Below are 57671 nucleotides of genomic sequence, written 5' to 3'. Positions count from 1 at the left end.
GGCCCCTGCGCCCAGCAGGATGTCGCGTCGTGTGATCTTCATGGGGTGCCTCCGTGGGCGCTGTGGTCGGGCGGGGTGCGGGTGTCGTCCTCGGTTTCTTTCTCGTCCTCGGTCGGCGGTGCGGGGGACGCGGGCGGCGTGCCGTGCTTGGAGTGATCCACCGGTGCCGGCGTAGACGCCGGCGGTGTCGGTGGCATGTCCATGCCGCTGTGGTCCATCCCCTCCATCGCGTCGACGGGCGCAGCCGTGGGGGGCGCCGGCGCATCCGGCTTCGCCGGCATGTCCATGCCGCTATGGTCCATACCCTCCATCGCGCTGGCCGGCGCCGCCGCGGGGGCCGCCGACGCATCCGGTTTCGCTGGCATGTCCATACCGCTGTGGTCCATGTCCTCCATCGCACCGGCAGGCGTGGCGGGCATCGACGACATGTCGTGGCCGCTGTGGTCCATGCCCGGCATCGCCTCCTCGGCGGACGGCGTCAGGATGTCCTGAACGCTGGGGGTGCGGTCACCGATGGCGGCGTCGCTGGGCAAGCGCTGGCCAACGGCCCGCATCAGCTCCACGCGGGCCAGCCAGTAGTCGCGCACTGCCTCGAGGTAGCTCTCATACGCGTTGTATTCCTGCACCTTGGCCTGGATCAGCTCGAACACTCCGATGAGCATGAAGTTCTGCTCTTGCTGGCTGCGCTCGACCACCTTTTCGCGTTGCGGGATCAGGGCCTCGCGGTGGATTGCCACGACCTGGCTCAGTTCGCGGACTTGTTCGGCCCCCAGGCGCACGGCGTTATCGACGCCCAATTCCGCCTGGGCCACACGCGCCCGGGCTTCGGCCAGCAACGCCTCCGCACGCGCCAGTTTGGCTTGGCCCTGGTTGAAGATGGGTAGTTCCAGATCCAGCGTCGGGCCGCGAAGGCGCGTGCCATCGGCGTCACGTTCGCGCTCGTAGCCGATTTCGCTGCCGCCCAGCCAACGCAGCTTGCGCGTGATGCCGAGCGCATCCATCAGGATGTCGGCCTGCTGGCGGGCCGCGAGCAATTCCAGGCTGGACGTGCGCGCCAGCTCCGCCAACTGCTGGGGATCGTCTTCGGCTCCGACCGGCATAGGCAGGCGATCGCTGGTCGCCCAGGCCGCGTCCTCGCCACTGAGGCCCAGCAGGGTGTTGAGGGTCAGGCGGGCGCGGCCGGCGTCCGCGCGGGCCCGGGCGGCGATGATGCGCGCCTCACTGGCGGCCGCCTGCTCCTGCTTGAGCTGCAACTCGCTGATGTTGCCGGCATCAAAGAATCGTTGGGCGAGTTCGGCCGCGGCATCTGCGCCGCCGGCCACCGCCGTGCGCATGTCCGCGACTTGCTGGGCACCCACATAGGTGTACCAGGCGGCTTCCACGTCGGCGGCCACATTGAGCACGGCCCCGGCGATCTCGAGCTTGGCGCGTTCGTACTCGGCATGAGCCAGGCGCGTGCGCACCGGCAACACCAGCAGGTCGGCCAAGGGTAGGGTCAGACCGGCCAGGCGGTTGTAGCCGCTACCCGGGTCCAGATAGGACCGTGAAAGCGACAGGGTGGGGTTGGCCACCTGCACGGCCTCGAGCACGTCGGCCCGGGCCAGGCCCAGCCGGGCATATTCCTGCTGCAGGCGGGGACTACGCAGCATGGCCACGCGCACCGCCGCCTCGGCGGTCATCGGGGCGCCGAGCCACTGGTCGATGGCCTGCCGTTCTGGGGGCGGTTGACCTACGGCGGACCACTTGACCTGCGGGCCGCGTCGCTCGGCCAGCAGGGCATTGATGTCGGTGTCACCGGGGCGCGGGGCCAGGGATGCACAGCCACTCAGGGCCACGCTCAGGGCCACGGCCAGGGCGGCCGGGCGGAAACGTACAGTCATGGGAAACCCTCCAAAGCACCCGCGGCGACAGGCCACGGGCAACACGACCCGGAACGCGGGTCGAGCGAATGGGGCGGATCAAGGTCCGCCGAGAGGGCTTAGGCGATCGGAGGTCGAATGGCCGGCGCCGAGGGCGCGGCCGGGACGGACACCAGGCGGCCGAGTTGGGCCACCCAGCGATAGGGTGAAACTGCCCACGGGGCGGCGCTGATCACGACGACCGGGGCGTGATGCAGGCAGCTGCAGGCGCAGGTGCCGCCGTCACAGCAGTCCAGCGGCACGTCCGGGCTGGGAACGACGGGCGCGGCGGTGGCCCCGTCATGGCACGACGCCATGTCGCCATCCACCATCGCATGCCCCGCCGATGCCATGTCCTGGTCTATACCCGCACTCTGGTGCGCGGCATGATCCGCCGCAGACGCGACCGACGGCAGCCCGGCGTTGGCGATCAACGCCAAGGCGAGCAGCAGGTGGCCGACGGTGCGAAGCAGGGACATGGCCAGAGTCTACACCCAGAAAAAAGTGACGGGATACACCCCGCGGATGGGGGAGGATGCTCCCTAGACTCCCGTCCGAGCCGAAAAGTTCCCCACGCGACGAGGATCGACGGGCCGGAACCCGGATACGACCGGGGCAGCTACCCCCTGATCCCGGAGACGACCGCTCGCCCGGCAGATGGCGACAGGGTCGGTCTACCGGACGCCGCGTCGCACGCCGCCAGGCGCCGCTGCGCAACCCTGACTCCCGCCAGGGCTGGGCAATGCCTGGGCTAGCACCCTAATCGCAGACATCTGGGCCGCCGAAAGGGCGGGGCGATTCAAACACCTTGACGTTAAGTTCGCCAGTCCGGTACCGCGACGGAACCGCGCGGCAGACCCATTACCCCGCTTCACGGTCGCCCCAACGGGCGATCCAGCGCACATAAACCAACTCCGCCAACAGCTCGATCAGCGTCTGCAGAACGATCACGGCGGGCAACATCGGCATGGCGTGCGGGATCGCCAACCCGAGCGGCAAGACGACCAGGGAGTTGCGCGTGCCGGCACTGAATGCCACCGCCCGGCCCGAGGCTGCCTGGAGACGAAACAGCGTGGCAATGGCCCACCCCAGCATGGGCGCCGCCACCGCGAACGCGACGTACAGGGGCGCGATGTGCCAAACGGCCGCGCCCGCCTCCCCCAGTTGAGGAACAACAGCGGCCACCACCACGAACAGAACGATGGCCGTGGCGGGTACCGGCAACACCGCCAACCAGCAAGCGACCCGAGCGATGCTGGGCGTGGACGCGGCCCACCACTGAGTGAGGCTGGCCAACAGCAGCGGCACGGCGATGAGCCACAGGAACGCATGCAGGAATGGCCCGGGCGCCACCAAATTCGCAGCCGCCTCACCCATCAACAAGCGCAGGTAAACGGGCAGCAGCAACATCTGCAGGACCAGCAAGAGCGGCGTCGCGGCCAGCAATCCCTGCGCGTTGGCGCGCCCCATATGCGAGAAGGTGACCACGTAGTCGATACACGGCGTCAACAGCACGAGCAGCAGGCCCAATCGCACCAGCGGGTCGGCCGGAGCCAGGAGCATCAGGCCGGCGACCAGCAGCGGTACGGCCACGAAGTTGGCGGTCAGCAGCGCCCCCAGGAAGCGACCGTCCCTCAAGGGCTGGCCGATCTTCGCAAGCGGCACCTGCAGGAACGTGACGTAGAGCATCAGCGCCAGCGCCGGCGTGATCGCCCCCTGGAACCGTTGCGTTCCGGAAATGCTGACCGCCACTGTCACGGCCAGCAAGACCGCTCCCAGATAGATCGGGACCTGGCGGTGTTCCAGAACGCGACGGACAGGAAAAAGCATCGCGAGAGTATGGCCGTGGGTCCAGGTCGCACCAAGCCCCATGGTCCGACGTCAGGTCCGGTCCCGGTACGCGAGCAGGCGCAAGGCGTTGGCCACCACCAGCAGGGTCGAGCCCTCATGGAACAGTACTGCCACGCCCATGCGCATGCCCAGTATCGTCGCCGGAATCAGGATCGCCACCATGCCGAGGCTTGCCCACAAGTTCTGGCGGATGATGCGCCGGGTCTGCCGGCTCAGCCCCACGACGAACGGCAAGTGCTCGAGCTTGTCGCCCATCAGGGCGACGTCCGCCGTCTCGAGCGCGACGTCCGAGCCCGCGGCCCCCATGGCAATACCGACCGAGGCGCTGGCCAGGGCGGGTGCGTCATTGACGCCATCCCCCACCATGGCGACCTCACCTTCGGCACGCAGCGCCTTGATGGCCTTGACCTTGTCTTCGGGCATCAGGTCGCCATAGGCGCGGTCGATGCCGACGCTGGCAGCCACGGCATCGGCGACGCGTTGATTGTCGCCAGAGAGCATCACCAGCCGGGTCATGCCGAGTTCGCGCAGTCGGCCCATTACCGCCTTGGCGGCTTCCCGCGGCGTGTCCATCAAGCCAACGGCGCCCAGGTAACAGTCTCCTTGGCGTACGACGAACACGGTCCGGCCTTGATGCTCCATGTCCAGCACCCGGGTCTTGAGGGTGGCGGGTACCGCTGCACCGCCGACCTCATCAAACAGGCTCTTCTTGCCCAGGTATACGGTCTCGCCGGCCACGGTCGCCTTCAGGCCGCGACCCGTAAGGCTCTCGAGATCCGTCGCCACCGGGACAGCGTGCGCGCCCAGGCGGACCAGGCCATCGCGCACCACCGCGGCGGCCAAGGGATGGTCACTCAGGCGCTCCACGGCAATGGCGACGCTCAACAGCTCGGGCGTCGTCACACCCTCGGCCGGAACAACGTCCGTAACCTGCGGTCGGCCCTCGGTCAGCGTGCCGGTCTTGTCGAACGCCAGCGCGTGCAGGACCCCCAGCCGCTCCAGCGGGCCGCCGCCCTTGATCAACACGCCGCCCCGCGCCGCACGGGCCACGCCGCTCAGGACCGCGCTGGGTGTGGAAATCGCCAGGGCACAAGGACTGGCCGCCACCAGCACCGCCATGGCGCGGTAGAAGGTGGCGCTGAACGGTTCATCCACTACCAGCCCTGCGAACAGCAGCAGTCCCACCAGCCCCAGTGCCGCCGGAACAAAGATCTTTTGGAACCGATCCGTGAACAGCTGCGTCGGTGATTTCTGGTTCTCCGCCGACCGCACCAGTTCGACGACCCGCGCCAGGGTGCTCTGGCTGGCAAGGCGGGTCACTTCGATCTCGAGGACCTTGCCTTGGTTGATCGTGCCGGCGAAGACGCGATGCTCGGCGCCGACCGCGTCGGGACGTTGCCGTGCCTCGGCCACGTCCACCACCGGCCGCTTGTCCACCGGCACGCTTTCGCCGGTGATGGCGGCCTGGTCGATGCTGCTCTCGCCGAGCACTACGAACCCGTCCGCAGCGACCCGCTCATCGGGTTTGACCACGACGACGTCGCCGATGACCAGGCTGTCTACGGACACCGAGACCAGTTCCTCGCCGCGGCGCACGAGCGCCGTTTCCGGCCGCAGCTCGGCCAAGGCCTCGATGGCGCGCCGGGCCCGGCCCATGGCGTAGTTCTCAAGCGCATGGCCGAGGCTGAAGAGGAACAACAGCAGCGCGCCCTCGGCCCATTGGCCCAAGACCGCCGCGCCGGCGGCCGCCACGATCATCAGGGAATCGATCTTCAGCTCGCGGTGCCGCAGGTTCTCAATCGCTTCGCGCACCGTGAAGAATCCGCCTGCGGCATAGGCCAGCAGGAGCAGTAGCCACGGGCCGGTGGCGCCATCGCCCTGTGTCCGACCCCAAGCCCAGCCGGCCAGCAGGAAGGCGCCGGAGGCCAGAGAGAAAAGGATCTCGGCGCGGCCGGCCCAAAGGCCCCCGCCGCCGTGGTCGTGGCTGTGCCCGGCGCCAGCGGCCGGGGACGACGTCGTGTCACTCATGGGGCATTCCTCAATGGGGAGTCTGCAGGCGCGCTCCGTCGGAGCGCGCCTGCCACGTTGCCTTCAGTGCGCTGTTCTAGCCCGGCACATCCGCCCGGTCGATCAGCAGCACATCCTCGATGGGACTGGTGAAGATCCACCCCGCATTGACCTGTCCGGTCCGGCCGTGTTGCCGAATCAACGCGATGATGGCGTCGACCCGCTCGTCCTCACAAAACACGTCAAGTTGGATCTCCTGGGTGACCCGTTCGCCCAGCTCCACCGAATAGTCCTGCTCGCGGGCGCTCGACGCCCGCAGCAGGCCCCGGGCCTGGACCACGCTCAGCCGCCGCTCACCGGCGGCTTCCAGGGCGTGCACGATGTCGCTCATCCGATGGGCGTGCAGCAGGGCAGTGATGCGCTTCATGGCGTGGCCTCCGGGTTCTTGCGTTCGGCGCGGGTTTCCAGCCACTCGTAGAGCACGGGCAGCAGGAACAGGGTCAGCAGGGTGGCGCTGAGCAGGCCGCCCACCACGACGGTGGCCAACGGGCGCTGCGTCTCGGCGCCGACGCCACTGGAGATCAGCATCGGCACCAGGCCCAGGATCGCTACGCTTGCGGTCATCAGCACCGGGCGCAGCCGCAGGGCCGTGCCTTGCAGCACCGCCTCACGCACCGAGAGCCCACGTTCGCGCTGCTCGTTCAGGAAACTCACGAGCACGATGCCGTTGAGCATGGCTACGCCGAACACCGCGATGAACCCGATGGCCGAGGGCACCGACAGGTACTGGCCGGTCAGGAACAAGGCCAGCAGGCCGCCGATGGTCGCGAAGGGCACGTTGGCCAGGATCAGGGCCGCGAACTTGATCGAGTTGAACGCGGTGTACAGCAGCACGAAGATGAAGAAGATCGTGATCGGCACGATCAGGCTCAGCTTGGCCAAGGCCCGCTGCTGGTTCTCGAACGCACCGCCCCACTCGATCCAGTAGCCGGGCGGCAGGTCCACCTGCGACTTGATCGCGGCCGTCGCATCGGCCACGAAGCCATCGACGTCCCGGCCCCGTACATCCATCTGGATCACGGCATAGCGCTGCAGCTGCTCGCGACGGATGAACGAATAGCCCTCGGCGACGGATACCGTCGCAACCTCGGAAAGCGGCACCAGCGCTCCCGACGCGGCCTTGAGCGGGATCCGTCGCAGCGCTTCGACCGAGCTGCGCGTTCCGTCATCAAGGCGCACGGAGATGTCGAACCGCCGCACCCCGTCCAGCAGGACGCTGACCGGCTCACCGCCCAGGCCATTGCGCACGATGGTCAGGACCTCCTCGGCGTTCATGCCGTGCCGGGCCAGCTCGGCCCGATCCACCTCGATGCGGATCTGCGGTTTGCCGACATTCGCTTCCAGCGACAGGTCCGCCACGCCGTCGATACCGGCAAGAACCGGCTTTAGCTGACTACTGATGCGATCAAGTTCGCCCAGATCCTCGCCGTAGAGCTTGAGCGCGAGGGTCGCGCGCACGCCGGAGATCAGCTCTTCGACGCGCATCTGGATCGGCTGGGTGTAGCCTGGCACCACGTTGGGCACGACCTCCTCCAGCGTCTCCTGCATGGCTTCCTCGAGTTCCTTGATCGAGCGGCCGGTGGTCCAGTCCTCCTCGGGGGTCAGCGCCGTGTAGATCTCCATGTAGTTGACGTCGGCGGTCTCGCCCTTTTCGGCGCGGCCGATCATGGCGAGCGTCGTCTCCACTTCCGGGAACTTCTTGAAGGCCTCGGCAATGACATTGCTGGTGCGGATCGACTCATCCAGGGACGTCGACGGGATGCCCGTCACCCGCCACATGATCGAACCCTCCTGCAACTGGGGCATGAACTCCTTGCCCAGGAACGGGAACAGGCCCAAGGCCAGCACCAGCGCCACGGAAGCCGTGATCACCACGGCGCGTTTGGCGGACAGGGCCCGTTCCAGCAGCGGGCGGTAGCGACGCTTGAGGAAGGCCACCAGGCGGGTGTCCTTCTCTTCCTTGGGCTTGAGGATCATGGCCGCCAGGACCGGGATCAGCGTCAGGCTCAGCAGCATCGAGCCCGCCATCGCGAACGCGATGGTGAAGGCCATGGGCTTGAACAGCTTGCCCTCCAGGCCCTCGAGGCTGAACAGCGGCAGGAACACCACGATGATGATCAGGATCGCAAACGAGATGGGATTGGCCACTTCCTTGGCCGCCGCCAGCACCGCCGAGGTCCGGTCGACCTTTTCGCCGTGGGTATGTCGCTCGGCCATGATGCGGTAGGCGTTCTCCACCATCACCACGGCGCCGTCCACCATCATGCCGATGCCTATGGCCAGGCCGGCCAGGGACATCAGGTTGGCCGACAAGCCGAACTGACCCATGCCAATGAAGGCCATCAGCATCGCCAGCGGCAGGGTCACGATCACCACCAAGGCCGAGCGCAGCTCGCCCAGGAACAGGAACAGCACGATCGCCACCAGGATCGAGCCCTCGATCAGGGCACGGGTCGCGGTCCCCACTGCCTTGTTGACCAGGTCGGTACGCTCGTAGATCGGGCGCACGACCATGCCCTCGGGCAGGGCGTCCTGGACCGTGGCCAGCTTGGCCTTGACCGCCTCCACCACATCCTTGGCGTTCTCGCCGATGCGGGCCAACGCCATGCCGAGCACCACCTCTTCGCCATCGCGGGTCACCGCGCCAAAGCGCGGCGCCGGCGACTCGATGATCCGGGCGACGTCGCGCAGGTAAACCGGCACGCCATCCTCGGCCTTGAGCACGATCGCGCCGATGTCCTCGGTCGAGGACAGCAAGCCCAGGCCGCGCACCAGGTACTGTTCGCGACCCACGTCCATCACGTTGCCGCCGACCTGGCCATTATTGGCCGGCAGGGCCGCAATCACGTCGCCAAAGCCCAGACCCCGGGCATATAGCCGCTGCGGATCAATCCGGACCTGGTATTCGCGCTCGCCGCCGCCCCAGGAGCTGACGTCGTCCACGCCCGGTGCTGTGCGCAGGATCAAGCGCACCGTCCACTCCTGCCAGGTACGCAGGTCCATGTCGGTGACCTGGTCCTTGCTCACGCCCGGAGCGCGCTCGACCGTGTACCAGAACACCTGGCCTAGGCCCGAGCTGTTGGGACCCATGCTGGGCTTGCCGTAACCCTCAGGCAGGCGGTCGCCGATTTCCTGCAGGCGTTCATTGACCAGCTGGCGGGCGAAGTAGATCTCCATGTCGTCCTCGAAATACACGGACACATAGGAAAGACCAAACAGGCTCACCGAGCGGATTTCCTGCACCTTGGGCAAGCCCGCCAGCGCGGACTCGACCGGGGTGGTCAACAGCAGCTCGACGTCTTCGGCCGCCAGGCCCGGGGACTCGGTATAGATGTTCACCTGTGCCGGGGTGACGTCCGGGAAGGCATCGATGGGGACGTCGCGAACCGCTCGCAGGCCCAGGAAGGCCACGACGGCGAAGATGATCAGGACCAGGAACTTGTAGCGCAGCGAAAGTTCGACCAGGCGATTTAGCATGGCGCACCTCCGCGCGCGGCGACGCGGGCGTCAATGACCATGACCTTCTCCCAGTTGCGCCTTGAGCATCTGGGCCTTGAGCACGTAGGCGCCCTCGACGACCACCCGGTCGCCGATGACCAGGCCGTCGGCGATGACGGTGTGGTCGCCGACCACCGGACCGGGGCGAACCGCCACGGGCGCCAGGGCGCCATCGGTCTCCTTGAAGACCACGTTCTCGCCCTCTAACTGCACCAGCGCCGCCGTCGGCACCGCCAGCTGCGGGTCGCTGCCACCGCCGGCATCGAGATAGACCTCGACGTAATCGCCGCCGTGCAGGCGATCGCCCTCGTTGGCTACTTCGATTCGCACCAGCGCCGTCCGGGTGTTCTCGGAAGTGCGGTGCGCGCGCTGCACCACCTTGCCGGGCAGTCGCACCTGGCCCAGCACCACCTGCGCGGTGCTGTCGATGGCGATGCGCCGGGCCTGCTCGGCCGGGAGCGTGGCATCGACCCAGACGACGGCTTCATCCACCAATCGGAACAGGGTCCGGCCGGGCTCGATCCGCTCGCCGACCACAAAGGCGTCCTCGGTCAGGCGGCCGGCGTGTGGCGCGGTCAGCGTGAACTCGCCATTGGACCGGCCCGTGGCCGTGCCCGGCAAGCCGTAGGCCCGCGCCGTCGCCCGTGCCTGCTCGACGGTGACCTGGGCTTCCTGGTAGCGGCGGCCCGACACAGCTTCGCGTCCCAGGGATTGAACGCGCTTCCAATCCTGCTCGGCGATGGCCAGCGCCCCTTGGGCTTGCGCCACCTCCACGGACGACAGCGTCACCAGTGGCGCGCCGGCGGCCACTTCATCTCCCAGCTTGGCATGGCGGCGGACCACCAGGGCCTCGACCCGCGGCGTGATCAGAGTGGTGCCGTAGGCGTTGTCCAGGACTTCACCCGGGGCCTGCAGCGGTTCGCTCAGTGAACGCGCATCCAGGGTCGCCAGCTTGATGCCGGCGGCTTCCAGCGCGGCCGCGTCCATGCGAACCGGTTCCGCGCCTTCTTCCGCCTCATCGTGGCCGGCCTCTTCGTCATGCCCGGCCTCATCGTCGTGGCCCGCCTTTTCCTGGCCTGCCTCGTCGGCATGTTCAGCGTCTTCGCCGCGTGGCGTGCTCGTGTCGGTGGCCACGGCCTGGGGTGAAGGCGTCGCCGCAGGCTCGGCGCCACAGCCTGCCAAAGACAGGACCAGGACCGCACCGGCGGGAATCAACAGGTAGCTTTTCGGGTTCATCGCGAAGTTTCTCCAGTCGCGTCATTCATTCCGAGCCAGGCTTCGAGCTGGCCGGTGGCGGCGAGGTAATCGGTGGCGCGGCGCCAGAGCTGACCTTCCAGCGCGGCGCCGGCAAGGGCGGTATCCAGGGTCTGCTTGAGCTGGAGCAGGTAGTCAGCGGTCGAGAGCTCGCCGGCGCGCCAGAGGCGTTCCAGCAGCTCGGCCCGTTTTTCGACATCGGTACCGGTACTTTGGCTCCAGCGGGCAAAGGCACGACGGACCGCGGCATAACTGGCCGCCGTGCGCTGGGCCCGCGAGGCCAACTGCGCCCCGGTGATGTCGGCCTGGGCTGCTGCGGCATCGGCATCGGCAAGCGCGGCCACGACCTCGGCCCGGTAGGGGTTGCGCACGAACAGCGGCACGCTGAGCGACACGCCCACCACGTTGTCCGAGACGGGACCGTAGTCGATTCGGCCGCCGGTGAGCGCGAGCGTCGGGTCCGGAACTCGGTCGCGTTGTGCGACGGTGACCTGACGGGCCGCCCCTTCGGACTGGGCCTGCGCGATCTGCCATTCCGGCAAGGCCTCCCAGGTCGTGGGAGCGGGCGCCACATCCGGCAGCGCCTGCGACCACGCCGAGTCCGAGGCCACGGCGTCGGGCTGTCCGCCGACGTTGCGGAAGGCTTCCTCGGCCTCGGCGGCTTCGGCCAGCAGCGCCGCCTGTTCCGCTTCGGCTTCATCGCGGGCCAGCCGGGCCAGATCCCGTTCAAGCGACGAGATGTCGCCCACGCCGAACTGCTTGTCGGCCAGATCGGCAAATCGGGAGATCAGCGCCAGGCGTTGCTCGCCTTGCTGCACCCGCCGTGACGCGCTTTGCCAATCCGCCCAACCCACCAGCCAGGCGGCCACGAAATCACGTCGGCTCAGCCGGGCCTGGGCCACGGCGATGTCCAACTGCGACGCGGCCGCGTCGCGCCGGGCGCGACGCTTGCCGCTCAGGTCCAGGGCCAGGCTGACGCCGGCGGTGGTGGTGCGGTCTGCCCCTTCGTCATCGGCCGAGAATTGGAGCTCGGGGTTGTACAGCGGGCGGCCGGCGGCATCGGCACGGGCGCGAGCGGCGGCCAAGGTGGCCTCGGTTGCCCGAGCGCTGGGATGGGCGCGCCAGGCTGCGGTCACGGCATCGCGCAGTGCGATAGGAGACGCAGCGGGAGCGGCGGCATGGGTGGGCGCGGCCAACGCGCCTGCCAAGAGCAGGACAATCGCAGGCAGCAACGCGACGCGAAGGCGTCGCGGGGGGGTAATCAAACGCATGGGAACATCCTCTGAGCACACGTCGACCCCGACGCATGGGCGTCAGGGAGCGAAAACGAGGGGGCTCAGAGAATGGGCGGGCGAAGCTCGTTGCGTGCGGCGCCGATCGGCATGGCGACGGGCGGGGGTAGGACGCGGGGCATGGCCGGCGGTCCGGCCAGGGTGACGGTCATGGGCGGCAAGGCCGCCGCATGGTGACAATGGCAATCCAAGCAGCCGCCCGCCGCATGCGCGAGGAGCGACGATGGTTCATCCGCCTCCGATGCCTCGGCCGGAAGCGCGGCATCCGTCGCCGGCACCTGGGTGCTGGTCACTCCCCAAGTGCTGTCCTGCATCTCATCCACGGTGCAGGCCGCGACCATGCCCACCTTGAGCAGGAACACCAACAGCACCCACGCGGCCACGCGCACGGATGCGCGAAGTCGGGCCATCAGCAGGGGAGGGGAAGTACGCATTGCCGTGGCAGCGTACCTGACGGTCCTGGGGTTACACAATTTCATTCCCCTCTCCTCGCCGCGTCGCGTTCAGGAGGACATGAGAGTCCGGATAGCTTCAAAGACATCGCGGGCGTGAGGGCTCTCAGGGGGCTCCACGGTCGCCCGGAGCCGACAGCGCAGCCGATGCCAGGCCGCCGCCGCATCCGGCGTGCCGAGAAACCCCTCAAAACGACTGTCCTTGCGAGGACTTCGGTCGCATCAGGCCGTTTGCCGCGATCGCCACCGCCCCGATGACGATGGCCATGTCGGCCACATTAAATGTGGGCCAGAAGAAGTCCCTCCAGTACCACTGAATGAAGTCGACGACCTGCCCCCGAATGAGCCGATCGGCCGCATTGCCCAACGCACCTCCAATCACCAATGCGTACGGGACCGCCAGTCGCCATGACCGTCGGGGCAGGCGGCGAAGCGAGTAAACAAGGAAAGCACAAACGCCTAGTGCCAATGCCGTAAGCGCAGGCCGCTGCCAGCCCCCCGCGCCGCCCAGCAAGCCAAACGCCGCACCGGAATTGTAGGAACGACTCCAGTTCCACCACCCCTCAACGACAGCCACGTCCACGTTATGTGGCAGCACCGTCACCGCCCACAGCTTGGTGGCTTGGTCCAACAACAGCACCGCCAGCGAGAGCAGCAGCCATGCGAAGGCGCTCGTGCGGATTCCCTCCACTCCGGGCGCTCCCTGACGCGCACAAACGTCGCCAGCGCGGAGGGCATCACCGTCTCGTCTTGACCGGTCAGGCTGCCTCATGTGCCAGCCCCCTTCCGGGCACGGCGGGCATCGCGCAGAATCTCGAACGATTCCTTGATGACATACAGTCCGATCAACGTGCCAATCATAAAGTCGGGATAGGGCGAGTGGAACCACAGGACCAAACCGCCCGCAAGAATCACCCCCAGATTAGCCACGACATCGGCGCGGGTGAACAGCCACGTGGCGCGCAGGTGCACCCCTCCCGTCTTCAGCGGCGCGAGCAAGCGCAATACAGTGACGTTGACCCCCAAAGACAGCAGTGCCGTCCCAATCATCCAACTGCTGGCCGGTTCGGCGCCGTGAACCACCCGGCGCCCGACCTCGGCCAGCACGCCCAGGCCCAGTGCCAGCAAGACACTGCCGCTTAGCAACGCCGCATTGGCTTTGAAACGCGCAGCGCGTCCAATGGCGACCAACCCGATCGTGTAGGCGAGGGCATCCGACAACATATCGAGTGCATCGGCCAGCAGTCCGGTCGACTGGGCGATCCAACCGGCGATGCCGCCGATCACCGCCATCGCCGCATTGAGAGCCAACGCAATCTTCAGGATGCGGCGCTCTTGTGCGTTCTTTGCTTCGTGGTCACAACCGCAGTCACTCATGAGCTTCTCCGGTGGAGGGCGAGAATGAACCGCAGAGAGCAGCCAACGTGGGCCACCTCGCGGCAAGGTTCCAGCCCGAGGCGAATTCGGCACGCAGTCCATGCGTTGGCCACGGCACGCTGTTCAGGAGGAGTGCGGCGCACGCGGAGGTCGCGGCGCGGCGGCAATGTCTCAAGTCCCTTGGGTAGCTCATGAGCGCGAGGAAGACGCCGCCGACGCTTTCAGCGACCGGGTGTTGGTTAAGAAGCCAATGGTCGCCAGCGTCGCCACGCCCAACTGCGCCAACAAGGACTCCCAGGACGGGTACACGCCCAGCCACTCAATGCGTGGCCCCGGCACTCCTGCTTGGGTGATCCAGCCGGCCTCCTGCAAGGCGGCCACGCCCTTGCCCGCCAGGACGACCGCCAGTACGGCGATCAGGAGCGAACTGATCGAGAAGAACCGACCGACAGGAAGACGTGCGCTGACCCGAAACATCCAATAGGCCACAGCGGCCAGCACCAAACTTCCGGCCGCCAAGCCAGCAAGGATGGCGCCGGAGACTGCCTCGCTCCACATCGCGATGAAGAACAGGATCGTTTCAAACACTTCGCGATATACCACGATGAACGCAAGCACGAACAAGAAGAGAGCCGATCGTCGCGCCAACGCCTTCGACAGCCTGGCCTGAAGGTACTGCTGCCAGCGTCCGGCCAAACTCTTTTGGTGCATCCAGATACCAACGCCCAGCAGCACGGCCGCGGCGAATAGCGCCGATAATCCTTCAGTCAACTCCCGATTGGCACCGCTGATGTCAATCAGATAGGTCGCTGCCGCCCAGGTTGCCACGCCGGCCAGCAAGGCGCTGGTCCATCCCGCGTGGACGTACGGCAAGACGTCGGCTCGTTCGGCCTTGCGCAGGAACACGATCATGCCCATCACGATCAGGAGCGCTTCCAGACCCTCCCGCACCAAGATGGTGAAGCTGCCCAGAAAGGCCGTGGTTGTGTCCATCCGGGTGTCCGCTAGTACCATCTCGGCGCGATCAAACAGTGCGTTGACCTCCGCTGCCTGTGCGCTCACATCCGCCAGGGCGGCGGGGCGGGCGAGTTGGCTGCGGTAGCGGGCCATGGCCGTCTCGATCTCTCGCATCAGTGAGGGATCGCGGGCCCCCAGGGCTGCCTCGAGCGGCTCTACACCGTCCAGGTAAGCCGACAACGCCGATGTGGTGGCCTGCGCCGTGTCGCCAGCGGCATACGCTTGCTCGCTGACGGCCAATCGTTCACGCGCGAGCGCGAACGGATGGGAACCCTCACGCGACAGGTTTACTGCCTTGGGGCGTGATCGAAGGTAGGCGACGACGGCGTGGGCCTCTGCCGGGGAGAACGGGGCCAGCAGGTCCGCTTCGCGAACCCGGGTGAGGGCTTCGAGGGTGGGGATGCGACCGCGCAAGTCGGCCCGCTCCCGCCACAAGGTCTCCCCTTCCGCGCGAGCGCGAGGGGAGTAGGCCAGACCTCCGGTGTAGAACGCCAACGCCCAGCGATCTGCTTCCGACAGCGCTGCAAAGCTGGGCATGCCGGTGCCTGGCACGCCCTGGGAGATGACTTGATAAAGCGCCAGGGGCGTCCGCTGGGCCGCGCGGCCAGCGTCGGTAAAGGCGATCGGCGGTGGATCCAAGGCGATCCCGGCCACACCGTCGCCGCGCCCGGACGGACCGTGGCAGGCCGCACATTGCTGAGCATAGAGCGCCGTGACGCGGGCCGGCTCCGGTGGCGACGCCGGCACCGCCCCGATCGGATAGTCGGCCAACAGATCGTCGGCCATCCCTCGGGCCAGCACGGCCACCTGTGTGGGGTCGGCCCTGAGGTCTACCGCGGCGACCAACTGGTCGGCTCGGGCCAGCAACCGCGGCTGGTTCGGACTCGCCGGCAGGGTCTGGAGTTGGAGGCGGGCGGCCCTGGCAAATTCCTGCATCTCGGCATATTCGCCCAGCGACAGGACGCGGCCACCCTGGACGGCCGCGGCATAATCCACCGCCATGTAGTCGAGCATTTGCCACGTTTGTCGCGGCTCAACCGTGGGGGTTTCGGCGTGTACCGGCAGCAGCCAGGCCAGCCCAATCAGGAACGCTGCAAGCCCGGACCACGTTCGAAAGTGAGACAGAGGGATGGGCTGGGGCACGGCAAGGGCACTTCGTTGGCGGCGGGGACAGAAGTATCGTAAAGTCCGTAGCCACTACAGAGTCAAGCGGGATGCGAATGAAAATCAGTGAGGCCGCGACCGCCAGTGGCTGTCACTTGGAGACCATCCGCTACTACGAGCGCATCGGCCTGCTTCCTGGGCCGGTTCGGACAGGCAATGGCTATAGGGTCTATGGCCAGCACGATGTGGCCCGGCTGCGCTTTATCACCCGCGGCCGGGAACTGGGCTTTAGCCTGAGCGAGATTCGCGACCTGCTGCGATTGGCGGAGGATCCGGACCTGTCCTGCGACGACGTGGACCGGCTCGCGCGCCATCACCTCGCCGAGATCCGGGAGCGACAGGCCGAACTGCAACAAATTGCGCAAGAGTTGGAGCGCACCATTGCTGATTGCTGCGGCGGCCGCCGGGGTACCTGCGCAATCTTGGGCGGATTGCAAATGCCGGCGGAGTCAGTGTGATCCCGTCCCCAAGGCACTTGAATGGTGCCTAGGGCGCTGAAGGTTGCGACCGCGAAGCTTTCCGCTACGACGGCATACTCAAGCCGCTGACCGCCGGCCGGGATGCCGAGGTGCGCGCCAACTTCCGTGGCCAATGATCCAGAATCCGAGGCGCACTGCTAGGCTGGGCGCCAAATCTTTGCCGAACCGCCGCCCCATGCCATCCGCACCGGAAACAACCACGGTCTTCGTGGAGGGTGACACCCTCTACGATGCGATGCGCACGGACATCGCCGGGGCGGCTGCGCAGGTACGCCTGGAGTGTTACATCGTGGCCGATGACGAGGTCGGCGGTCCGATGCTCACCGCACTGGCCGACGCTGCCCTTTCTGGAAAGCGGGTGCAGGTCCGCATCGATGCCGTGGGCTCGTGGCGCCTGATTCCGCCGGGCCGGGTTCGGTCCATGAAGGACGCTGGCGTGGGATGGCACTGGAGTCGTCCGTGGTCCTGGCACAAGCCTTTGCGATTTCACGTCCGCAATCACCGCAAACTCCTGATCATCGACGACGCCGTCGCGTACTTGGGCGGGTTCAACCTCGACCGGCGCAATTCCCAGCGGGCCGTGGGGGCGGCTCGCTGGCGCGACACCCATGTCCGCCTGACCGGCCCGCGGGTGGCCGAGGCGATCACCCTGTTCGATGAGTACCCGCGGGCGCCCCGTGGTCCCGTGCCCACGGCGCGTTCTCCCCTGGCGTTGCTGTCGAACCGTTCGCGTCGTTGCCGGCATCGCCTGCGCTGCGCGTTCACCGACGCCTTCGACCAGGCCCGAGAGCGGCTCTGGCTGACCACGCCGTACTTCGCGCCGGACCGGCGCAGCCAGCGGGCCCTTTGCGGCGCCGCCCGCCGAGGCGTGGATGTCCGCCTGCTGGTACCGGGAAAGAGCGATGTTCCGCTGGCGCAATGGGCCGCGCGGGCGGCGTATGCACACATGCTCGAGGCCGGCGTCCGCATCTGGGAGTACCAGCCCCGGGTGCTGCACGCAAAAACAGCCCTGGTCGATCGGGGTTGGGCGACAGTCGGCACCGCCAACTTCGACTACCGCAGCTTCTTCCTGAACGACGAAATCAACCTGCTCGGGCAGGCGCCCGCTCTCAATGCGACGCTGGCAGATCATTTTGTTCAAGATTTGGCCGAGTCTCGGGAGGTACTAGCCGAGGCCTGGACGCAGCGACCGTGGTACGCGCCGGGACTGGAGCTGATCGGCTGGTGGGCGAGGCGCTGGCTGTAGCGGCCACGCGGTCTGGAGGCAAGCATGGGAAGCCCGCCCGAAGCCTTTTCAGCTGAACGCTTTCGGTTGTAGGTTCCCGGTCTCGTTTGCTTGCCTGCATTTCGCCATCACTGGCGGATTAGTCTGCTGGCGCATGCTGGTGCAAGCAGGCAATCAGGGGGCAAGTCACCTTGCCTCGGCTCGAACTGCACGCCTTCACCAGTTGGGCGAGCGTCGACTCCATGCGCTGGAGGTCCGTCAGCCGCAAGCGCACGTCTGCCAGCCGCGCTGTTGCAAGGTCGGCGGCTTCGTGGCAGTGGGTTCCGTCCTCCAACTGGAGCAGTTGTGCGACCTCGTCCAAATTGAAACCCAGGCGTTGGGCGGACTTCACGAACTTCACCCGGTCCACGTCGGTCGGCCCATAGCGGCGGATGCCGCCGATGGGACGGTCCGGCTCGGGCAGAAGACCCTTGCGTTGATAAAACCGGATGGTCTCCACGTTGACCCCGGCGGCCTTGGCGAAGGCCCCAATGGTCAGGGTTTCCCGCGTGATCGTCATGCCGCTTGACTCCGTACTTGACTACGGAAGTAACGTTAGCGCATCACGCACAATTTCGGAAGAAAATCCCATGGCAGACTTGGGCAATGGCCGCGGCGCCCTGGCCGTTGGCGGATTCGCCGCCATCCTCGCCTCGACCTGCTGCCTCGGTCCGCTAGTGCTGATCACGTTGGGCTTCTCCGGGGCCTGGATTGGCAACCTCAGCGGGCTGGAACCCTACCGTCCGATCTTCATTGGCATGGCACTCGCGGCGCTGCTCTTGGCATGGCGTCGCATCTTCCGTCCGGCCCGTGCCTGCGCGCCCGACGAAGTGTGTGCCGTGCCCCGAGTGCGTATGGCCTACAAGGCGAGCTTCTGGGTGGTCGCCTGCCTGGTGCTGATCGCCCTCGTATTTCCCTACCTCATGCCCCTGTTCTACTGATTAGGAGATCGCAATGAAAAAACTCGTCACGTTGCTCGCCCTGACCGCTGCCCTGAGTGCGCCCGTCGGGGCTGCCACCAAGACCGTTACGCTGTCGGTGCCGAGCATGACGTGCGCAACCTGTCCGATCACGGTCAAGGTGGCGTTAGCAAAGGTCGAAGGTGTCATCGAGGCCAAGGTGACCTGGGAGCCCAAGGAGGCGGTGGTGACGTACGACGACACCAAGACCACGCCGGCCGCCCTGACCCGGGCCACCGAAAACGCTGGCTATCCGTCTATCGTCAAGGAGTGAGTCCACGCTCATGATCGACACCGTCCATCTGCACATCGACGGCATGACCTGCGGGTCGTGCGCTGGGAACGTGAAGCAAACGCTGCAGAACGTGCCCGGCGTGCGTTCGGCCGCCGTGTCTTACTCGCGCCGCCACGCCGAGATCGAGGCCAATGCAGGGACGGTCGTGGACGTGAATCTACTGGTCGCAGCCGTCTCGGCTCTCGGCTATCGGGCGCAGCCCGTGGATGTAACGGGGCAGAACCACAGCACGCTGGACGACGCACCATGGCCAATGGATCGCGAGCGAAATCACGGCACAAATGAGGCTGCGCTGCACGTGGCCGTGATCGGCAGTGGCGGCGCGGCGATGGCCGCGGCATTGAAGGCCGTCGAGCAAGGTGCGCGCGTGACGCTGATCGAGCGCAGTATCGTCGGTGGCACCTGTGTCAATGTGGGCTGCGTGCCGTCCAAGATCATGATCCGCGCTGCCCACATCGCTCACCTGCGGCGCGAGAGCCCGTTCGATGACGGTATCTCCGCCGCGCCTCCGAAGATCCTGCGTGAGCGCCTACTCGCACAGCAGCAGGGACGGGTCGATGAACTGCGCCTTGCCAAATACGAAGGCATCCTGGCGCGCACGCCGGCCATCACCGTGCTTCGCGGTGACGCGTTGTTCAAGGATGCGCACACGCTAATCGTGGCGATCGGTGACAAAGACGCCCGCGAGGTGAGCTTCGACCGCTGCCTTATCGCCACTGGGGCCAGTCCGGCGACTCCGCCGATCCCTGGCTTGAAGGACACGCCATTCTGGACATCGAGCGACGCGCTCGCCAGCGACACAATCCCCGAACGACTGGCCGTGATCGGTTCGTCGGTGGTGGCGGTCGAACTCGCGCAGGCATTTGCCCGGCTGGGCAGCAAGGTGACCATCCTGGCTCGCAGCAAGCTGTTGTTCCGGGAAGACCCCGCCATCGGCGAAGCGGTCTCTGCCGTATTTCTCGACGAAGGCATTGAGGTTCTGGAGCAGACGCAAGCCATCCAGATCGCCTTTACGGATGGGGAATTCATCCTCACCACGGTACGGGGCGAACTGCGTGCTGACCGGCTGCTAGTCGCCACGGGCCGCACCCCCAACACCCGCACGCTCAACCTCGATGCGGCGGATGTGGCAGTGAATGCGCAAGGCGCCATCGCCATCGACAAAGGGATGCGCACCAGCACAAAGCATATCTACGCCGCCGGCGACTGCACCGACCAACCGCAGTTTGTGTATGTCGCGGCGGCGGCCGGCACCCGCGCCGCCATCAACATGACCGGCGGCGATGCGACGCTGGACTTGACGGCTATGCCGGCGGTGGTGTTTACCGATCCGCAGGTCGCCACTGTGGGCTACAGCGAAGCGGAGGCGCACCACGTCGGCATCGAGACCCATAGCCGCACGCTGACGCTCGACAACGTGCCACGGGCGCTGGCCAACTTCGACACGCGCGGATTCATCAAGCTGGTCACCGAAGCTGGCTCCGGCCGACTGATCGGCGTACAGGCCGTAGCCCCGGAGGCGGGCGAGCTGATTCAAACAGCTGCGATCGCCATTCGCGCACGAATGACGGTGCACGAGTTGGCCGACCAGTTGTTCCCTTACCTCACCATGGTCGAGGGGCTGAAGCTCGCGGCACAGACCTTCACTAAGGATGTAGCGCAACTGTCTTGCTGCGCGGGGTAGGGACTTGCTGAGCGTTCAAGGCCAATCCTTCGGCTTGATCGACTGGGGCATACGCCCAAGTAAAATCGACTGATTGATCACGGCTATCGAATGCTTCAGCGTTGTGAAGCCCGGAAACCCGGACCAGATTCCGTCGCCGTTTTCCGAGTTGCCTTCGAGGTAGATGCCCGGCCACTCACGGGGCGTCCGCGCACGGCCTTCAGACCCTTCCCATCCCGTCCTCTGGTGTCTCCGACCAGCAAGCGCAGGGCGGCAACTGCTCAGGCTCGTGAACCTGCAGCAAAAACGCCGGCGGCAACTCGCGGTCCGGAACCAGCGCCGCGCGATACGCCTGAATGAGATAGGGGACCAGGGGGGCTCGGCGCGTCAGCGCCAACCCCACCGTTCCTTCGAAGTACTCCAAGCGAATCATCTGGCTTTGCGCGGCCGTGAGCGCCTGATGCGGCCGCAGGCGCAGCGTCGCCGAGGTGTTCCAATCCCGATCATCAAGGTCGGCCGCAACCCAGTCGCCGTCGATGTAGGCTTCGCCAAATCCAAGCGATCCTTGGGCCAACACGCGCGTGAACATCGCCGGATCGCGCACCTGCAGATCCCAGGGCCGAGGGCCATCGAGCTGCACGTCCGCCAAAGCCAACAATCGGGCGACCGTCGCCTCGCCAGGGCGGGAGCGGGCCATTGTCATCTCGTTGCTCACTCATCCCCCAGGGCCAAGGCGGCCTGCAACAGTTCGTATTCCTCATCGACCTGGATGACCCATGCGCTGATCGTGGCGGCACCGGCATGCACCGCCGGGCCGCCGTGAAGGTTTGCGTCGGAGTCGAGCAGTAGGCCCATCCAGCCCAGTTGCGCGGCGATCCGGGCACGCACGCTTGCCGCGCCCGCCCCAACGCCCCCCGAGAACACGACCCCGTCGAGTCCGCCCAAGCTGGTGGCCATTGCGGCGATCCCCTGGGCGACCCGCATCGCGTAGTGCTCTCGGGCCAGGGCTGCGGGCTCGCCGGTGTCGGCCAACAGCTCACGCATGTCGCCACTGCCGCCAGAGAGGCCGCGCAAGCCGGAGTCACGCCACAGCAAGTGCTCGATCTCGGGCAGCGGCATGGCCAGGGTCTGGGCCAGATACAGCACCACGCCTGGATCGAGCGTGCCCGACCGCGTGGCCATCGGGACGCCATCGAGCGGGGTCAGGCCCATGGTGGTGTCGACGCTGCGACCGTCGGCCACCGCGCACAGGCTCGAGCCGCCGCCCAGGTGCACCAGCACCAGCCGGGCCGTCGCCAGCGCGGGGTCGAAGGCGATGAGTTGACGCATCACCGACGCAAACGCCAGCCCGTGGAAGCCGTAGCGTTGGACGCCGGCGGCATGCAGGGACGCCGGCAGCGGCAGGCGCCGGGCCCACGGGGCCAAGTTCGCATGCCAGCTGGTGTCGAAGGCAGCCACCTGCGGTACCCCTGGCCAGCGATGCCCGGCAGCCTCGATCAAGCGCAGGGCCGGAGCTTGATGCAGGGGCGCCAACGGTGTCAGCGCCGTCAGCTCGGTCATCAGTGCCTCGGTGACGAGGGCTGGACCCGGCCGGGTCGCCCCGTGCACGACCCGGTGCGCCACCCGCGTGGGCTGCCCGGCCCCGGCCGGCAACTGCACCAGCAACTGCGACAACCAGCGGTCTGCGCTGCGGGCAGCGTGGGCATCCTCGGGCAGGACGGCGATCTTGGCGCGGATCACCGGCGCGATCAGGAAGCCCTGCGCGTCTATGGTGTAGTACGCCGCCTTGACGGTCGCGGAACCGACATTAATCGTCAGGACGTCGCGCGGCGCGCTCATAGGTGCCCCGAGCGCGAGATGGCGCGCACCAGCCGCCAGGACAGGACCAGCGCGGCTGCGAACGCCAGCGCCGAGAGCACCGGCAGATGGCCCCACAGGCGCGGCCCGGCGCCGTGCAGCATCATCACTGACCCCGCCAGATACAGTCCCAACGTCACCAAGGCCAGGGCCAGGCGATTGCCGGTGCGCGCCAGCGTCGATTCCAGCGGTTCCAGGCCCCGATGGTGCAGCGACAGCGCAGGCCGTCCCTCGTCCAGTTGCAGCTGTCGCAAGATCTGCATCGCCACGACCGGCAGCTGCTCGGCGCTTTTGAGCAGTTGCTCGTGCATCGGCCGGCCCCCCGCCTGTTGTCGCAGGGTCTGGACCATGTGCTGGGCGCGGGCCCCCAAGGCTTGCATCAGGTCCAGGTCCGGGTCCAGGGCCCGCAGCGTGTTCTCGGCTAGGAACAGGGTGCGCATCAGGACCAACAGGTGGCGCGGCAGGCGAAAGTTTTCGCCCGCGCCGATCCGCGCCACGCGCCAGATCGCGTCCGCCATCGACCACTCGTTCAGCGGCAGCGTGGCCAGGCTGCTGAGGATTTCGCTGATGGCACGCACGTAGGCCCGCCGGTCAATCGGACCGGTGACAAAGCCCATCGCCACCACGGCATCGAGCACGGCCGAGGCGTCATCCACCACCAGCCCTTCGATCAGTTGCGCAAAGGCCGTACGCGATGCCGGGTCCAGGAAACCGATGGAACCAAAGTCGTGGAAGCACAGGCGACCGTCGGGCAGTTCGAACAGGTTGCCCGGATGGGGATCGGCGTGGAAGACCCCGGCGCCCATGAGTTGGTGCACGTAGGCATCGAGCAGCAGGCCGGCCAGCTCGCGCCCACGCGGCGTGCGATTACGGGTCGCGAGCGCCGCGCCGTGGCTGAACTCCTGCACGATCACGGCCGGCGCGACCCAGGGCTCCACCACATGGGGCAGGGTCAGGTAGGGCAGGGGATCGAAGGTGCTGGCCAGACGCCGCATGTTGCGCGCTTCCTGGACCATGTCGACTTCCTGATGCAGGAACTGACCCAGCTCGTCGATCAGATCCAGCGGCTGGTAGCGCCGCAAGCCCGGCACCAGCCACTGGCTGACACGCACACAGCGCCGCAGCAATCGCAGATCGGCATGCACCTGGGCCACGATGCCGGGCCGACGCACCTTGACCGCGACCGTGCGCCCATCGGGCAGTTGCGCCCGGTGCACCTGGGCCACCGATGCGGCCGCGAACGGCACCGGCTCGAACTCCGCGAACAGCGCGTCCACCGGCTGGCCAAACGCGGATTCGATCGCCGCCACCGCCAGCGCCGACTCGAACGGCGGCACATGGGCGTGCAGGGCCTCCAGCTCGACCAGATACGGGGCAGGGAGGAGGTCCCGGCGCAGGCTCAGGCCTTGGCCGAGCTTGACGAAGGTCGTGCCCAGACCTTCCAGGGTCTGGCGCAGACGGGCCGGCAGGGTGTCGGGAGCACGGCGATGCCGCCGCCACCAGACCCAGCCGAAGCCAGCCAGGGCGAAAGCGATCTGCAGACTTCGCGGCAGGCGCGCGGCGGGCAGGGGTCGGGGTGCGCTCATGCGGGGCGGGTGATCAAAGTCGGATCGCCGTGGCCGGCCAGCGCCGCCTGCTCGTCAGCGCGCAAGGCGTCATCGAGCGGCCGATCCAGGACCGCCAGCGCCGCCGCCACCGTGTGTGCCCACGTGCAGCCGTTCGCAAACAGAAGTCCGGGGACATCCAAGGTGCCGCCCTGGTTGACGAAACCCAGCGCCCGCGTCGTGGCCGGGCCGGTGTCGATCCGGCGCAACGCGCCCAGGTAAGGCTCAGGCCGGGTGTGGGTGACGAATACGCGCGGGGTGCCCACCGGAAAGTGACGCAGCACCACGGCATCAGCCAGCACGTAGGCGGCTTCCCGGGCATCGCGTCCCGCCCGCAACCTTCCCGGCTCGCCGATGTAGATGACCGCCGCGGCAATTCCCGAGGCGCGAAGACGCTGATGGGCCCGCAACACCTCCCCCAGCTGGTAGCTGCCGGTGGCAGCCAGCAGCACCGCCGCGGTGTCGGGATCGCCATGCAGCAACAGCAGCCCCTCGTCGGCCAACAGGCGCGCCTGCGCCGGCGTCAGCCGGTTGGGCACCTCGCGCTTGGGCACCACCAGCGCCGTGATGGTGCCCGTGGCCCGAAGGCTGTGCGTCAGGGCCACCATGGCGCTGTTGCCGTCCGGCGGGAAACACACGCGGGCGCCGTCCGCCATTTCGCCGAGCAGGGCTTCAGCCAGGGTCGGGTCTTGGTGGGACTGCTCGTTCTTGGCGTTCTCCCAGGTGTGCGAGGTCAGTACGACCGGCACGCCCAGCCAGCCCGGCGGCCGTCCGGCCTCGCGCAGATGCCTGGTAAAAATCAGCTCCTGGCGCAAGGCGCCGAGCATCTTCGGGGCGAAGGCTTCGTAGGTCACGACCAGATTGAGACCGCCCTTGTTCGCCAAGGCGGCGCAGACCACTGCCTCCTCGTTGAGCGCGGTGATCACGGCGCCGGTGCGGGATTCCGCGACACCGGCCTCCGGCACCTGCACCCTATGCTTGAGCAGGTCCAGGGTCGCGTCGAGCTTGTTGCTTCTCAACTCATCGGGATTGCCCACGCGCGGGCGCAACTGCGGATTGGCCTGCACCAAACGCACGAACTGGGCGTCAAGCGCCGCCATCGGCGAGCCGACGGTGCCGGGCTCCGCCCAGGCCGGCTCAGGCACGTTCGGCAGCCTCACCTGGCGGGTCGCGAGCGCGTGGTCGCGCTCGCGCGGCCGGCTCTGGGCGTCATGCGTATTGAGGGAAACGATCGCCGCCTGCAGGTCGGCGGGCGGCACGTAGAGCGGCGCACAGCCGGCATTGAACTGCTCGCGGGCAGTGGCATCGCGGTGGGGATTGCCGGACAGCGGCAGGTTGTGGGCCGCGTTGGTGCCGGCGCCGGGGAAACCGAAGCCCTTGGGCGCTTCGGCGACGCCATAGCGCAGCGGGATCCGGAAATCTCCCTCGGGATGCAGCGCGGCCGCTTCGGTGCAGGCCTGCAGCCGCGACTCGATGACGTGGATGCCCCAGGCGATGCTGGCGGGATCACGGCCGTCCAGGCCAATGGGCTCGAAGCCATTGAGCCGCAGGTGGCGGTACAGCCAGTCCTCGCCGCCCTGCTGCTCGATCTGGCTGCGCTGTTCGATTCGCCGGCCGTTGAGGATCATAATCGGCGCGACCAGGCCCGAATCGTCCGGGCGCCACCAGCGCGGCGCCCAGTCGCCGCCGCGCTGTTCCTCGAAGGCGCCATCGCTGACGAACGCAACCAGCCGCTCGCCGGGCAGCGGCGCATGCACGTAGTGCAGCTCGGCAAAGCCCAGGTATCCGCCTTCCTGCAGGCCGCCGGCGGTGTGGGCGTTGACGTGCGAGCCCAGCGGCGAGGCCGGCCGCCCTTCGGGCGTCAGCGCATACGAGTAGAAGTCGCCCACGAATCGCGCCAGCCGCGGCTCGTCGAGGCCGTAGCGGGCCGCATGCGCTGGGCTCATGTTGTCCACGATCACGTTGAGCGCATCGATCGCCGCCACGCAGTGGCCCTGGCCCATCATCCAGGCGCGGGTCCGGCCGTCGAGCGCATTCATCGCCAGGTAGCCGGCATAGGCGGGCACCATGTTCAACGCGCCCCCGGTGTGCCCCTCGGGCTGTGGCTTGAAATCCTCGGCGACCAGGGGGCTGCCATCGAGTCGGACACGCCGGGCGTAGGTCATATGCGCCACCAGCCACATGCCCGCGCTGGCAATGCGATCGGCCGCGCTCAGGCGCCGGTAGCCAGTTTCCGCGTCAGGCAGTGCGCCGGTGGCGACCAATTCCTCGAGCATGGCGCGTACTCGCAGTTGCGTGAGCGGCGTGTGCTCGATGACGCCATAGCCGGCGGCCCACGCGGCGAAGGCCGGCTCGGCCTGGGCGTAGCGCCGGGCCAACTGGTCAATCCGGTGCTGGTCAATGGCGCTGATGGCGCTGGCGGGGCAGGTCAGGTCGTTCATCGAAACTCCAGGGCACAGATGGGGCGGTGGACGGCGCGGCTCACGGGGCGGCCAGGGACGGGGTGCGCCCGGCGAGCAGGGCTTCGCAGGCCACCGCCAGCGCCGGCGCCATCGCGATGGCATTGCAGGCCGGGTGGGGAATGGTGTCGGTGCTGACGACGCGCCGGGCGCCGGCGGCGAGCAGGCGCTCGTAGGCGTCTTCGGAAAAGACCGCGTGGGTGACCAGGCAGGTCGCCGGGGGCAATCCCAGCGTGGCCAGATGCTTGAGGGTTTCGATCATCGTATGGCCCGAGGAGACGATGTCATCGACCACCACGGGCGTGCGGCCGCGGGCGGCGACGGGATCGGGCAGGCTCACCCGGACGGAGCGATCGCCCTCCCGGATCTTGGCCAGCACCTGGAACGGCACTTGCGCCCGCGCGGCGATATCGCCAACCCATTGCGCCGATTCGCTGTCGGGACCGATCAGGATCGCGTCGGGGACGTTGGCCTGCACCCAGGCCGCCATCGCCGCCGCCGCGGCGACATGGCGGGTCGGGATCGAGAACAACCCGTCCAGGCGCGGATTGCGGTGCAGGTGCGGATCCACCGTCACCAGCCAGTCGACGCTTTGCTCCAGGAACCGGGCAAAGATCGGCGCGCTGATCGCTTCGCCGGGATGGAAGCGCGTGTCCTGGCGCATGTAGGGCAGGTAAGGCGCGACCAGGCCAACCGAGCGGGCACCCAGATCACGGGCCGTCTCGGCGACAAAGCGCAGCGCCAGCGCAACCGAGTCCACGTTCCTCAGCCCGGCCACCAGCACCACGTCGACTGCGTTGAGTCGGGCGTCGAGTGTCAGCAGCGATTCCCCGTCGGGGAACCGGCGCCAGCCCACGGGGGCCACGCGAGCCTGCAGGCGCGAACCGACCTCCAACGCCAGGGGCTGCAAATCGGGAAAGGGGATCAGGACGCGGCTCATGGGTCCTCCAGGGTCAGGATGTCGGGATGAGCCTGGGCGTAGGTCAAGGCGTAGTCGCGCTCGCCCGGGGACTGGGCGTGCACGGTGTACAGCGGCTGCCCGGCCGCGACGGGATCACCGATGCGCACGGTGCAGACGAGGCCAGCCAAGGCCGCGCCTGGTGCGCCGGCGAGCTTGGCCACTTTGGCCAAACGCCGGTTGTCGATCGCGCTCACGCGCCCGGCGCGGGTGGCCACCACCGGCGCCCGGAAGGGCGCCTCTCCCGGCTCGGTGAAGCCGCCTTGTGCCTCACAGATGGCCAGGAACCTGGCCCAGGCCCGGCCCGAGTCCAGGGTCTGCGTGGCCAGAGCGAGCCCCAGGCCCGGCGGCCTGCCCGGCGCCAGGTCCAGCAGCGCGCCGGCGACGGCCAGGGCGCGCGTGCGCAGGTCGGTCGGTGCGTCGGGTGCGCCCCGCAGCACCGCCAACACATCGCGGGCCTCCAGGGCGGGGCCGATGCCCATGCCCACCGGCTGGCGGCCGTCGGTACGCAGCACGGCGAGCGTCAGCCCCATGGCGGACGCCGTATCGGTCAGCCTGTCGGACAGGGCCTGCGCCGCGGCGTCGGACCGCACCTTGGCGGTGGGCCCGACGGGCATATCGATCAGCACGTGGCTCGCGCCGGCCGCGACCTTCTTGGACAGCACGCTGGCGACCAACTGCCCGTCGCTGTCGAAGTCCAGCGGCCGTTCGACCCGGATCAGGACGTCGTCGGCCGGACTCAGGCGCACGTTGCCGCCCCAGACGATGCAGCCGCCTTCGCGTTCGACCACGCGTCGCATCCCGGCCAGATCCAGCGCCACCGGCGCCATGACTTCCATCGTGTCGGCGGTGCCGGCCGGCGAGGTGATCGCCCGCGAGGAGGTCTTGGGGATGCGATGCCCCAGCGCGGCGATGATCGCGACCACGATCGGCGTGGTGCGATTGCCCGGCAGGCCGCCCACGCAGTGCTTATCCAGCACCGGGCCGCCGCCCCAGTCCAGGGTCTGGCCCACGGCCACCATGGCCCGCGTCAGGGCGATGGTTTCGCCGTGATCCAGGCGCTCGCCCGCGCACGCGGTCACGAAAGCTGCCAGCTCGATGTCCGACAGCCGATTGGCGGCGGTATCGCGCATCAGGGCCAGGCAGTCGGCGTCGTCCAGACGCGCCCCGAACACCTTGGCGCGCAGGGCGCCGGCCGAGGCGGCCGGCTCGGGATGCTGGAACGTGGCGAACGCCCCGGCGTCGGGGCCGACGGCCGACCAAGCCGCGTCCGACAGCGCGACCTCGTCGACCGCCAGGTGATCGCCCGTGACGACATTGAGCGTCGCGATCACCTGCCGCGTGCCGACGTGCATCTGGACCCGGGTCAGCGCCGCGAAGCCCTCCGAGCGACAGACCGGGCAGTCACGGTGCATGTAGACCACCGGCTGCTGGTAGGTATCGATGCCGGCGCGCACGACGCGCAGGCGGGTGTGGGCGTGCTCGCTCACGCCGTGGCCTCGCCGCCGAGCGACACCCTTTCCAGGTGCTCGGGGACCCGGCAGCGCCAGCCGAGCTCACGCTCGATCCGGCCGCGCAAGGCGTCGGCCGCGTCGGGCTCGCCATGCGTGATGTAGGTCATCGTGGGCGTGACCGGGGCCGGGCGCAGCCAGGCGAGCAGTTCCTCGCTGTCGGCGTGGCCGGAGAAACTCTCCATGGCGACGACCTCGGCCTGGATCGGCACCTCCTGCCCGAAGATGCGCAGCGACTTCTCGCCGCGCACCAGCGCGGCGCCGCGGGTGCCGCCAGCCTGGTAGCCGGCCAGCAGGATCGCGTTGCGCGAATCCTGGCCAAAGGCCACGAGGTGGTGCAAGACCCGCCCGCCGGTGAGCATGCCGCTGGCGGAAATGATGATCATCGGCCCGCGCTGCATGTTGAGCGCCTTGGACTCCTCCACGGTACGCACCATGGTCGCGAGCTCATACATGTCCCGACACTCGGCGTCGGTCACGTGGTGTTCGCCGTGGTGACGGTGATACAGGTCAGTAGCGTTGATCGCCATCGGGCTGTTGAGGTAGACCGGCACGCGCGGAATCTCGCCACGCTGGCGCAGGCGCGCGATATGCAGCATCAGGGCCTGGGCACGGCCGACCGCGAACGCCGGGATGACGATCACGCCGCCGCGGGCCGCGACCCGCTTGATCACCGGCGCGAGTTCCGCTTCGGCGTCGGCGCTGGGATGGCGGCGGTTGCCGTAGGTGGACTCGCAGACCAGTACGTCGGCACCCTCGAAGGGCGCGGGGCCCTTCATCAGCGCGTCGCTGGCCCGGCCGAGGTCGCCGGTGAAATGCAGGCGGCGGCCGTCGATGGTGAGCGCGATCTGGGCGGCACCGAGGATATGGCCGGCCGGGATGAAGCGGGCGCTGACGCCCGGGGCCAAGGATTGCGGCTCCAGGAAGGGGCGGCCCTCGAAGCGAGTCAGACACGTCATCGCATCCTGCTGCGTGTACAGGGGCAGGGGATTGGCGTGCTTGGAGTAACCCTTCTTCTTGGCAAACCGCGCCTCCTCTTCCAGCAGGTGGCCGCTGTCGGGCAGCAGGAGCTGACTCAGGTCGCGGGTAGCGTCGGTGCACAGGATCTTGCCGGTGAAGCCCTGCTTGACCAGGGCCGGCAGATACCCGGCGTGGTCGAGGTGGGCGTGGGTCAGCAGCACGGTATCGATGGATGCTGGCGCCACCGGAAACTCCGCCCAGTTGCGCTCGCGCAGCTGCTTGTAGCCCTGGAACAGGCCGCAGTCGACCAGGATGCGCTGACCCGCGGCCTGGACCAGGTAGCGCGAGCCGGTGACGGTGCCGGCGGCGCCGAGGAAGTGCACGGAACGCATTGACGCGGAAGCCATGGGGATGGTCCTTTAAGAGAATCGAGGGGACCGCACTGACAGCGGCCGGGGAAGGGCGCCCGCGGTGGCGAGCCCGATCCTGAGGGTCAGGGCAGGGTGACCGTGCCGCGAGCACCGATCGAACATCAGCGGATCAACTCGACGGTGTCGTTGACCTTGGGCTTGCCGGTGACAACCTCGGCCTGCGCGTAGTGCGTATCGAACAGCTCCGTGATCCGGACCTGCCCAATCGGCTCACGCCGGAAGCGGGAACCGGCCGCCTTGGGACTGCGCGAGACCCGCTTGTGGCGTACGACCTCGAGCACCTGCCCAACCTGGGCGCCATCGGCTTCGCCCACGCAGACGACCAACGCGCCAGCGTCGGCTTCGAGGACCTGGCCGCGCATGACGACTTCATGGCGGTACGTACTCTCCTGGGCGTAGGCGGAGGTAGCCAGGGCCAGCAGCAAGGTCACACCGACAAGGGTGCGGCGAGCACGTTGGCGCAGGGTCGGGTTAGCCGGAGGGGGCGTGTGGATAAGACGATTCATATTCATGAGTGGAGCTCCTGTTAAACAGCGGGGGAATCCTCGGCGGCGCTCGAAACCGTCGCCAAGGGTAGGCGCTTGAGCAACAGCGCATTGACAGCCACGATCACCGAACTGCCGGACATCGACAGCGCGGCGACTTCGGGCGAGAGAACGAACGGGAAGAGGACGCCAGCGGCCAGCGGAAAGGCCAGGACGTTGTAGCCCACGGCCCAGGCCAGGTTCTGGTGCATTTTCCGCAGCGTCCCGCGGGCGATCGTGATCGCCCGCACGACGTCATAGGGGTCGCTGCGCATCAGCACTATGTCGGCGCTGTCGATCGCGACGTCGGTGCCGGCACCGATCGCAAAGCCGACCTCGGCCTGCGTGAGCGCCGGGGCATCGTTGACGCCATCGCCCACCATGCCGACTTTCAGGCCCTGGGCCTGCAGCTTCTTGACCTCGGCGGCCTTTTCGCCGGGCAGTACGTCCGCCAGCACGATGTCGATGCCCAGGTCCGCGGCCACGCGCTCGGCCGTGGGCCGGTTGTCGCCGGTTATCATCGCCACCCTTACCTTGCGCCGGTGAAGCTCCTGGATCGTGGCCCGGGATGTGGGGCGGATGGCATCGGCAATGGCGATCACGCCGGCGAGCTTGCGATCCACGGCGACGTAGATCACGGTGCGCCCGCCGCCCTTGAGCGCCTCGGCCTGTGCGTCCAGGGCGTCCAGCGCCACCCCTTGCGCGGTCATCAGCAGCCGGTTGCCCAAGTGCACCCAGCGACCCGTCACGCGCCCCATGGCGCCCTGGCCGTCGATGTTGGTGTAGTCCGTCGCCCTCTCCTGGACCGGGCCCGCGTGCTTGAGGATCGCCTGGGCCAGCGGGTGTTCGGAGTGGGTTTCCACGGCGGCCGCCACATCGATGAGGGTTACCTCGTCCCACCCCGGGGCCGATACCACCTGCACGACGTCGGGCTGGCCCACCGTCAACGTGCCGGTCTTGTCGAAGATCACCACGTCCAGCCGCGCGCATTGTTCGACGGCCTCGGCGTGCTTGAACAGAATGCCGTGCCGGGCGCCCATGCCGGTGCCGATCATGATCGCCATGGGTGTCGCCAGGCCGAGCGCGTCGGGGCAGGCGATCACGAAGACGGTGATGGTCAGGGTGAGCGCGAAGAGCAGGGGCTGGCCGAGCCACCAGAACCAAACGGCGAAGGTCAGCACGCCGATCACGATCGCCGCCAGCACCAGCCACTGCGAGGCGCGGTCGGCCAGCAACTGGGCCGGGGCCTTGGAGTTCTGCGCCTCCTGGACGAGTTGGATGATCTGGGCCAGCGCGGTGTCGGCGCCGACCTTGGTGGCGCGGTAGGTGAAGGCGCCGCTGCGATTGATCGTGCCGCCGACCACGAGCGAGCCCGGCACCTTCTTCACCGGCATCGATTCGCCGGTGAGCATGGATTCGTCCACCTGGGACTGGCCCTCGAGGACCTCGCCGTCGACCGGCACCTTGGCACCCGGCCGCACGACGACCACGTCACCCACCTGCACGTCGTCGGTGGCGATTTCGACATCGACGTTGTCCCGGCGCACGATCGCCCGCGGCGGCGAGAGCTTTAGCAAGGCCTTCATCGCGTCCGAGGCGCCGGCGCGGGCCCGCATTTCCAGCCAGTGGCCCAGCAGGATGAAGGTCATGAGGACCGAGGAGGCCTCGTAGAAATTGGGCCCGTCGAACAGGAACGTCGCCCCGAGGCTGAAGCCGTAGCCGGTGCCGACGCTGAGCAGCACCAGCACCGCCATGTCCAGCACACCGCGGCGCAGCGAGCGGATCGCCGCCGTGAAGAACGGCCAGCCCGGGTAGATCACCGCGCCGCTGGCCAACAGCCACAACCAGACGTTCTCGGTCAGGCCGAACGGCGTCGGGGGCGCGCTCATCAATCCCATCGGTGACCAGATGAACAGTGGGATCGAGAACACCAGGGCGATCACGAAACGCCGCCGCATGTCCGCCGCTGCTGCGTGCAGATCGCCTCCGTGGTGCATGCCCTCGTGCGGGTCTGAGCCGGTCTTGGCGGAGGCCTCTGGACCATGGCCCGCGTGATCGACCTTGGCCTGGGGCGCGGCGACCGCGGGCTTTGTGTGCCCGTGGCCGCTGCCGTGCCCGGCATGGTCGTCGGGCGCGGGACCGGCAGCGGGGGGAACTGCCGGGGCGCTGGCCTCGGCCGACGGGGCACGACACGCGAAGCCACAGGCGCGTATAGCCGACGCTATGCGGGTGGGCTCGGTCGCGCTGCGCAGGTAGCGCACCTGCAACATGCCCGTCGCGAAGTTGGCATCCGCGGCCTCAACGCCCGGCAGTTCGCGGATCGTGGCGGCCAGGGTCCGGGCGCAGCCTTCGGTCAGCATGTCGCCGATCGGCCAGGTTCTCACTGCCGTCGTGTTCGGATCGGCCTTCATGAGGCCACCGCCTGCGTCCGGCGACGGCGCGGAAGGAACCTCGGCACCGCCGCCATGTAGCGCTCGTAGACGGCACCAAAACGTGCCCGCGTCTCACGCTCCTCATTGATCGCCAATCGCACATAGCTGATGAGCATCACCGGGTACAGCATTAGGGTGATTAGTGTCGGCCACTGTACCAGGAAGCCGGTCATGATTAGCGCAAACCCGGCGTACTGCGGATGCCGAAGGCGGGCGTAGGGACCGGTCTGCGCCAGCTCACCGCGACGCTGCGCGTGATAGAGCACCGGCCAGGCGCGGGCGAGCAACCAGAAGCCGCCGCCGATCAAAGCGAAGCTCAGGATGTGGAAGGGACCGAAGTGCGGATTGCTCCGCCAACCAAACATCATCTCAAACACGTGACCGGCGTCGTGGCTGAGCCAGTTGACCTCCGGGAAGCGCGACGAGAGCCAGCCCGACAGCAGAAACAGGCCCAGCGGGAAGCCGTACATCTCCGCGAACAGCGCGACGACGAACGCGGAATACAAGCCGAAGCTGCGCCAGTCCCGGGTCGTGAGCGGGGTGTAGAAGCTCCAGGCGAAGAAGATGAAAAACGCAGCGTTGAGCACGGCCAGCGCCCACAGCCCGTAGCCGGAATCAATGGGGTTCATGGCAGGTCTCCGCGATGCGTGTGCGGGCGCGGCGTCCGTGGGCTCGCGTCCGGCGGGGTGGACGCATCGGGCGGCGGCGCGCCGTTGGTGGCCGCGCCGTCTGCGTCAGGATCGCCGTGTCCTCCATGACCGCCATGGCTCCCGTGGCCAAAGAAGTGGAGCAACGGGCAGGCCAGCAGGATCAGGATCGGCAGCCACCGCCAGAGTCCGGACAAGTGCAGGCGGTGCTCTGCGAGCAGGTAAATAGCCGCGAATCCCATCAAGATCCAGAAAATCATTCGAGCCCGTCGCGGGGCAGGCGCGTGGGGATGGGTTGTAGGCGTCGTCATGGAAAGGACTCCTGGCGGGTAGGGGGCGGGATCAGGACTTGTCGAGCGTGCGCAGGTAAGTGACCAGCGCCGCCGCGTCCGCGGCCGTCAGGGCGGCATTGCCGCCCTTGGCCGGTATCGCCGTGGGCAATGCCGACGCGGCGAAGTGGAAGACGACGGGCGTGTCATCGGTCGGGCCGTCGGCTTCCGGCAGTGCGGCGACGGCCAGCGGAGCCGCGAACAGGCTGGCGAGCAGCAGGGGTACGTGAGTGCGTTTCATCGGTGACCTCCAATCAAGCGATTGACAGTGGCGAAGAGGGCGCCGGCCACAAAGGCGTGGCCCGCGATCGCGAGCGAACCGATCAGCACCGCGCTCCAGCGCAGTTCGCCGACCGCCGGTGAGAGGCTCGACGGGCTCAGGCCGTGCACGATCAGGCCCAGGCCGGCGGCCAGGGTGCAGGGGGACCACGCCACGACCAGCGCGCATGCCAGGTAAAGCGCGACCGCCGTTACAGCCAGAGACAGGCCGCAAGACAATGGCGATGGACGAGGGCGGCTCATGAGGCCGTCTCCTCTGAAGCGTTGCGACCCCCCAGAAGGCGCCGCGGGGTGGATTTGGGGACGACCGCGGCCTCGCTGGCCGCGACGGCTTCGATCAGTGCGCAGACGTCATTACCCGTCGGCACGGCGTCGGGCAGGCGGGACCACTGGGCCACGGCCTGCGCCATTCGCGTTTGCAGCGCCAGGAGCTGCTCGAGCTGGTCACGGGTTTCCGCCAGCCGACGGCTGATGATGTCGCGCACGAGCGGACACGGACTCCGGCGCTGGCGACTGCGCCGCAGGATTTCCTCGATTTCGGTCAGAGTGAAGCCCAAGCGCTGCGCCGTGCGAATGAAGTGCAGGCGATGCAGCTCCGCCGTCGAGAACAGTTGGTAGCCGGCCTCCGTGTGCCTGGCCGCCCGCAGCAGGCCGCGGCGCAGGTAGTTGCGCACGACGTGCACCGTCACGCCACCCGATTTCGCCAGGCGGCGCACCGTCATCGGCGGCTCGGTCTTGTGCAGATGGGCTGTCATCGCGTGCTCCCGCAGAACTTGCCGGAGACCGTAAACCTGAGTGTCGGACACAGGTCAAGGCGCGCCGGAGCGCTAACGCTGATGGCGACAGCTCTTCGTGGAAGGGGAAATCTCATGGTCTTGGCCTCGCGCGTACCGCCGCCTGACGGCGTTGCGGTAGGAGTCGGCGGGGCAGGCCGCGCACACGGCGGCTGCACCGAGGCGACCGGCGCCCTTACGGGCGCCGGTCGAGCATCGGCGCGGGATCAGATCAGCAGGAGGCTGGCTGGATGGGGGGTAGGTCGGTGCCAGGCGACACGAGGACGCGCTGCCACCGCCCGGCCCGCCGCATCAGGCAGTCGCTGCACGGCCACGACCGACATGATTGGCACAGGACCCAGGGTCGGTACCGACTCCAGTCGCGGCGCCTCCTTGCTCAGGTCGCCTTGACTGCAGTGCGACGCGCACAGGGGCGTGTCCCCATTGAGCGGAGTGCCATGGCACGGTGGGGCCGGATCGGCTCCCGCGGACTGGCCATGATCGGCATGTTCGGCATGGGCGGGCATCGAAGCCATCGCCGAGCCCATGCACGCCGGATGGCCCGCCAGAACCAGTTGTGCCCATACCAGCGCCAGCATCGCCAGCAGCGAAATGGGAGTACGCCAGCGGTGGCGGCGGAAGCGGTTCATCCTACTCAGCACGTTACACCTCTCCTAGGGACCGGCTTTGACCTACGTCAATTGACGAGCCCGCAAGGTCCGCGCATGCCTTGGCTCGAGTGTCCGCGACGGCGGAAGTGGATGTGAGTCGTGATGGGTCAAGGCGAACTCCTGAGGTAGGACCGGGAGGCAAGCGGACCGCAGGCTCCGGGAGCGGCGCGTCGGCCCGGGCGACAGGCCCGGGCCGTACGGCCGCCCCCTAGCCTCGGCGCGGACTCGGCGTCGGTTCACCGCGCGGCACGAGCGCGGTCTGTCGACCCTAAAGCTGGGTGCCGCACGCAGGTCAATGGACGGGAGGGGGCCGATCATCGCGCCGCCTCCGACAATCCGGCGACCGGGACGGCCTGCGCCCGGGGGCCCAGCAGCTCCCGGCGCTTGACCAGCGCGTAGATCACCGGGATCACGACCAGCGTCAGGATCGTGGACGACACCATCCCGCCGACCATCGGCGCGGCAATGCGCCGCATGACTTCCGAACCGGTGCCGGTGCTCCACATGATCGGCAGCAGGCCAGCCATAATGGCGACCACGGTCATCATCTTGGGTCGGACGCGTTCGACGGCGCCCTCGACGATGGCGTCCGTGATGTCCGCCAAGGTCAGCGCCTCGCCTTTCGCCTCCCGGTCTTTGGCGCGGGCTTCCAAGGCATGGTCAAGGTAGATCAGCATCACCACGCCGGTTTCGGCCGCGACACCGGCCAGCGCAATGAAGCCAACGGCAACCGCGACACTGAGGTTGTAGTCCAGCGCCCACATCAGCCACACGCCGCCGACCAAGGCAAAGGGCACGGACAGCATCACGATCAGCGACTCGGTGACCCGGCGGAAGTTCAGGTACAAGAGCAGGAAGATCAGCGACAGCGTCACCGGCACCACGATTTTCATCTTGGCGATCGCCCGCTGCATGTACTCGTACTGGCCGCTCCAGGTGGCGTAGTAGCCCGGCGGGAAGGTGACCGACTGGGCTACGGCCTCCTGTGCGGAGCGAACGTAGGCCCCCATGTCCGGATCGCGGGTGTCGACGTAGATGTAGGCCGATAGCAGGGCGTTCTCGGTACGGATCGACGGCGCGCCCTTGCGAACCGTCACGTGCGCCAACTCGCCCAAGGGAATCTGGGCGCCGTCCATGGTGGGGACCAACACTTGCTGCGCAATGGTTTCCGGACTGTCGCGCAATTCCCTGGGATAGCGCACGATCACGCCAAAGCGCTCACGCCCTTCCACCGTCGTGGTGACCATCTCGCCACCCAGCGCGGCCGCGATGACGTCTTGCAGCTCGCCGACCGGCAAGTTGTAACGCGCCAACTGGCGACGGTCGGGTTCGATATCGAGGTAGAACCCGCCGGTGAGACGCTCGGCGTAGGCGCTGGTGGTGCCCGGCACGGTCCGCACTGCGGCCTCGATCTCCTTGGCCAGTCGCTCCATCTCCCCCAGGTCCGTTCCGAACACCTTGATGCCGATCGGCGTGCGGATACCGGTGGCCAGCATGTCCGTGCGGGCCTTGATCGGCATGGTCCAGGAATTGGCCACGCCGGGGAACTGCAGCGCCGTGTCCATCTCGGCGATAAGGGCGTCGATGGTCATGCCCTCGCGCCATTGGTCTTCGGGTTTAAGGTTGATGACGGTCTCGAACATCTCCAGCGGTGCCGGGTCCGTGGCCGTCAGGGCGCGCCCGGCCTTGCCAAAGACCGACTCGACTTCCGGGAAGGTCTTGATGATCCGGTCCTGCTGCTGGAGCAATTCCGCCGCCTTGGTGACCGACATGCCCGGGAGTGACGCGGGCATGTACAGCAGGGTGCCCTCGTTGAGCGTGGGCATGAACTCGCTGCCCAGGCGCGAGGCAGGCCAGGCCGTTCCGAGCAGGGCAACCAGGGCCAGCACCAGCGTGGCCGCCTTGTGCTTGAGAACGACGGCAATCACCGGCCGGTAGATCGCGATCAGGAACCGGTTCACCGGATTCTTCGCTTCCGGCAGGATCTTGCCGCGCACGAACAGCAGCATCAGGACCGGGACCAGGGTCACCGACAACAGCGCGCCGCCCGCCATAGCAAAGGTCTTTGTGAACGCCAGCGGATGGAACAGCCGGCCTTCCTGCGCTTCCAGGGCAAACACCGGCAGGAACGACACCGTGATGATCAGCAGGCTGAAGAACAGGGCGGGGCCGACCTCGCGGCAGGCATCGATGATCAGCTGGATACGCGGTTTGGTTCCATCGTCGCGCTCGATGTGCTTGTGCGCGTTCTCGATCATCACGATCGCGGCGTCCACCATCGCGCCTATGGCGATCGCAATGCCGCCCAGACTCATGATGTTCGAGTTCATGCCCAGCAGGCGCATCGCCAGGAAGGCGATCAGCACGCCCACGGGCAGCATGATGATTGCGACCAGCGCGCTGCGGACATGGAACAGGAACACGATGCACACAAGCGCCACGATCACGCTCTCTTCGAGCAGGGTCCAGCGCAGGGTCGCAATAGCCCGGTGAATCAGGTCGGAGCGATCGTAGACGGCGCGGATTGAGACACCTTCAGGCAGGCCAGGACCGATCTCCGCGATTTTCTGTTTGATCCCATCGATGACCGTCAGGGCGTTCTCGCCATAGCGCGCCACCGCGATACCGCCGACCACCTCCCCCTCTCCGTTGAGCTCGGTGACGCCACGGCGTTCATCGGGCACCAGCTCGACCCGGGCCAGGTCGCCCACGAGGACCGGGGTGCCGTCCTCGGCCTTGACGACCAGTTGCTCAATGTCTTCAATGCCGCGCAGGTAACCGCGGCCGCGGATCATGTACTCCGTTTCCGCCATTTCAAGCACGCGCCCGCCGACGTCCCGATTGCTGCTGGCGATCACCTCCGAGATTCTCGACAAAGGAATGCCGTACTGGCGCAACCGGCCGGGATCGACCGTGACCGAGTACTGGCGAACAAAGCCGCCGACGCTGGCCACTTCGGCGACGCCCGGGGCCTTGGTCAGCTGGTAGCGCACATACCAGTCCTGGATGGCGCGTAGCTGGTCGAGTGACCATTGTTCGCCCTCGAGCACGTATTGGTAGACCCAGCCCACGCCCGTGGCGTCCGGACCCAGCGTCGGGGTCACGCCTTCGGGCAGCTTCTTGGACGCAAAGTTCAGGTACTCAAGCACGCGCGAGCGTGCCCAGTAGATGTCGGTGCCGTCCTCAAAGATCACGTAGACGAACGAGGCCCCGAAGAACGAGAAGCCGCGCACGACTTTGGACTTGGGCACCGCGAGCATGGCCGTGGTCAGCGGGTAGGTGACCTGGTCCTCGACCACCTGCGGCGCCTGGCCGGGCACTTCAGTGAAGACGATCACCTGCACATCGGAGAGATCGGGCAGGGCATCGAGCGGGGTTCGGGCGACGGCATAAATGCCCGCCGCGGTGATGGCGATTGCCATCACCAGGACCAGGAAGACATTGCGGACCGACCATTCGATCAGGCGGGCGAGCATGTCACTGCCCTCCCGTGTGGGCGGCGTGCGGGTCTTCGGCCGGTGGTGCTGCCGTCGCCTCATGGGCGCTGTGATCCTCGGCCGGGGGAGGCGATCCATGTTCCATGCCCTGCATGGCCGATCGCAGGTTGCTCTCCGCATCGATCAGGAAGTTCGCCGAGACCACGACCTTCTCCCCGGCCTCGACGCCCGACAGCACGGCGACCCGATCACCGGCCCGAGCACCCAAGCGAACCTCGCGTGGCGCGAATCGGCCCGGGGCCGTCTCCACCAGGACCAATTGGCGCGTCCCGGAGTCGATGACGGACGATCGCGGCACCACGACGGTCGGGTCCCCGCCGCGGCCCTGCAGTTCCACATCACCAAAGAGCCCGGGACGCAGGACCCCGTCGGGGTTCGGGAGTTCGATTCGCACGCCGACCGTGCGGCTGGTCAGGTTGACGACCGGCTGGAGGAAGCTCACCTCGCCTTCGAAGCGCTGTCCGGGCAGGCTGGGCGTCTCGAAGCTGGCCTGGCTGCCGATCGCCAGATCGGCCGACGCCGATGTCGGCACCTCGGCGATCACCCAGACCGTGGAGAGGTCGGCGAGCCGCAGGATGGTCTGGCCCGGGGTGAATCGGTCACCCTGGACGACAGGCTTGTCGACCACAACGGCATCGGCGGGTGCCGACAGCACCAGGCGCGCCTCGCGGCCCTGGCGAGCGACATGTGCCCCTGCCACCTCCCAGTTGCGCAGGCGTGTTTGCGCCGCGTCGCGCAACTGGCGCATGGTGGCGGCGCTGGCCGGATCACTGTCGGCCAGACGTTTCGCCGCCGCGTCGGCCACCGCGTACTCGCCTTGGGCCGCGATCAGCTCCGGGCTGTAGATCGCCATCAGCGGCTCGCCGCGCCGCACCGTCATGCCGGTCTCGTTCGCGTACAGGGTCTCTATCCAGCCCTCGAAGCGCGGGGCGACTACAAATTGCCGGGTCTCGTCCACCTGCACCGAGGCGCTCGCACGGACGTTGGCGACCAAGGCCTCTCGAACGGCCACCTCGGTGCGCACGCCCAATTTCTGGACCTTGTCGGGCGGCAACACGACCGTTCCGGGCTCCGCCGCGGGCTCTCCGCCCTCAAATACCGGGATGTAGTCCATGCCCATGGCGTCCTTCTTGGGCACGGGCGAGGTGTCGGGCAGACCCATGGGGTTGCGGTAGTACAAGATTTTGCGCTCGCCCGATTCGGCCGAGGTCTCCTGGACGTTCAGCGACCCGGCGTCCGGCGCCGAGGCGCGTCCCGACCACCACCCCAGGGCCAGCGCCGCTCCAACAGCGAGGGCCAGGACACTCCAATTGAACCGATTCATTCGACACTCCCAATCAGGGCGCGCACCGTAGCGGCGCCAACGAGTTCATTACGACGGACATCCACGCGCGACAGATCAGCGCCTTGCCAGGCCTCCAAGGCCTCCAACAAGGTGCCGAAGTCGACGTCGCCGACCCGGTAGCTGGCGAGGGCGGATTCGAAGTTGGCCTGCGCCTGCGGCAACAATGTCTGCTCGATCAGGCGGCGCTGCTCGCGTGCACTCCGCGTCTGGGCCCACGCCTGGCCCAGTTGGCCCTGCAGTTCGGTGCCGATCGCCTCGGCACGCGCCGTTGCGGCGTCCCTCATGAGCAGGGCCTCACGCTCTCGCTCACGCAGCGCACGCCGCTGTAGCGGGATCTCCACTTCGAGCATCACCTCGTAGGCGTCGACGCGATCATCGCGCTGCATGACGCCCACGCCGAGCGTGAGATCAGGCAAACGGCGGCGGCGCTGGAGCTGCGCCGCCGTATCGGCCGCCCCAGCCAGTGCCGTACTGGCCCGCAAGGCAGGATGCCGGGCCTCCGCCAGCAGGCCGAGCGCTTCGCCGAGCGAAGCGGCCGGCACGGCCAGCACGGGCTCGCCGGTCGGCTCGGCCAAGGGGGCGTCGGCCGGCCGGCCGAGGGTGGCGTTCAACATGGCCACGGCCTCTTCACGGATAGCCAGGCGCTCGATACGTTCGCGCTGCATCGCGGTGCGGGCCACCTGCGCGCGGATGGAATCCTGCTGGGCCGCGACGCCCAAGGCGTACCGTACCCGGGCAACCTCTTCCATCTGCGCCAACAGTTCGATCAGCCGGTCAACCACGGCCACACCCTCGCGGGCATGCCAGTAGCGCACATAGGCCTGCTCCGCCTGCGCCAGCAACCTCAGCGCCGCGGCTTCCCGCTCCAGCTGGATGGCGTCAGCCTGCTGTCGCGCCACGTCGCGGGCCAACCCGCGCTTGCCCCATAGCGGGATAGGCTGTTTCACGCTGTAGGTCGCCGACCCGACGTTACCGGGCAGTAAGTTCGGGCGATCAGGGTTGATCCCCTGCAATGAGATGCCGACCATCGGGTCGGGCAGGGCGCCAGCTGGGTAAATGCGTGCCTGCGCTGCTTCTGCCTCGGCCTGCATCGCCTGCAGGTCCGGATTGTTGCCCAACAACCAGGTCCGCACGGACTCGACATCGGCTCCGGGTAGCGGCGTGTCAGCGAAGGACGCTGGCGCGAACGCGAGCAGTGTCGCCAAGGCCAAAGCGCGGAGCGCGCCACGGCGCGGGTGGTTAGGGCGGGGCCCCGGGGGGGTAAAGGTGAGCGTGGATCCCATGATGTTCGCCTTGCACGGCTGCTGGCCACGGGGGCCGCAGGGGTGGGTCGGACGGCACCGGCCGCAGGACGCGGCCGAACCGATGTCTCCGGCGACGGCGCACAGCGGCGCCGGCCGGTCATCGGTGCGGGATCAAATCAACAAGAGACTGGCGGGGTGGGCGGTCGGTCGATGCCAGGAGCGCAAGGGCCCCGGGGTTTGGGCGGCATCAGGCTCATGAGGCAGGCGCTGCACGCTCATGACCGGAACGACAGAGCAGGCGCCCAAGGCAGGAACGGCCAGCACGCGAGCCACGTCCGGACTCAGGTCACTGCGACTGCAGTGGGTATCGCAAACAGGAGAACTCTCCGGGGACGGCGACGGATGGCAGGGGGCCGGCTCGGGGTCGACGTGCCCTGTCGACACGTCGTGGGCATTGTCCATTGCCATACTGGCCAAGGTACAGGCCGGGTGGGCAGCCAGGACCAATTGCGACCACAGCAGCGCCACCATCGCCAGAAGCGAAAGGCGGGTACGCAAGCGGTGGCGGCGAAATGTCTTCATCCTGGGCGGCACGGTACCTGTTCTGGTGTCTTGGCGGCTTGACCTGCGTCAACCCACCGGCTCCGGGCATCGGACAGGCTTCGGTCCGGAAAGTTCCGGCGCCCCAGCCCCGTGACAAGCGTAGCATCGGATCCGTCCGCCGTCCGACACGCACTCCCTGCTGAGAGGATCCAAGTCCCGTGACCGTTGTGACCCAGCCCGTCATTCGCCGCGTCCTGGAGGGGTGCGGTGCGCCCTGCGTGGAAACCGTGACCGCCGAGGCCCTGCATCGCGATTGTTTCTGCGTCGCCGTGGATCCGGATTCCGTGCGTGAGCAAGTCAACGGCCTGCTGGCGTCAGAGGGCGCACCCAGTCGCTTGACCGACGCCCACGCACACTTGTTCGCCGCACTGCCGATCTTCGTGCCCGAGCACACTGTTAGGCAGATGGAGGCGGCCGTACAGGCATTGAGCGCAGCCGTCGCGACCCCTGCCTTCGTCGAAACCGCGTTGGCCTGGGCGCCCGTCATCGCCCGGCACGATCCTGGCTCGCCCGGCGGACTGCTGGGCTTTGACTTTCATCTGGGGCCCACAGGACCCCGGCTCATCGAGATCAACACCAATCCCGGTGGCCTGCTGCTCAATGCCCTCTTGGCCAAGGCACAGCGTCTTTGCCTGCCGTCGCTGAGCACGCCGGCCGCTTCCAGCGAGGCCGAGCAGGCCGCCATCGACGTCCTGCTCGATGAATGGCAGGCGCAGGGCGGACGCGCCGATAACTCGCTGGTGGCCATCGTGGATCACGCGCCAGAGCAGCAGTATCTTTATGCTGAGTTCATGCTGTTCAAACGTGCGCTCGAAGCGCGGGGCTATCGGACGGCGATCTGCGACCCAGGCGACCTGCGGTTTGTCGACGGGGCGCTGCGCCTGGGCGAGGAGCGCATCGGCTGCGTATACAACCGCCTCACTGACTTCGCGTTGATGGCTCCCACCTCGCAGGCCCTGCGCCTGGCGTATCTCGCGGGTGCGGTGGCGCTGAGCCCCCATCCACGCGCCCACGCCCTGTGGGCCGACAAGCGCAACCTGACTTTGTTGGGAGACCGCACATTCTTGGCCAAAGCAGGACTGTCGCCGGATCGGCAGACGCTGCTCACCGAGATGGTCCCGCGAACGGTGCTGGTGAGCGCGGACAATCGCGAGCAACTGTGGGCTACACGACAAGAATGGTTCTTCAAGCCAGCCGGGGGCTTTGGCAGCCGCGCCAGCTACCGGGGCGACAAGCTCACTCGCAAGACTTGGGCGCAGATGGCCGACCAGGACTATGTGGCGCAGGCCCTGATTCCACCCAGTGTGCGACACACAGGACCCGAATCAACTCCACTGAAGGTCGATCTGCGCGGCTATGCCTATGAGGGGCAAGTGCTGTTCTTCGCGGCCCGTCTCTATCACGGGCAAACCACTAACTTTCGCACGCCCGGGGGCGGTTTCGCACCGGTTCTAACCCTGGCGTGCACCTGAGCCCACATTGGGCTGCAGCGCACTGGTCAGTTCTTCCACGCGGCTGGGCCAGATGCAGGACGTAGCCGGCTGCCGCCTGGTCGTGGGAAATTCCCGCCAGCAGGATGAACTGGTGGCCCGGCTCACAGCGCTGTTTCCGGACTGCACGGTCGTGGACAGACGCGAGCCCCGAGCAATGGCCACAAGGCGGTGCATGTGTTCGCCCGGGTCGAGGGCCGGGCCGTCGCGATCCAGATCCGGATCGAACCTCAGCATGCCTAGGCCGAATACGCCGAGATGCTGGGCGATACCGCAGAGCCCGCCCTGAAGTACGGGGGCGGACCGGAAAGCGAGCGCTCGATTCTTGGAGCAGTTTCGAACGTGGGCCGCTTCGTCGAGCAGATCGAGCAGGAGGTCGAGGGACAGCACCAGAAGTTCGCGGCCGCCGTGGCGGAGATTGCTCGCAAACTGGCCGAATCGCACAGGGAGTAGAACATGCTTTTTCTCATCGAATACGACCGCCAGCGCGGCGAAATCGTCAACTTAGTCGCGTTTGCCGACACCGAACGCGAACAGGCCGACGACGCGCGGCTTGCCCTTGAACTCCGCCTGCGCGCCGAAAACACTCGGCGCGAAGTCGTGCTGCTGCACGCAGCTGACGAAGTGGCGCTCAGAAGGACCCATGGGCGTTATTTCAAGAGCGCCAAGGCCTTGATACCCGTGTCGGCGAGCTTGGTCCAGGGCAGATAAGGGCACGTTATCGGGGGTAGGTGAGGGCAACTTCCGACCCAAAAGCAGGTATCCGGCGACCCTAATTTGCATGGCTTAGGGGCGCGCACCGCGCGCGGGCTATAGAAAGGAACGGTGTTTGGACCGGCTGGGCTATTTCCTTGTGGGAGGTTTTCGCAGCCGCTTTTGCCAGGTGGGCGTAGCCGGCGCGGGCGCGTCCTTAACGACGGTGGCGGCCAGTGCGTAGGCGTAGCGCTTGGCTAGCTCGGGCTGGGGAAGTTCGCGCAGCTCAGCGATGTTGTGGTGGTACGCCATAAACTCCAGCAGCTTTTCCTTCGGGGTATTCACATAACTGGAGTGGAAGAACTCGTAGAGATCCATCGCGTTCTTGGCCGGCGGGTGGTGGGGTCGAAGCTCGCCGAAAAACGTATCGGGATGGCGCTTCCATGCGTCCAGTTCGTCCTCGCTCAGATCGATGTTGACCATGACGCGCGTGCCGTCAGCGCGGCGCATGAAGCAGGCGGCTTGCTTCCACTGCTCGACCACCGTGGCTTCTTCCAGCACACCCAGCTGGCCGTCGGGCAGAGGGTAGGAACGCCCAAGCACCAGCTGTCTATCGGGATCGACGCCGGGCAACGAGCCGTCGAAAGTGATGGGAGCGCGTGAGTGCTTCTGCAGCGAGGTCCACAGGAACTCGATTTCGCGGTTGCGCTCCTTGGCTTCGATGGCGGCCAGCAATTCTTCTTCTTGACCCATGCGGTACCGATCCGTCCCGAATCCTTCCATCACAACGCCCGTGCCCTCCATGGGCTGATCAAGCTGCCAGTGCTCAGGGAAGTTGGTGAGCACCACCAGGGCTGCGGGAAGAGACGTGAGCTGTTGCTCGAGCGTGCGCAACTGGTTCACGGCGATGCCTGCCCAGCCGCCCGTTTCCTCGTTCAACGGGGCGCCGGTGTAGGCCAGCTCTACGAAGACCAAACGTTCCAGGTCGGTGGCCTTCTGTAGGGCTTCGCTGACTAGGTGCGTATAGCGGAAGCGGGCGTCTTCGCGTTCGGGCTGGCGCATCTTGCACTCGACCCAGAACGAGCGGCCCGTCTCGGGGAACGTAGCCACGAACTCCCCATGCCCACCGTCCTGGCGCACCTGCTCGTCTTCCCAGGCCAACTTGAACCCGGCGCGCAGCAGCATGCCAGCAGCCCGGGCTTCGTGCCTGGCGCCCATGAACTGGTCGGCGATGCGCAGCCGGGCCAGCATCCGCTGAAACGAGGCGGCGGCCTGCTCGTCCTCGGCGTTGTGTTCGATGGTGTAGAGGTCGTAAGCGAGCCCAAGCACGGCGCTGGCCGCTCCATACATTGGCATGGTGTTGATCCCATCGGCCGACGTAGTGTGGCGCTCGCGCTGGGCGCCGAACGCTTCCCACCAGCGGACGAACGGGTGGCGCTCCACCTCGGGCTTACCCTTCTCAGCTTCGCCCCACTCAAACCCCAGGCGCGCTCGCACGTAGTGGAGGAGGAAGTCGGGGAAAATCTTCCAGGGCCCGTAGGCGAGTTCCTGGCCTACGACGACGAACCGGGTGCCCTTCAACTCGTTGGAGACGATGGGGCGGCCGTGACCCTGTTGACGAACGGTCTGCACCTGCTTTGCGTGGGCTCGGCGCATCAAGGCCTCGAACACTTCTTGGGGCGGTCCGGGCGGGCGCTTCACCGGGGCCTCCTTCGGCGCGCCGTGGCACTTCTTGAACTTCTTCCCGTTGCCGCACGGGCAGGGGGCATTGCGACCGACCTTGGCCATCCGCTTCTCCAGCATCCGCCGCGCACACCACGGCCGAGTCGATAAGAAATGGAGCCCTCGCAGTTGAACGCAAGCCTCCTGGGACTGAAGCATCGGGTCGGCTAATGGTCGGTAGCAGCAGCCAGCCGCGCCCCCGAGCTTCCAGTCGCCGCCCTCCAGGCCGCTTGGCTTAGTCAACGCCAGAATCGTTGGTCAGTACCTCGCGGCGCAAAGGTTAGAGTTACCGGCGCCTACAGTGGACCGACCAACGGGTGGCAAGCTGACTAAAACTTGGCCTCCGTAGCCTTGGACCTCGTAACCTTGGCTTTCTTCGCATTAGGCCGGATATCTTCCCCCAACAGGGCACTATCAACGCGCGCTTGGTTCAGAGCCAGCAGGCGACCCAGAATCTCCTCATCAGGCATATCTGGGGTGTAGTCGGTCCAGCCGTAAGCGGCAGCCACAGCCTTGTCCAAGTCTTTGTGCGCACGGTCTAGCCACGCGGCGTCGCCCTTGGCTCTGGCGTTGTAGAGGTTGGTGAGCGTGTACTTTTTTAACTCGGCCTCATAGCCAGGTTTGGCGACGGGGCGCTTGGGGAAGCCGGCAGCTTCTTCTTCCGGCGTCCGAACCCAATCCACAATTGTCGGCGGGTTAAGCCACGTATTGCGCAGATTGTTGAGCTGCTTGGCAGCTGCTGAGATAGCTCTGCCGGCCTCCGTGTCTGGGGCGCCGTCCTTGGTGTCTTTCGGGGTTAAGCCGTCCGGGAATGGAAAAGTCTCGAATGTGGTCGTTGGTGTGTAGCGGGGTCTGTCTTCAAGCTCTGTGCCGAGTCGCAGCGCCCAGATTTCATGAAAGCGCGAGTGTAGAACGCCAAACGTAGTGTCATCTTCGCGGGCAATGGCGATAAGTTGATGGTCTGCAAGAACGCCCGCATCCATCCATGCGAACAGGCGGTACTTTGCAACTACAGGCGTGACGAGATATCGACCCCGACCTCGCAGAGCTTCGCGCATTGCAGGAATTGGGCGCGCCATTTGCCAGAACCGTTTGTACTTGGTGTCTTTTGTGCTCGCGTCACGTTGGGCACTCACAGCCTTCTTGACGTGCGCAAAAGGTGTCTCGTACAGCTCGGCTGCGGCCTCCTCCATGCGGACACCGAAATCGATAATCCACGTATCCGAAGATCGGCGTGTAACATCCATGCCGTTTGCCCAAGGCTTGACCACGTCGCTATTTGGCATGCCGTTCGGGTTGTGCAGCTTCAGCCATGCCCGTGCCGTTTCACCCGGAATATCGAATGGCCCTGCTTTCACGGTGGCGACGAAGGCGCAGTTTGCGTTTTCAATCAGCTTCTTGGCTGTCGTAACAGCTACGCCAGAAGTCAAGTCGGGGTTGATTTTCACTACGGTGTTCTCGTCCAACTGTGCCGGTTCGCCGTTTTTGCCAAAGCAAACCATCGACACGCGGACCGCTGCGCCGTCATTGACCCAGCTCTCATCGCTCCACGCCCGAAAGATGCGGGTAGTCTGCACTATGCGGTCGAGGACGCTGCGATTCTCGCCCCCTCGAATTGAGTTGGTTGCCACCAAGCCGGCCATTTGTGCGTTTCCCGCCTCGATTTGGGCACGCGCTTTTTCAAACCAATAGCACACCAAGTCAGCGAACCCGGGAACCCGGGTCCCATACACGGACCGCATCCTCTCGGTGTACTCGCGCCCCAGTTCGCTCCATTGCTTCTTGGTGCCAAGAAAAGGTGGGTTTCCCACAATGACGTCGGCCTTCGGCCATTGCGACTCGGTTCCGTCCTTGTTCAACAGCGCATCCCGGTTCTGGATGCCATCCAACGGCTTCAGGATAGGGTTGATGCTGTGCTGCCAGACGTTCTGTCGGCACCACTGGATATCGCCAATCCAGACGGTGACCCGCGCCAGCTCTGCCGCAAACTCATTGATTTCTAACCCCAGGATATTGTGAGGACCAGTCTGCATCGTGACTTCGCCATGCAGGCCCAGTTCCTGGGCCTGCACGTGGGCGAGCTTCTCCACGTCCCGCAATGCTTTCAAAGCGAGGTACAAGAAGTTGCCGGATCCGCAGGCCGGGTCAAGCACGCGGAACTGGCTCAGGCGCAATAGGAAGCTTTGATACAGCGCCTCGCCTTGGAGCTTGGCATCATTCGAACGATAGGACTTGCCGCGCCCCTTTGTCATCCCGAACTTCGGCGCGAGCTTGGCAATCTTTGCGTGCACGGCCTCCCATTCGGCCAGCAAAGGCTCGCTTACCAATGGGGCAACCAACTTAGCGATGGTCCCAGTGTCTGTGTAGTGGGCGCCCAGCGGCGCTCGGCGGTCGCCCAGACCGCGCTCGAATAAGGTGCCGAAGATGGTCGGATCAATGGCACGCCAGTCCATGTTGGCGGCAGCGGCACGGAGGGTTGCCAAGTCGGACTCGATGAGCTTGGGCGGGGCGATGGCCTTGAACAGCCCGCCGTTGAACCAAGCTATGGCGTCGTCGCCATAGTCACCGCCTTGCTCGCCCATTGCCGTGAACAACTTAGTGATGCGGTCGGCTGCCCTATCCGCGTCGGCACCCGCCTTGGTCAGCAAACTGGTGAAGATGCCTTCCGGCAGCAGTTCCTCGTCTTCGGCGAACATGCAGAACAAGCATTGCACGAGAAAGTGCGCCACCTTGTCGGGGTCTTGGCCACGCTGACGCATGGCTTCGGCCAAGTCCGCGAATCGCTTAGCCGCTTCGGCCGTGATAGCCGCGGATGACTTTTCCGGCCGCAGCTTGTTCGGTTCAGTGAACACCCAGCGCAGCAACTGGCGCTTGGATTCATCGACCAGCTCCTCGATGCGAATTTCCTTCGGCTCATCGGGATAGCCGGTAAACGCCGTATGGATGATGATGCGTTCGCGGTCGCAGACCACCAGCAGCGGCGGGCTTTCAAGCTGCAGCGCATAGTCGGTGAGCTGCTTTAGCGCATCCTTCAGGTTGCGGCCCGGCTTCTTGTTCTCCCATGCGAAGTGACCACGCTTCCATACGTCGGCCCAGCCGTTACCGCCGCTGGACTTCTCAGCACCGCGCTCGAACTGGTACTCGCCCTTCTTGAGTGGTTCTTCCACTCCCAGCAGGCGGCAAAGGTGCGAAAAGTGCAACTGCGCGCCTTCCCGTTCATTGAATTCGTGGCCCTTCCATCGAGTAATGAATTCTTCCGGTGTCATTTCGACAGATTCCCTGTACCTGATCGCCTGATTATGCCCGGCCGCGAGCCGCCGGTACGGGTACCGGCTCACTTGATGGTCGATGCCGGTGGAGGCTGACCAGGTCTCTGGCGCTGAACGCGGTCCAGGGTGGGCAGCTGCCTACTGCCGCCTCACGCCGGAGGCGGACGCGCTCGGGTATTGGAATAGGAGACGCTTTCCGGGGAGGGGAGGGGAGGGGAGGGGAGGGCTACGCCCAGAACGGACACTAGAACCTCCCGCCATTTTCGATCGTGTTGGAGTCGGGCACATTTGTCTCACGTTCGGACGTAGATTCCCGGCCTGCCGCGCAGGGCCCGCAGCACACGCTCCCCCGCCAGGCGCGCCAGCAGCCCGGCCACCGCCCCTTCAGGATCCGGGATGGAAGCGTTCTCCTCGTCCGTGAGGAACCATGCGTGCGGTCGCCAGCCCTGTGCCGCGGCTAGGGCGTTGCTTCTTTTCTGAGCCTCATAAAGCCGCCACAGGGGTGCGGGCACTCCAAACGTCTCGCGTACCCATCTCGCCAATTCCGGGCGGCTGACGGTGCTGCCTCGGTGCATGGGAAGGATGCGCTCGACGACCACGCTGGCCTTCCAGAGCTCCGGGAGCGTCGAGTACGCCCAGTCGCCCCCGTGGGGGCAGAGCACCGCGCTGTGCAAGGCCGCAGGAAGTTGCGACAGGGCCTCCTCGAGCACGGGCGCATCACGAGCTGCGAACTCCGCGAGACGGGCAGCCTGGGCTTCAGGGGCAGCCAGGGAAGCAAGCCGCTCCAGGTCATGGGCGTGCATGGCCCTCAGGCGTGCTCGGACCGGGGCATCGCGCTGCTGTTGCTCCCGTTGACCAGCCGCGATACCGCGATCCATCGCAGCGACCATCGACTGTAGGTCTGTCCAGCTAGCTCGCCAAGCCTCCGTGGCAGCTGGATACGAGATCCAGTGCCGGTTGTTCTGGCCGTACAGCACGGCGCGCTCGACCCCAGCCAGATCCAGCCCCTCCACCGGCAGGGCGGACAGGTCGATCTCCAGCATGCGCCGGCCGTCGGCCTGCACGCGCCGCTGTTTGAGCGGATCCACGCGGTGCGAGACCCGGATTTCGACGAGCAGCTCGCCTTCCTGATCCCGCACCAGCACATCCGGCCGGTAGTCGGCCGCGACGCCACGATCCTCGATGGACACCACAGCCAGCTCGACCACCCGCGCGGGGAAGCCCACGGGCACGCCGACGACCGTCTCCCCCATTTGGTTCACCCGCGTGGGCGGGTTAGGCATCTCGGGCGATCCATTCCACGCCGGCAGCAGCAGCTCCCGGCGGTCGGCGATCACCTGCTTGGCCATCCGATGCAGCGCCGACTCGACGCCGCCAGAGCATGCGGTACGCCCGTGGTGCGAGAAGTGCGCCCGCCGGTCCTTGCTGTCAAGCGCCTTGGCCATGACCGGCGCGCCGCAGCAGGCGCAAACGCACCCGCAGGCCAGACCGGTCACTACCTGGTGAGGGGCAACCATTCGGCCGTCCCGCAGCGCGAAAGGCATCAGCAGGGTGGTACGCGGCTCAATACGCTTGGGACAAGGCCGCCGGGCAGGCGAGGGCATGTAGGATTTCCTGGTGATGGACACAACCTCAGGAAACAGCATGCTCGATGACCAAAACAGGCCAGAAGCGGCTCAAACCCTCCCGGCGGGTTCGCTGCAGGCGGCGCAATGGCTCCGCGGCTGGCTCGCACGCAATGCCGACAACTCCAAGGCGGCCAGGCTCCTCGAGCTTCTCGCCCAGCGCGCTCTCGCCGCGGCAGAGCGGGGCGACCAGCCGGCGCTGATCGACGTGGGCACGCTGGCCCGCGAATACAGCCTCGAGGTCGAGCAGGCCAACGAGCACGATCCGGGGAAGTGGGTCCGCTCGGCCCGGATGGCGGAATGGTGGGATTCTCGTGAGTCCGGCCGTGCCGCGGACGCTCGCCACGCCGGTATCACGGCGCAGGTGACGCTGTCCCGGCGCACAGGGGGAGGGAAGGGGAACCAGACGGTCTGGGGATTCCGCTTTGAACCGCTCGCCCGGGCGCTACCCGCGGCAGACGACGCCGAGCTGCGGCATGACGGCGCCATCCACTACACCGCGGAACCGGCCCGCCTCGCGCTGCCGCTTCGCTGGCTCTCGCCGCCCGGCGGGTTCCCGTTGTTGTCCCGCCGCGGGCTGGCCCTCTTCCTGATGGTTCTGTCCAACGTAATCCTCGACCTCGGCATCGTCTGGCTCGCCCTCGTAGTCATGCTCTCCCCCGGGGCAGACAGCTCCGCAGGTATCGCCATCGGTGGCTTCATGCTCGCTGTGGCGTGGAGCTGTTGGCGGTTCGGCACGCGGCCCTGGCTGCGCCTTCCCAGCGACCGCCTCGTGATCCTCCCGATGGGGCAGCTAGCGTTCACGCAGGACTTTGCACAGCTGCACCTCGTCCGCCGGCGGCAAGGCGCCACGCCCTCCGGCTGGCTGTCGGTGGTGCGCCACTGGGCTCCGTGCCCGGTTTGCGGCTCCGACGTGGACCTCCAAGACGGAGGCACGGCGTTCCCCGATCGCATTGTCGGTCGGTGCGCGGCCGCGCCGCACGAGCACGTCTTCAGCTTCGATCCGGTGCTGCTACGGGGGAGCGCCCTCTTGCCGCTCCCGCGCGGAACCTGACTGGTCAGCGCTGCGAATCTTGGCCACCAGCGCTTTGCCTACCCCCTGAACCGCGAGTAGGTCGGCATCCGTGGCCGCGTGCACGTCTTCAATCGACCTGATTCCACTCTCGAACAGGCGCTTGGCAGTCGTCGGGCCGACGCCCTCGAGCTCGGTCAGCCGCCGGTAGAAGAAGCTCTCGGGGAAGTCCGGGTAGTAGGACGTGAGCTTGCTCCAGAACCGCTTGAACACCGGCGATTCCTTGGGCAGCAGGCGCAGAAGGCGGATCTTCTCCATCACGTCCCCGGGGCCTTCCACGATGGCGCGGAACGCCTTCAGGAACGGAAGGTAGTCTGCGGGCGCCACGGGGCCTGCGTCGCTGGCATGTTTGGCGCCTTGCTGAAGGAAATCACCCAGCTCGCCCTTCGTCTTTGGCAGCCAGATCCCGTGCTCCTGGCCGCCGTAATCGGGAGCTTGCGAAGGCGGGCCACGGAATACCTCGCCATGGTGTTCGAGGATCCTTAGGGGCGTGCGCGCCTGAAGCGTCGCGCTGAACTGAACTCCATCCAGGATGTCGCTGTTCGCACCATAGAACTCGTCGCCGGTGAAGCTCACCGATCGCGCGGCATCACCCACGGCCGCGGCGGGTGGCCGGGAAGCTGGGGCGCCGATTAGCTTGCGGATCCAGCCCAACATAGTGGTCTCACTCTCCTGAAGCCCAACCCGGGTGTTTCGATCGTGCCGCACGGCACGATGCTCAGTCAGCTTGACCTGCCCACCCATTTTCCGGTCCAGGTACTTTGAGTTGGAAACGTACGCGGAATCACCGTCAGTGACCACCTGGTCGGGCTGCTGCAGGCGGGACCGGGAGTTGCGAGCGAGGCGGGGCGACCGCCGCCCCATCGCCCAGAACAAGCCTGAAAGTCCCACAAGCTCATCAGTCGCGCGGTCCCGCTGCTAGCAAAAGGTGAAGTCGGCAGGCGGATCCGCCGCAACTCGGGTGCGAAAAATTCTCTCCCTTTTCGGGGGACACCGGGACTAGCTTCAAGTCGGCCTGTCTCATGCGGCGAGACGCACGCGGCCGCTAATGGCCGTCAGGAGGTCTCCCCGGCGTTAGCACTCAGGGGGCTCGGTTAGGGACCATGATCGGGGGTAAGGCGGTACAACGATCTGGGAATGGGCGAGTCAGAACGTACCAGCTTATTGAGCCGTCGCGCGCATACCAATCTTCGGCTTTTCAGAAGGCGAACGGCAGTCCGAGGTTCAACCCACTTGGGAGCTTGATTCTGCTGGCGCCCTCCCCAACAGTTGATTGGAACCATGCCGGAAGCCCGCCGGCCTACAGGAGTTGAGTCTTGGCAAGTTCCCAGAAGGACGAGAACCGGATCGGCCTGTACGCGGCCGTAGTACTCAATGCCGTCGTTCTCTATAGCCTAGTGACCACAGACCGCCTCGAACTCAATGAGTGGGTTCGTGCTTTGACCAATTGGCACTTGGCCATACCAGCTGTGATCGGGCTTGCTTTCATCACTATCGTCAACTCTCAGATATCGACGGCCAATAAGGAGAGGATAGTGTTCTGGAAGCGCGAGAACCCTTTGCCCGGTAGTCGCGCCTTCACTGAATTTCTTGTGCAGGACCCTCGCATTGACGCGGCCGCTCTACTGAAACGATTCGGCCCTTTTCCGACCGATCCGTTCTTTCAAAACAAGCTTTGGTACCAAATCTACTCAACGGTTCGAGATGAGCCTGCAATTTCTACCCAGCGGCGAACATACCTTTTCTGTCGGGACTACGCTGTTCTCGCTGTGTTGATGATGCTTGTATTCGGCGGCATCGCTCTCACGCAGATTAAATCGCCTAGCCTAATCGCGATTTATTTTGGCGTTTTAGTCTTGCAATTCATTCTTAACGTCAACGCTGCGCGAGTCACGGCAGAGCGATGGGTAACCACCGCAATGGCAATTGCATCTACCAGAGAGGGAAGGTAATGGCAGACTTCTTCGAACTCGACTTCTTCGACGTCGAAACGGACAAGAGCGGCGATGCAATTTCTGTTCGCTATGAAGTTGCCGGTCAAACGCTTGTGCACCTGGTCGACGGGGGATACAAAGTGACTGGCCCCACAATCGTAGCCAATATCAAGAAATACTACGGCACGAGTCGGATAGATCACGTTGTTGTGACGCATTGTGACGGTGATCATACGGGTGGGCTTTCCCATGTCGTTGAGAACATGGAGGTCGGCGAGTTGTGGATGCTGCGTCCATGGCTCTACGCGGAAGAACTTCTGCCTCGTTTCGCGACATACACAAATGTTGATCGCCTGCGGTCACGATTGCGTGGAATCTATTCGAGCCTTGCTGATATCGAGGAAATAGCGCAGCGAAAAGGCGTTAGAATTCGGGATCCTTTTCAAGGCGAATACATTGGCCACTTTCTTGTGCTTGCGCCGAGTCGTGCCCGATACTTGGATCTAATCGTCGATTCCGAAAAAACGCCGGAAAGCGTAGCCGAAGCAGAGGCCACAGCGATGGATAGAATTCGGTGGATCCTGGGAGCTGGTGCCAGAAAGGCGGCATCTCTGATTGCAGGCGCATGGAACCACGAGTCCTTTCCGGCAGACGGCACCAGCTGCGAAAACGAGATGAGCGTGGTTCAGATGGCGGTTCTATCCGAGAAGACCATTGTTCTTACGGGCGATGGCGGCAGAGGCGCATTGACTGAAGCCGCCGACTATTGCGACCGATTCGGGTTGGGATTGCCCGGAGTTGATCGCATCCAGATCCCTCACCATGGGTCACGCAGAAATGTTTCTACTGCGCTTCTAGACCGCTGGCTTGGGCCCCGTTTGCCTGCGCAGCCGCCGTCGGGATCAGAAACATTCACTGCTATTTGCAGTTCCGCGAAAACCGATCCTGATCACCCTCGAAACGCTGTCGTTCGAGCTTTCATGCACCGAGGCGCGAAGGTTATTGCAACGGAAAGTCAACATATTAGGACTTCCGGCGGCGATGCTCCCGCTAGGGATGGGTGGAGTGCCGTAACGGCGGTTCCGTACCCGACGACGCTAGAGGAATAGGCATTGGAGGGGGGCGATCCGAACCAACTTGAGGCGTAGGTCCACATACGACAATGTTCGGCGAACTCATATCATTCATTGACGTTCTTAAGTCTACTGCCATTGATCTACGGGGCAGGAAGCTTGGAGCCGAGCGAGAAGCCACAATCTCCGCGTTGTTGGAAACGTACTTCAATTTGAAGGACGCGGCCGATGAAGGAGAACTTCTCCTCGAGGACGCACAGCCAAATCCGGTTGCCGTGATTGGCTCGCTTAACCCTGTTGAAGCAAAAGAACGCCTAGCTAGTTGGGACTACGCTTTGCGCCGCCAGACAGTTCGCCTTATGCGCGTTTCTGACACGATATTCGGGCAGGAGTTTATGTCGGTTATTGCTCCGGAGCTTGAAGAGAAACTTCACGACGTTCTTGGTACAAAGTTTAATCGCGCCACGTCGTTACATGGAATTGGTGCGGCGCTGTTCTTTCGTGGCTGGACAGATGGGACGAATGAAGAGAAAGCTAGGTACGTCAGCATAATGGCTGGAGAAGAAAATGATCTTTTGCACATGGACAAGATTCGTGCCGAGATCGTCGCTCTCCGCGAGGCCATGGAGGGCTACAGAATAGTTGTGAACGATCTTGCAACGGCTGACGAAATTATTCGCCTTTCGAGGTCCGCGAGGAAGGCCACTCAACTAGATGATGCATTTCGTAGTCAGAGCACACAGTGATGTCTGATGGTCAGAATGAGAATTCGTGCGGCTATCGAAGTGGGCTCTTTTTAGACGAGGCCAAGCGAGCAACCTTGGCGCCCGGCGCTCCTGGCAGTTGACTTATGCGAGACACAACAAGCCTGAACTGGGTCTATGTTTCTTCTGACCTCAAGGATCTTCCAGCAGGCGTGCAGCTGGGTTGCTCACGGACCCTCCACTTTGGAAGTATCCGATAACGCTCGACACCGCTCGATGCTCAGTCATCTGCATAACAGCGGCCAGCGGCACTCCTTGGCGGCCAGCTTCCGTTACGAAGCCAGATCTGAGGCTGTGCCCGCCAAAATCCCCCTCGAGCCCGGCCCGCCTGGCCCTGCGCTGGACGATTTCACCCACGGCGGCGGGGGAGAGTGGGGCGCCCAGCTTCGAGTGGCGGACGCGGCGGAAGATGGCGCCCTCGGTGATGCCGGTCGTTTCAAGCCAGTCCGTCATGGCTTGGCCTGCACGATCAAGGACAGGCTTGTCGGGCGTTGAGGTGGCTGTCACGCCGGCCTGCTGTGTCTTGCTGTGCTCCAGCCGGTACACGTAGGCGTCCGTCCCGACCGCACGCAGGTCCTGCATGTTGGCGGCGGCGATTTCGCTGCGCCGACGCCCCCCGCTGGCAAAACCAAAGCAGAGTAGGGCGCGGTCCCGCAGGCCTTCCAGGCTGCCATCGCAGGTGGCCAGCATGGCCTCGAGCTCGGCCTTGGCGATCGCGGTCTTCTTCCGGGGCCGCTCGCCGCGTTTCACAGCGGCGCGGCCAGCCCGGCTCAGGACGGTCCGAACGGCCGGCTGCTCGCAGGGGTTGGTGACGTGCTTGAGTCGGTGGGCCGTGGACAGTACGGCGATCCGATGGCGAACCGTCGCCAGCTTCCAGGGGCCGAGCTGAGCCTTGAGCCCGGCGCTGACCAGGGCCTGGTCGACGGCCGCCGGCAACTCCCATCCCAGGTCGCCATCCGCCGTTCGGCGCGTGACGTGATCCACCACGAACTGCAGGACCGTGGCCTCGGGCGTCGGGAAGGGCAGCTCGATGCCGAATCGGGCGACATGCCAGCCCGCCCAATAGCGCAGGGCGCTGGCGTAGCTGCGCGTAGTGTTGGCGGCCGCCGCCTCGGCTAGCAGCTCGCGCACCGCATCCGCGGCCTGTTGTGCGAGCTGCTCGGGCAACACGAGTCCGGCCGCGGGCGAGGCGAGGGCGGGCAGGGTGTCTTTATGCTTCATAATATGTAGTCTGTACTACAATAAATGACCATTACCCACGATAATCATCACTTATCGTTGGTAGGTCAAGCGTGGGGTAGGGCGGCGCAATAGAGGACTTTCAATGGCACGGGGTGTCACCCAGGAACAGGTCAATACCGCGATTGAGCACCTG

General features: G+C 66.3%; 48 protein-coding genes (1 of these 48 running past the window's edge). 12 read left to right on the top strand and 36 right to left on the bottom strand.

What is annotated here, in order from left to right; all coding sequences use genetic code 11:
- From Q0C12_RS00240 to Q0C12_RS00180, 13 genes are all read right to left on the bottom strand, one after another.
- Positions 1–42: the beginning of a copper oxidase gene (locus Q0C12_RS00240; protein ID WP_290884519.1), read on the bottom strand. The gene continues 1290 nt to the left of window position 1, outside the view; only the first 42 of its 1332 coding nucleotides appear in the window; the start codon lies at positions 40–42; its stop codon lies off the left edge, out of view.
- Entirely contained in the window at positions 39–1880 is a 1842-nt protein-coding gene (locus Q0C12_RS00235) for a TolC family protein (protein ID WP_290884518.1), read from the bottom strand. Before Q0C12_RS00235 ends, Q0C12_RS00240 begins: the two co-directional genes overlap by 4 nt.
- A 98-nt stretch (positions 1881–1978) precedes the next feature.
- A complete protein-coding gene (locus Q0C12_RS00230) occupies positions 1979–2377 on the bottom strand; it encodes a CopL family metal-binding regulatory protein (RefSeq protein WP_290884516.1) in 399 nt (132 codons plus the stop codon).
- Positions 2378–2759: 382 nt separating this feature from the next.
- Entirely contained in the window at positions 2760–3728 is a 969-nt protein-coding gene (locus Q0C12_RS00225) for an arsenic resistance protein (RefSeq protein ID WP_290884513.1), read from the bottom strand.
- Positions 3729–3779: 51 nt separating this feature from the next.
- Positions 3780–5777: a heavy metal translocating P-type ATPase gene (locus Q0C12_RS00220; protein ID WP_290884511.1), complete on the bottom strand. Its 1998-nt coding sequence runs from the start codon at positions 5775–5777 to the stop codon at positions 3780–3782.
- Between the two features lie 76 nt (positions 5778–5853).
- Positions 5854–6183: a P-II family nitrogen regulator gene (locus Q0C12_RS00215; protein ID WP_290884508.1), complete on the bottom strand. Its 330-nt coding sequence runs from the start codon at positions 6181–6183 to the stop codon at positions 5854–5856.
- Positions 6180–9293, bottom strand: coding sequence for a CusA/CzcA family heavy metal efflux RND transporter (locus Q0C12_RS00210; protein WP_290884505.1), 3114 nt, complete (start codon positions 9291–9293; stop codon positions 6180–6182). The genes Q0C12_RS00215 and Q0C12_RS00210 overlap by 4 nt, the downstream gene beginning before the upstream one ends.
- Before the next feature lie 30 nt (positions 9294–9323).
- Complete coding sequence (locus Q0C12_RS00205; protein ID WP_290884502.1) at positions 9324–10550, bottom strand: efflux RND transporter periplasmic adaptor subunit; 1227 nt, start codon at positions 10548–10550, stop codon at positions 9324–9326.
- Positions 10547–11839 carry a TolC family protein gene (locus Q0C12_RS00200; RefSeq protein WP_290884499.1) on the bottom strand — a complete coding sequence of 431 codons (1293 nt, stop codon included), beginning with the start codon at positions 11837–11839 and terminating at the stop codon, positions 10547–10549. The genes Q0C12_RS00205 and Q0C12_RS00200 overlap by 4 nt, the downstream gene beginning before the upstream one ends.
- Positions 11840–11904: 65 nt before the next feature.
- Positions 11905–12270 carry a hypothetical protein gene (locus Q0C12_RS00195; RefSeq protein ID WP_290884496.1) on the bottom strand — a complete coding sequence of 122 codons (366 nt, stop codon included), beginning with the start codon at positions 12268–12270 and terminating at the stop codon, positions 11905–11907.
- A gap of 229 nt (positions 12271–12499) precedes the next feature.
- The gene (lspA, locus tag Q0C12_RS00190) at positions 12500–13003 is read right to left on the bottom strand and encodes a signal peptidase II (protein ID WP_240183435.1); all 504 of its coding nucleotides are present in this window, start codon (positions 13001–13003) and stop codon (positions 12500–12502) included.
- A gap of 77 nt (positions 13004–13080) precedes the next feature.
- Positions 13081–13689: a cation diffusion facilitator family transporter gene (locus Q0C12_RS00185; protein WP_290884491.1), complete on the bottom strand. Its 609-nt coding sequence runs from the start codon at positions 13687–13689 to the stop codon at positions 13081–13083.
- Positions 13690–13878: 189 nt separating this feature from the next.
- A complete protein-coding gene (locus Q0C12_RS00180) occupies positions 13879–15720 on the bottom strand; it encodes a cytochrome c/FTR1 family iron permease (protein ID WP_290884488.1) in 1842 nt (613 codons plus the stop codon).
- Positions 15721–15926: 206 nt separating this feature from the next.
- Here Q0C12_RS00180 and Q0C12_RS00175 point away from each other — a divergent pair, with 206 nt between their 5' ends.
- Both Q0C12_RS00175 and Q0C12_RS00170 read left to right on the top strand, forming a co-directional pair.
- Positions 15927–16328, top strand: coding sequence for a helix-turn-helix domain-containing protein (locus Q0C12_RS00175; RefSeq protein WP_106989572.1), 402 nt, complete (start codon positions 15927–15929; stop codon positions 16326–16328).
- Positions 16329–16524: 196 nt separating this feature from the next.
- The gene (locus Q0C12_RS00170) at positions 16525–17595 is read left to right on the top strand and encodes a phospholipase D-like domain-containing protein (RefSeq protein WP_290884485.1); all 1071 of its coding nucleotides are present in this window, start codon (positions 16525–16527) and stop codon (positions 17593–17595) included.
- A gap of 118 nt (positions 17596–17713) precedes the next feature.
- On the opposite strand, the gene merR is transcribed toward Q0C12_RS00170, so the two are convergent.
- Entirely contained in the window at positions 17714–18133 is a 420-nt protein-coding gene (gene merR / locus Q0C12_RS00165; RefSeq protein WP_231693858.1) for an Hg(II)-responsive transcriptional regulator, read from the bottom strand.
- 70 nt (positions 18134–18203) lie between these two features.
- On the opposite strand from merR, the gene merT reads away from it, so the two are divergent.
- The 3 genes from merT to merA are packed head-to-tail and all read left to right on the top strand — an operon-like array spanning position 18204 to position 20551.
- Positions 18204–18554: a mercuric ion transporter MerT gene (gene merT / locus Q0C12_RS00160; RefSeq protein ID WP_231693857.1), complete on the top strand. Its 351-nt coding sequence runs from the start codon at positions 18204–18206 to the stop codon at positions 18552–18554.
- Between the two features lie 13 nt (positions 18555–18567).
- Positions 18568–18846 carry a mercury resistance system periplasmic binding protein MerP gene (gene merP, locus Q0C12_RS00155; protein WP_231693856.1) on the top strand — a complete coding sequence of 93 codons (279 nt, stop codon included), beginning with the start codon at positions 18568–18570 and terminating at the stop codon, positions 18844–18846.
- A 10-nt stretch (positions 18847–18856) separates the two neighbouring features.
- Complete coding sequence (gene merA / locus Q0C12_RS00150) at positions 18857–20551, top strand: mercury(II) reductase (RefSeq protein ID WP_231693855.1); 1695 nt, start codon at positions 18857–18859, stop codon at positions 20549–20551.
- A 199-nt stretch (positions 20552–20750) separates the two neighbouring features.
- Here the strand turns inward: merA and Q0C12_RS00145 are convergent, their stop codons facing one another.
- From Q0C12_RS00145 to Q0C12_RS00065, 17 genes are all read right to left on the bottom strand, one after another.
- Positions 20751–21245, bottom strand: a complete 495-nt coding sequence (locus tag Q0C12_RS00145) for a hypothetical protein (protein WP_290884478.1) — start codon at positions 21243–21245, stop codon at positions 20751–20753.
- Positions 21242–22369 (bottom strand): acetate kinase, encoded by a 1128-nt coding sequence (locus Q0C12_RS00140; RefSeq protein WP_290884475.1) that lies wholly within the window; start codon positions 22367–22369, stop codon positions 21242–21244. Before Q0C12_RS00140 ends, Q0C12_RS00145 begins: the two co-directional genes overlap by 4 nt.
- Complete coding sequence (locus Q0C12_RS00135; protein WP_290884472.1) at positions 22366–23973, bottom strand: AarF/UbiB family protein; 1608 nt, start codon at positions 23971–23973, stop codon at positions 22366–22368. The genes Q0C12_RS00140 and Q0C12_RS00135 overlap by 4 nt, the downstream gene beginning before the upstream one ends.
- Positions 23970–26432, bottom strand: coding sequence for a xylulose 5-phosphate 3-epimerase (locus Q0C12_RS00130; RefSeq protein WP_290884469.1), 2463 nt, complete (start codon positions 26430–26432; stop codon positions 23970–23972). The genes Q0C12_RS00135 and Q0C12_RS00130 overlap by 4 nt, the downstream gene beginning before the upstream one ends.
- A 40-nt stretch (positions 26433–26472) precedes the next feature.
- On the bottom strand, positions 26473–27390 hold the full coding sequence (locus tag Q0C12_RS00125; RefSeq protein WP_290884466.1) for a ribose-phosphate diphosphokinase: 918 nt from the start codon (positions 27388–27390) through the stop codon (positions 26473–26475).
- On the bottom strand, positions 27387–28898 hold the full coding sequence (locus tag Q0C12_RS00120) for a thymidine phosphorylase family protein (RefSeq protein WP_290884463.1): 1512 nt from the start codon (positions 28896–28898) through the stop codon (positions 27387–27389). Before Q0C12_RS00120 ends, Q0C12_RS00125 begins: the two co-directional genes overlap by 4 nt.
- A complete protein-coding gene (locus tag Q0C12_RS00115; RefSeq protein ID WP_290884461.1) occupies positions 28895–30286 on the bottom strand; it encodes an MBL fold metallo-hydrolase in 1392 nt (463 codons plus the stop codon). Before Q0C12_RS00115 ends, Q0C12_RS00120 begins: the two co-directional genes overlap by 4 nt.
- 125 nt (positions 30287–30411) lie before the next feature.
- Positions 30412–30822, bottom strand: coding sequence for a hypothetical protein (locus tag Q0C12_RS00110; protein ID WP_231693844.1), 411 nt, complete (start codon positions 30820–30822; stop codon positions 30412–30414).
- Positions 30823–30836: 14 nt separating this feature from the next.
- On the bottom strand, positions 30837–33245 hold the full coding sequence (locus tag Q0C12_RS00105; RefSeq protein WP_290884458.1) for a heavy metal translocating P-type ATPase: 2409 nt from the start codon (positions 33243–33245) through the stop codon (positions 30837–30839).
- Positions 33242–33895, bottom strand: coding sequence for an isoprenylcysteine carboxylmethyltransferase family protein (locus tag Q0C12_RS00100; protein WP_290884455.1), 654 nt, complete (start codon positions 33893–33895; stop codon positions 33242–33244). The genes Q0C12_RS00105 and Q0C12_RS00100 overlap by 4 nt, the downstream gene beginning before the upstream one ends.
- Entirely contained in the window at positions 33892–34173 is a 282-nt protein-coding gene (locus tag Q0C12_RS14855) for a DUF2933 domain-containing protein (protein ID WP_343212409.1), read from the bottom strand. The genes Q0C12_RS00100 and Q0C12_RS14855 overlap by 4 nt, the downstream gene beginning before the upstream one ends.
- Before the next feature lie 82 nt (positions 34174–34255).
- Complete coding sequence (locus tag Q0C12_RS00090) at positions 34256–34483, bottom strand: hypothetical protein (protein WP_290884453.1); 228 nt, start codon at positions 34481–34483, stop codon at positions 34256–34258.
- Complete coding sequence (locus tag Q0C12_RS00085) at positions 34480–34764, bottom strand: DUF5676 family membrane protein (RefSeq protein WP_231693841.1); 285 nt, start codon at positions 34762–34764, stop codon at positions 34480–34482. The genes Q0C12_RS00090 and Q0C12_RS00085 overlap by 4 nt, the downstream gene beginning before the upstream one ends.
- Complete coding sequence (locus Q0C12_RS00080) at positions 34761–35276, bottom strand: MerR family DNA-binding protein (RefSeq protein WP_290884449.1); 516 nt, start codon at positions 35274–35276, stop codon at positions 34761–34763. The genes Q0C12_RS00085 and Q0C12_RS00080 overlap by 4 nt, the downstream gene beginning before the upstream one ends.
- Before the next feature lie 1003 nt (positions 35277–36279).
- Complete coding sequence (locus tag Q0C12_RS00075; protein ID WP_343212408.1) at positions 36280–39441, bottom strand: CusA/CzcA family heavy metal efflux RND transporter; 3162 nt, start codon at positions 39439–39441, stop codon at positions 36280–36282.
- A gap of 1 nt (position 39442) precedes the next feature.
- Positions 39443–40786, bottom strand: coding sequence for an efflux RND transporter periplasmic adaptor subunit (locus Q0C12_RS00070; RefSeq protein WP_290884446.1), 1344 nt, complete (start codon positions 40784–40786; stop codon positions 39443–39445).
- Positions 40783–42012 (bottom strand): TolC family protein, encoded by a 1230-nt coding sequence (locus Q0C12_RS00065; RefSeq protein ID WP_240183432.1) that lies wholly within the window; start codon positions 42010–42012, stop codon positions 40783–40785. The genes Q0C12_RS00070 and Q0C12_RS00065 overlap by 4 nt, the downstream gene beginning before the upstream one ends.
- Before the next feature lie 800 nt (positions 42013–42812).
- On the opposite strand from Q0C12_RS00065, the gene Q0C12_RS00060 reads away from it, so the two are divergent.
- The 3 genes from Q0C12_RS00060 to Q0C12_RS00050 all read left to right on the top strand — a co-directional run bounded on the left by Q0C12_RS00060 (position 42813) and on the right by Q0C12_RS00050 (position 44855).
- On the top strand, positions 42813–44126 hold the full coding sequence (locus tag Q0C12_RS00060; protein ID WP_231693836.1) for a hypothetical protein: 1314 nt from the start codon (positions 42813–42815) through the stop codon (positions 44124–44126).
- 276 nt (positions 44127–44402) lie between these two features.
- Complete coding sequence (locus Q0C12_RS00055; protein ID WP_290884437.1) at positions 44403–44597, top strand: hypothetical protein; 195 nt, start codon at positions 44403–44405, stop codon at positions 44595–44597.
- Between the two features lie 3 nt (positions 44598–44600).
- A complete protein-coding gene (locus tag Q0C12_RS00050; protein WP_290884434.1) occupies positions 44601–44855 on the top strand; it encodes a hypothetical protein in 255 nt (84 codons plus the stop codon).
- Positions 44856–44987: 132 nt separating this feature from the next.
- Here the strand turns inward: Q0C12_RS00050 and Q0C12_RS00045 are convergent, their stop codons facing one another.
- The 3 genes from Q0C12_RS00045 to Q0C12_RS00035 all read right to left on the bottom strand — a co-directional run bounded on the left by Q0C12_RS00045 (position 44988) and on the right by Q0C12_RS00035 (position 51273).
- Positions 44988–46625 (bottom strand): SEC-C metal-binding domain-containing protein, encoded by a 1638-nt coding sequence (locus tag Q0C12_RS00045; protein WP_290884431.1) that lies wholly within the window; start codon positions 46623–46625, stop codon positions 44988–44990.
- A gap of 263 nt (positions 46626–46888) precedes the next feature.
- The gene (locus Q0C12_RS00040; RefSeq protein ID WP_290884429.1) at positions 46889–49825 is read right to left on the bottom strand and encodes a DNA methyltransferase; all 2937 of its coding nucleotides are present in this window, start codon (positions 49823–49825) and stop codon (positions 46889–46891) included.
- A gap of 296 nt (positions 49826–50121) precedes the next feature.
- Positions 50122–51273 (bottom strand): hypothetical protein, encoded by a 1152-nt coding sequence (locus Q0C12_RS00035; protein WP_290884426.1) that lies wholly within the window; start codon positions 51271–51273, stop codon positions 50122–50124.
- A 199-nt stretch (positions 51274–51472) separates the two neighbouring features.
- Here Q0C12_RS00035 and Q0C12_RS00030 point away from each other — a divergent pair, with 199 nt between their 5' ends.
- Positions 51473–52507 (top strand): hypothetical protein, encoded by a 1035-nt coding sequence (locus tag Q0C12_RS00030; RefSeq protein WP_290884423.1) that lies wholly within the window; start codon positions 51473–51475, stop codon positions 52505–52507.
- On the opposite strand, the gene Q0C12_RS00025 is transcribed toward Q0C12_RS00030, so the two are convergent.
- The gene (locus Q0C12_RS00025) at positions 52466–53326 is read right to left on the bottom strand and encodes a helix-hairpin-helix domain-containing protein (RefSeq protein WP_290884420.1); all 861 of its coding nucleotides are present in this window, start codon (positions 53324–53326) and stop codon (positions 52466–52468) included. The genes Q0C12_RS00030 and Q0C12_RS00025 overlap by 42 nt on opposite strands.
- Positions 53327–53841: 515 nt before the next feature.
- Here Q0C12_RS00025 and Q0C12_RS00020 point away from each other — a divergent pair.
- From Q0C12_RS00020 to Q0C12_RS00010, 3 genes are read left to right on the top strand one after another with little or no spacing between them, the layout of a single operon-like run.
- Complete coding sequence (locus Q0C12_RS00020) at positions 53842–54477, top strand: hypothetical protein (protein ID WP_290884417.1); 636 nt, start codon at positions 53842–53844, stop codon at positions 54475–54477.
- Entirely contained in the window at positions 54477–55568 is a 1092-nt protein-coding gene (locus Q0C12_RS00015) for an MBL fold metallo-hydrolase (protein ID WP_290884414.1), read from the top strand. Before Q0C12_RS00020 ends, Q0C12_RS00015 begins: the two co-directional genes overlap by 1 nt.
- 53 nt (positions 55569–55621) lie before the next feature.
- Positions 55622–56278: a hypothetical protein gene (locus Q0C12_RS00010; protein ID WP_290884412.1), complete on the top strand. Its 657-nt coding sequence runs from the start codon at positions 55622–55624 to the stop codon at positions 56276–56278.
- A gap of 150 nt (positions 56279–56428) precedes the next feature.
- Here the strand turns inward: Q0C12_RS00010 and Q0C12_RS00005 are convergent, their stop codons facing one another.
- On the bottom strand, positions 56429–57517 hold the full coding sequence (locus Q0C12_RS00005; RefSeq protein ID WP_290884409.1) for a site-specific integrase: 1089 nt from the start codon (positions 57515–57517) through the stop codon (positions 56429–56431).
- Positions 57518–57671: the final 154 nt, after the last annotated feature.

Source organism: Arenimonas sp. (assembly GCF_022842045.1).
GTDB lineage: Bacteria > Pseudomonadota > Gammaproteobacteria > Xanthomonadales > Xanthomonadaceae > Arenimonas.
The sequence above is the reverse complement of the archived record's forward strand: the minus strand, read 5'-3'. Positions and strand labels throughout refer to the sequence as shown.

Bases quoted from the DNA above. Each gene is read 5' to 3' on its own strand.
- Q0C12_RS00235 (WP_290884518.1), bottom strand. From the start codon at position 1,880: ATGACTGTACGTTTCCGCCCGGCCGCCCTGGCCGTGGCCCTGAGCGTG.
- Q0C12_RS00230 (WP_290884516.1), bottom strand. From the start codon at position 2,377: ATGTCCCTGCTTCGCACCGTCGGCCACCTGCTGCTCGCCTTGGCGTTG.
- Q0C12_RS00225 (WP_290884513.1), bottom strand. From the start codon at position 3,728: ATGCTTTTTCCTGTCCGTCGCGTTCTGGAACACCGCCAGGTCCCGATC.
- Q0C12_RS00220 (WP_290884511.1), bottom strand. From the start codon at position 5,777: ATGAGTGACACGACGTCGTCCCCGGCCGCTGGCGCCGGGCACAGCCAC.
- Q0C12_RS00215 (WP_290884508.1), bottom strand. From the start codon at position 6,183: ATGAAGCGCATCACTGCCCTGCTGCACGCCCATCGGATGAGCGACATC.
- Q0C12_RS00210 (WP_290884505.1), bottom strand. From the start codon at position 9,293: ATGCTAAATCGCCTGGTCGAACTTTCGCTGCGCTACAAGTTCCTGGTC.
- Q0C12_RS00205 (WP_290884502.1), bottom strand. From the start codon at position 10,550: ATGAACCCGAAAAGCTACCTGTTGATTCCCGCCGGTGCGGTCCTGGTC.
- Q0C12_RS00200 (WP_290884499.1), bottom strand. From the start codon at position 11,839: ATGCGTTTGATTACCCCCCCGCGACGCCTTCGCGTCGCGTTGCTGCCT.
- Q0C12_RS00195 (WP_290884496.1), bottom strand. From the start codon at position 12,270: ATGGCCCGACTTCGCGCATCCGTGCGCGTGGCCGCGTGGGTGCTGTTG.
- Q0C12_RS00185 (WP_290884491.1), bottom strand. From the start codon at position 13,689: ATGAGTGACTGCGGTTGTGACCACGAAGCAAAGAACGCACAAGAGCGC.
- Q0C12_RS00180 (WP_290884488.1), bottom strand. From the start codon at position 15,720: ATGCTCGACTACATGGCGGTGGATTATGCCGCGGCCGTCCAGGGTGGC.
- Q0C12_RS00175 (WP_106989572.1), top strand. From the start codon at position 15,927: ATGAAAATCAGTGAGGCCGCGACCGCCAGTGGCTGTCACTTGGAGACC.
- Q0C12_RS00170 (WP_290884485.1), top strand. From the start codon at position 16,525: ATGCCATCCGCACCGGAAACAACCACGGTCTTCGTGGAGGGTGACACC.
- merR (WP_231693858.1), bottom strand. From the start codon at position 18,133: ATGACGATCACGCGGGAAACCCTGACCATTGGGGCCTTCGCCAAGGCC.
- merT (WP_231693857.1), top strand. From the start codon at position 18,204: ATGGCAGACTTGGGCAATGGCCGCGGCGCCCTGGCCGTTGGCGGATTC.
- merP (WP_231693856.1), top strand. From the start codon at position 18,568: ATGAAAAAACTCGTCACGTTGCTCGCCCTGACCGCTGCCCTGAGTGCG.
- merA (WP_231693855.1), top strand. From the start codon at position 18,857: ATGATCGACACCGTCCATCTGCACATCGACGGCATGACCTGCGGGTCG.
- Q0C12_RS00140 (WP_290884475.1), bottom strand. From the start codon at position 22,369: ATGAGCGCGCCGCGCGACGTCCTGACGATTAATGTCGGTTCCGCGACC.
- Q0C12_RS00135 (WP_290884472.1), bottom strand. From the start codon at position 23,973: ATGAGCGCACCCCGACCCCTGCCCGCCGCGCGCCTGCCGCGAAGTCTG.
- Q0C12_RS00130 (WP_290884469.1), bottom strand. From the start codon at position 26,432: ATGAACGACCTGACCTGCCCCGCCAGCGCCATCAGCGCCATTGACCAG.
- Q0C12_RS00125 (WP_290884466.1), bottom strand. From the start codon at position 27,390: ATGAGCCGCGTCCTGATCCCCTTTCCCGATTTGCAGCCCCTGGCGTTG.
- Q0C12_RS00115 (WP_290884461.1), bottom strand. From the start codon at position 30,286: ATGGCTTCCGCGTCAATGCGTTCCGTGCACTTCCTCGGCGCCGCCGGC.
- Q0C12_RS00110 (WP_231693844.1), bottom strand. From the start codon at position 30,822: ATGAATATGAATCGTCTTATCCACACGCCCCCTCCGGCTAACCCGACC.
- Q0C12_RS00105 (WP_290884458.1), bottom strand. From the start codon at position 33,245: ATGAAGGCCGATCCGAACACGACGGCAGTGAGAACCTGGCCGATCGGC.
- Q0C12_RS00100 (WP_290884455.1), bottom strand. From the start codon at position 33,895: ATGAACCCCATTGATTCCGGCTACGGGCTGTGGGCGCTGGCCGTGCTC.
- Q0C12_RS14855 (WP_343212409.1), bottom strand. From the start codon at position 34,173: ATGATTTTCTGGATCTTGATGGGATTCGCGGCTATTTACCTGCTCGCA.
- Q0C12_RS00090 (WP_290884453.1), bottom strand. From the start codon at position 34,483: ATGAAACGCACTCACGTACCCCTGCTGCTCGCCAGCCTGTTCGCGGCT.
- Q0C12_RS00085 (WP_231693841.1), bottom strand. From the start codon at position 34,764: ATGAGCCGCCCTCGTCCATCGCCATTGTCTTGCGGCCTGTCTCTGGCT.
- Q0C12_RS00080 (WP_290884449.1), bottom strand. From the start codon at position 35,276: ATGACAGCCCATCTGCACAAGACCGAGCCGCCGATGACGGTGCGCCGC.
- Q0C12_RS00075 (WP_343212408.1), bottom strand. From the start codon at position 39,441: ATGCTCGCCCGCCTGATCGAATGGTCGGTCCGCAATGTCTTCCTGGTC.
- Q0C12_RS00070 (WP_290884446.1), bottom strand. From the start codon at position 40,786: ATGAATCGGTTCAATTGGAGTGTCCTGGCCCTCGCTGTTGGAGCGGCG.
- Q0C12_RS00055 (WP_290884437.1), top strand. From the start codon at position 44,403: ATGCTGGGCGATACCGCAGAGCCCGCCCTGAAGTACGGGGGCGGACCG.
- Q0C12_RS00050 (WP_290884434.1), top strand. From the start codon at position 44,601: ATGCTTTTTCTCATCGAATACGACCGCCAGCGCGGCGAAATCGTCAAC.
- Q0C12_RS00045 (WP_290884431.1), bottom strand. From the start codon at position 46,625: ATGGCCAAGGTCGGTCGCAATGCCCCCTGCCCGTGCGGCAACGGGAAG.
- Q0C12_RS00040 (WP_290884429.1), bottom strand. From the start codon at position 49,825: ATGACACCGGAAGAATTCATTACTCGATGGAAGGGCCACGAATTCAAT.
- Q0C12_RS00035 (WP_290884426.1), bottom strand. From the start codon at position 51,273: ATGGCCAAGGCGCTTGACAGCAAGGACCGGCGGGCGCACTTCTCGCAC.
- Q0C12_RS00030 (WP_290884423.1), top strand. From the start codon at position 51,473: ATGCTCGATGACCAAAACAGGCCAGAAGCGGCTCAAACCCTCCCGGCG.
- Q0C12_RS00015 (WP_290884414.1), top strand. From the start codon at position 54,477: ATGGCAGACTTCTTCGAACTCGACTTCTTCGACGTCGAAACGGACAAG.
- Q0C12_RS00010 (WP_290884412.1), top strand. From the start codon at position 55,622: ATGTTCGGCGAACTCATATCATTCATTGACGTTCTTAAGTCTACTGCC.
- Q0C12_RS00005 (WP_290884409.1), bottom strand. From the start codon at position 57,517: ATGAAGCATAAAGACACCCTGCCCGCCCTCGCCTCGCCCGCGGCCGGA.